The organism is Marinomonas sp. 5E14-1 (assembly GCF_039939215.1).
Taxonomy (GTDB): Bacteria; Pseudomonadota; Gammaproteobacteria; order Pseudomonadales; family Marinomonadaceae; genus Marinomonas.
Map to the genome: position 1 here is coordinate 57672 of NZ_JBDXMW010000007.1, position 57671 is coordinate 115342.

Annotated in this window: 47 protein-coding genes (2 of these 47 cut by a window edge); 18 read left to right on the forward strand and 29 right to left on the reverse strand. The window is 40.6% G+C overall.

Translation table 11 applies throughout. From position 1 onward, the window contains the following. Positions 1 to 477 carry the 5' portion of a TorF family putative porin gene (locus tag ABFY09_RS08050; RefSeq protein WP_347983794.1) on the reverse strand. It extends 189 nt beyond the left edge of the window, so 477 of the gene's 666 nt are visible here — the first part of the coding sequence; its start codon is at positions 475 to 477; the stop codon falls past the left edge of the window. Positions 478 to 1073: 596 nt separating this feature from the next. Here ABFY09_RS08050 and ABFY09_RS08055 point away from each other — a divergent pair. Further along, positions 1074 to 1955: an NAD(P)-dependent oxidoreductase gene (locus tag ABFY09_RS08055; RefSeq protein ID WP_317003355.1), complete on the forward strand. Its 882-nt coding sequence runs from the start codon at positions 1074 to 1076 to the stop codon at positions 1953 to 1955. A gap of 84 nt (positions 1956 to 2039) precedes the next feature. Here ABFY09_RS08055 and ABFY09_RS08060 read toward each other — a convergent pair whose 3' ends face one another. Next, entirely contained in the window at positions 2040 to 2594 is a 555-nt protein-coding gene (locus ABFY09_RS08060; RefSeq protein ID WP_347983795.1) for a carboxymuconolactone decarboxylase family protein, read from the reverse strand. Positions 2595 to 2734: 140 nt separating this feature from the next. Here ABFY09_RS08060 and ABFY09_RS08065 point away from each other — a divergent pair, with 140 nt between their 5' ends. Together ABFY09_RS08065 and ABFY09_RS08070 are read left to right on the forward strand one after the other, a co-directional pair. Beyond that, positions 2735 to 3322 carry a TetR/AcrR family transcriptional regulator gene (locus ABFY09_RS08065; RefSeq protein ID WP_347983796.1) on the forward strand — a complete coding sequence of 196 codons (588 nt, stop codon included), beginning with the start codon at positions 2735 to 2737 and terminating at the stop codon, positions 3320 to 3322. A 78-nt stretch (positions 3323 to 3400) separates the two neighbouring features. Continuing rightward, the gene (locus tag ABFY09_RS08070) at positions 3401 to 4060 is read left to right on the forward strand and encodes an NAD(P)H-dependent oxidoreductase (RefSeq protein WP_347983797.1); all 660 of its coding nucleotides are present in this window, start codon (positions 3401 to 3403) and stop codon (positions 4058 to 4060) included. 88 nt (positions 4061 to 4148) lie between these two features. Here ABFY09_RS08070 and ABFY09_RS08075 read toward each other — a convergent pair whose 3' ends face one another. The 4 genes from ABFY09_RS08075 to ABFY09_RS08090 form a co-directional block, all read right to left on the reverse strand. Continuing rightward, positions 4149 to 6245 carry a TonB-dependent receptor gene (locus ABFY09_RS08075; protein ID WP_347983798.1) on the reverse strand — a complete coding sequence of 699 codons (2097 nt, stop codon included), beginning with the start codon at positions 6243 to 6245 and terminating at the stop codon, positions 4149 to 4151. A 244-nt stretch (positions 6246 to 6489) separates the two neighbouring features. Continuing rightward, the gene (locus tag ABFY09_RS08080; RefSeq protein WP_347983799.1) at positions 6490 to 7143 is read right to left on the reverse strand and encodes an RluA family pseudouridine synthase; all 654 of its coding nucleotides are present in this window, start codon (positions 7141 to 7143) and stop codon (positions 6490 to 6492) included. 6 nt (positions 7144 to 7149) lie between these two features. After that, entirely contained in the window at positions 7150 to 9978 is a 2829-nt protein-coding gene (gene rapA, locus ABFY09_RS08085; protein ID WP_347983800.1) for an RNA polymerase-associated protein RapA, read from the reverse strand. 2 nt (positions 9979 to 9980) lie between these two features. Next, complete coding sequence (locus tag ABFY09_RS08090) at positions 9981 to 10598, reverse strand: YigZ family protein (RefSeq protein ID WP_347983801.1); 618 nt, start codon at positions 10596 to 10598, stop codon at positions 9981 to 9983. 53 nt (positions 10599 to 10651) lie between these two features. Here ABFY09_RS08090 and rmuC point away from each other — a divergent pair, with 53 nt between their 5' ends. Continuing rightward, entirely contained in the window at positions 10652 to 11962 is a 1311-nt protein-coding gene (gene rmuC, locus ABFY09_RS08095; protein ID WP_347983802.1) for a DNA recombination protein RmuC, read from the forward strand. 49 nt (positions 11963 to 12011) lie between these two features. Here rmuC and ABFY09_RS08100 read toward each other — a convergent pair whose 3' ends face one another. The 5 genes from ABFY09_RS08100 to ABFY09_RS08120 all read right to left on the reverse strand — a co-directional run bounded on the left by ABFY09_RS08100 (position 12012) and on the right by ABFY09_RS08120 (position 17376). Beyond that, positions 12012 to 13190, reverse strand: a complete 1179-nt coding sequence (locus tag ABFY09_RS08100) for a cation diffusion facilitator family transporter (protein WP_347983803.1) — start codon at positions 13188 to 13190, stop codon at positions 12012 to 12014. A 157-nt stretch (positions 13191 to 13347) separates the two neighbouring features. Next, a complete protein-coding gene (locus ABFY09_RS08105) occupies positions 13348 to 14244 on the reverse strand; it encodes a recombination-associated protein RdgC (protein ID WP_347983804.1) in 897 nt (298 codons plus the stop codon). 2 nt (positions 14245 to 14246) lie between these two features. Continuing rightward, positions 14247 to 14825, reverse strand: a complete 579-nt coding sequence (locus ABFY09_RS08110) for a thymidine kinase (protein WP_347983805.1) — start codon at positions 14823 to 14825, stop codon at positions 14247 to 14249. 136 nt (positions 14826 to 14961) lie between these two features. Beyond that, the gene (gene ybfE, locus ABFY09_RS08115) at positions 14962 to 15240 is read right to left on the reverse strand and encodes a LexA regulated protein (protein WP_347983806.1); all 279 of its coding nucleotides are present in this window, start codon (positions 15238 to 15240) and stop codon (positions 14962 to 14964) included. 87 nt (positions 15241 to 15327) lie between these two features. Next, a complete protein-coding gene (locus ABFY09_RS08120) occupies positions 15328 to 17376 on the reverse strand; it encodes a carboxy terminal-processing peptidase (protein ID WP_347983807.1) in 2049 nt (682 codons plus the stop codon). Between the two features lie 124 nt (positions 17377 to 17500). On the opposite strand from ABFY09_RS08120, the gene ABFY09_RS08125 reads away from it, so the two are divergent. Beyond that, positions 17501 to 18799, forward strand: a complete 1299-nt coding sequence (locus ABFY09_RS08125) for a M18 family aminopeptidase (RefSeq protein WP_347983808.1) — start codon at positions 17501 to 17503, stop codon at positions 18797 to 18799. Between the two features lie 86 nt (positions 18800 to 18885). Here ABFY09_RS08125 and ABFY09_RS08130 read toward each other — a convergent pair whose 3' ends face one another. After that, complete coding sequence (locus ABFY09_RS08130; RefSeq protein WP_347983809.1) at positions 18886 to 20211, reverse strand: TolC family outer membrane protein; 1326 nt, start codon at positions 20209 to 20211, stop codon at positions 18886 to 18888. 182 nt (positions 20212 to 20393) lie between these two features. After that, positions 20394 to 21620 (reverse strand): hypothetical protein, encoded by a 1227-nt coding sequence (locus tag ABFY09_RS08135; protein WP_347983810.1) that lies wholly within the window; start codon positions 21618 to 21620, stop codon positions 20394 to 20396. 119 nt (positions 21621 to 21739) lie between these two features. Between ABFY09_RS08135 and xni the strand changes: the two genes are divergently transcribed. Further along, positions 21740 to 22531 (forward strand): flap endonuclease Xni, encoded by a 792-nt coding sequence (gene xni, locus ABFY09_RS08140; RefSeq protein WP_347983811.1) that lies wholly within the window; start codon positions 21740 to 21742, stop codon positions 22529 to 22531. Between the two features lie 7 nt (positions 22532 to 22538). Here the strand turns inward: xni and ABFY09_RS08145 are convergent, their stop codons facing one another. After that, positions 22539 to 23375 carry a nitrate- and nitrite sensing domain-containing protein gene (locus ABFY09_RS08145; RefSeq protein ID WP_347983812.1) on the reverse strand — a complete coding sequence of 279 codons (837 nt, stop codon included), beginning with the start codon at positions 23373 to 23375 and terminating at the stop codon, positions 22539 to 22541. Further along, complete coding sequence (locus tag ABFY09_RS08150; RefSeq protein ID WP_347983813.1) at positions 23372 to 24535, reverse strand: methyl-accepting chemotaxis protein; 1164 nt, start codon at positions 24533 to 24535, stop codon at positions 23372 to 23374. Before ABFY09_RS08150 ends, ABFY09_RS08145 begins: the two co-directional genes overlap by 4 nt. A 535-nt stretch (positions 24536 to 25070) precedes the next feature. Between ABFY09_RS08150 and gltX the strand changes: the two genes are divergently transcribed. Beyond that, the gene (gltX, locus tag ABFY09_RS08155) at positions 25071 to 26552 is read left to right on the forward strand and encodes a glutamate--tRNA ligase (protein WP_347983814.1); all 1482 of its coding nucleotides are present in this window, start codon (positions 25071 to 25073) and stop codon (positions 26550 to 26552) included. Between the two features lie 88 nt (positions 26553 to 26640). Here the strand turns inward: gltX and ABFY09_RS08160 are convergent, their stop codons facing one another. From ABFY09_RS08160 to ABFY09_RS08195, 8 genes are all read right to left on the reverse strand, one after another. Next, positions 26641 to 28527 (reverse strand): methyl-accepting chemotaxis protein, encoded by a 1887-nt coding sequence (locus ABFY09_RS08160; RefSeq protein WP_347983815.1) that lies wholly within the window; start codon positions 28525 to 28527, stop codon positions 26641 to 26643. A 121-nt stretch (positions 28528 to 28648) separates the two neighbouring features. Then, positions 28649 to 30535 carry a methyl-accepting chemotaxis protein gene (locus ABFY09_RS08165; protein ID WP_347983816.1) on the reverse strand — a complete coding sequence of 629 codons (1887 nt, stop codon included), beginning with the start codon at positions 30533 to 30535 and terminating at the stop codon, positions 28649 to 28651. A 217-nt stretch (positions 30536 to 30752) separates the two neighbouring features. Beyond that, positions 30753 to 31067 (reverse strand): DUF3301 domain-containing protein, encoded by a 315-nt coding sequence (locus ABFY09_RS08170; RefSeq protein WP_347983817.1) that lies wholly within the window; start codon positions 31065 to 31067, stop codon positions 30753 to 30755. Between the two features lie 240 nt (positions 31068 to 31307). Next, the gene (locus ABFY09_RS08175) at positions 31308 to 31844 is read right to left on the reverse strand and encodes a flavodoxin (protein ID WP_347983818.1); all 537 of its coding nucleotides are present in this window, start codon (positions 31842 to 31844) and stop codon (positions 31308 to 31310) included. 22 nt (positions 31845 to 31866) lie between these two features. Beyond that, positions 31867 to 32754: an AraC family transcriptional regulator gene (locus ABFY09_RS08180; RefSeq protein WP_347983819.1), complete on the reverse strand. Its 888-nt coding sequence runs from the start codon at positions 32752 to 32754 to the stop codon at positions 31867 to 31869. A 204-nt stretch (positions 32755 to 32958) separates the two neighbouring features. Continuing rightward, the gene (locus tag ABFY09_RS08185) at positions 32959 to 33909 is read right to left on the reverse strand and encodes an AEC family transporter (protein ID WP_347983820.1); all 951 of its coding nucleotides are present in this window, start codon (positions 33907 to 33909) and stop codon (positions 32959 to 32961) included. A gap of 26 nt (positions 33910 to 33935) precedes the next feature. Next, complete coding sequence (locus ABFY09_RS08190) at positions 33936 to 34613, reverse strand: response regulator (RefSeq protein WP_347983821.1); 678 nt, start codon at positions 34611 to 34613, stop codon at positions 33936 to 33938. A gap of 18 nt (positions 34614 to 34631) precedes the next feature. Further along, complete coding sequence (locus ABFY09_RS08195; RefSeq protein ID WP_347983822.1) at positions 34632 to 36038, reverse strand: ATP-binding protein; 1407 nt, start codon at positions 36036 to 36038, stop codon at positions 34632 to 34634. Positions 36039 to 36247: 209 nt separating this feature from the next. On the opposite strand from ABFY09_RS08195, the gene ABFY09_RS08200 reads away from it, so the two are divergent. The 5 genes from ABFY09_RS08200 to ABFY09_RS08220 all read left to right on the forward strand — a co-directional run bounded on the left by ABFY09_RS08200 (position 36248) and on the right by ABFY09_RS08220 (position 41375). Continuing rightward, positions 36248 to 37150 carry an acyltransferase gene (locus ABFY09_RS08200; RefSeq protein ID WP_347983823.1) on the forward strand — a complete coding sequence of 301 codons (903 nt, stop codon included), beginning with the start codon at positions 36248 to 36250 and terminating at the stop codon, positions 37148 to 37150. A 103-nt stretch (positions 37151 to 37253) separates the two neighbouring features. Continuing rightward, positions 37254 to 38423: a PLP-dependent aminotransferase family protein gene (locus ABFY09_RS08205; protein ID WP_347983824.1), complete on the forward strand. Its 1170-nt coding sequence runs from the start codon at positions 37254 to 37256 to the stop codon at positions 38421 to 38423. Positions 38424 to 38589: 166 nt separating this feature from the next. Then, on the forward strand, positions 38590 to 39495 hold the full coding sequence (locus ABFY09_RS08210) for an ABC transporter substrate-binding protein (RefSeq protein ID WP_347983825.1): 906 nt from the start codon (positions 38590 to 38592) through the stop codon (positions 39493 to 39495). A gap of 3 nt (positions 39496 to 39498) precedes the next feature. After that, positions 39499 to 40557 (forward strand): iron ABC transporter permease, encoded by a 1059-nt coding sequence (locus ABFY09_RS08215; RefSeq protein ID WP_347983826.1) that lies wholly within the window; start codon positions 39499 to 39501, stop codon positions 40555 to 40557. Between the two features lie 23 nt (positions 40558 to 40580). Then, complete coding sequence (locus ABFY09_RS08220; RefSeq protein WP_347983827.1) at positions 40581 to 41375, forward strand: heme ABC transporter ATP-binding protein; 795 nt, start codon at positions 40581 to 40583, stop codon at positions 41373 to 41375. Between the two features lie 123 nt (positions 41376 to 41498). Here ABFY09_RS08220 and ABFY09_RS08225 read toward each other — a convergent pair whose 3' ends face one another. Both ABFY09_RS08225 and ABFY09_RS08230 read right to left on the reverse strand, forming a co-directional pair. After that, positions 41499 to 42572 carry a ChuX/HutX family heme-like substrate-binding protein gene (locus tag ABFY09_RS08225; protein WP_347983828.1) on the reverse strand — a complete coding sequence of 358 codons (1074 nt, stop codon included), beginning with the start codon at positions 42570 to 42572 and terminating at the stop codon, positions 41499 to 41501. A 15-nt stretch (positions 42573 to 42587) separates the two neighbouring features. After that, positions 42588 to 44486, reverse strand: coding sequence for a TonB-dependent receptor (locus ABFY09_RS08230; protein WP_347983829.1), 1899 nt, complete (start codon positions 44484 to 44486; stop codon positions 42588 to 42590). A 358-nt stretch (positions 44487 to 44844) separates the two neighbouring features. Between ABFY09_RS08230 and ABFY09_RS08235 the strand changes: the two genes are divergently transcribed. After that, positions 44845 to 45561 (forward strand): YebC/PmpR family DNA-binding transcriptional regulator, encoded by a 717-nt coding sequence (locus ABFY09_RS08235; RefSeq protein WP_347983830.1) that lies wholly within the window; start codon positions 44845 to 44847, stop codon positions 45559 to 45561. Positions 45562 to 45642: 81 nt separating this feature from the next. After that, positions 45643 to 45837, forward strand: coding sequence for a DUF1289 domain-containing protein (locus ABFY09_RS08240; protein ID WP_347983831.1), 195 nt, complete (start codon positions 45643 to 45645; stop codon positions 45835 to 45837). A gap of 46 nt (positions 45838 to 45883) precedes the next feature. On the opposite strand, the gene ABFY09_RS08245 is transcribed toward ABFY09_RS08240, so the two are convergent. Next, entirely contained in the window at positions 45884 to 47116 is a 1233-nt protein-coding gene (locus ABFY09_RS08245) for a glycosyltransferase (RefSeq protein ID WP_347983832.1), read from the reverse strand. Positions 47117 to 47297: 181 nt separating this feature from the next. Here ABFY09_RS08245 and fabV point away from each other — a divergent pair, with 181 nt between their 5' ends. Next, entirely contained in the window at positions 47298 to 48500 is a 1203-nt protein-coding gene (gene fabV / locus ABFY09_RS08250) for an enoyl-ACP reductase FabV (protein WP_347983833.1), read from the forward strand. Positions 48501 to 48604: 104 nt separating this feature from the next. Further along, positions 48605 to 49126: a hypothetical protein gene (locus ABFY09_RS08255; RefSeq protein WP_347983834.1), complete on the forward strand. Its 522-nt coding sequence runs from the start codon at positions 48605 to 48607 to the stop codon at positions 49124 to 49126. A gap of 8 nt (positions 49127 to 49134) precedes the next feature. Here the strand turns inward: ABFY09_RS08255 and ABFY09_RS08260 are convergent, their stop codons facing one another. From ABFY09_RS08260 to ubiG, 3 genes are all read right to left on the reverse strand, one after another. Next, a complete protein-coding gene (locus ABFY09_RS08260; RefSeq protein WP_347983835.1) occupies positions 49135 to 52176 on the reverse strand; it encodes an insulinase family protein in 3042 nt (1013 codons plus the stop codon). Positions 52177 to 52250: 74 nt separating this feature from the next. After that, on the reverse strand, positions 52251 to 52994 hold the full coding sequence (locus ABFY09_RS08265) for a YciK family oxidoreductase (RefSeq protein ID WP_347983836.1): 744 nt from the start codon (positions 52992 to 52994) through the stop codon (positions 52251 to 52253). Between the two features lie 26 nt (positions 52995 to 53020). Continuing rightward, complete coding sequence (gene ubiG / locus ABFY09_RS08270; RefSeq protein WP_347983837.1) at positions 53021 to 53737, reverse strand: bifunctional 2-polyprenyl-6-hydroxyphenol methylase/3-demethylubiquinol 3-O-methyltransferase UbiG; 717 nt, start codon at positions 53735 to 53737, stop codon at positions 53021 to 53023. A gap of 321 nt (positions 53738 to 54058) precedes the next feature. Between ubiG and gyrA the strand changes: the two genes are divergently transcribed. Then, positions 54059 to 56743, forward strand: a complete 2685-nt coding sequence (gene gyrA / locus ABFY09_RS08275; RefSeq protein WP_347983838.1) for a DNA gyrase subunit A — start codon at positions 54059 to 54061, stop codon at positions 56741 to 56743. Between the two features lie 72 nt (positions 56744 to 56815). Beyond that, positions 56816 to 57671, forward strand: the 5' portion of a protein-coding gene (serC, locus tag ABFY09_RS08280) for a 3-phosphoserine/phosphohydroxythreonine transaminase (protein ID WP_347983839.1). The gene runs 224 nt beyond the window's last position; only the first 856 of its 1080 coding nucleotides appear in the window; its start codon is at positions 56816 to 56818; its stop codon lies off the right edge, out of view.

Below are 57671 nucleotides of genomic sequence, written 5' to 3' on the forward strand. Positions count from 1 at the left end.
CCAGTAGCCGATTGAAGCATCCAAATACAGTCGATTACTTAAAAATGCTTCATAGCTTAGTTCTGGGTACCAGGTTTTCTTTTTGATGCCACGGTAAAGAGCGAGATCTAAATTGTTACCGAATGAGGTGCCGATTTTGAATTCAGTTTCATCGCCTTTTTCATCAACAAGATAGTTGTAGGTGATGACTTCTAGATCGATATTGAATCCATCAAATTGGTTTTTATAGCCAAAGCGGACGTCCATTTCGACAGATAAGCCTTCTGCGTCGTCTGATGTATCAATGTTGATCAAATGAATGCCGCCATAGGCATTACCAACTTGTTCTGTGGCTTTGAAATAGGCAGCAAGGTTGTTATCCGTTTGTGTAATGCCGCGGAATAAATAGTCTGTCATGAGGCCAATTTGTTTAGTGGTTTGAGCATGAGCTCCTGTGGCTGCGAAACTAATCATTGTCAGGGTAATAAGCTTTTTCATTGTTTGTCCTTTCTCGCTGAGTCAAATAACCTTATCTAAATCCGATGATGTAAAGTAAGAGCATCTGCATTGTTGGCTGAGAGTAGAGGGCTCTGATTATTGGGTCAATTGGCGGTACATAGTTTCTAGACGTTTCTTACACACCTTATGTTCTCTTGTCTTTTTTTCTCCTTTTTCCGTATCTTTCTTTACGTAGCTATAGTGTTGTTCTTTCTTGTTTTGTTGTGGATGTTTAGTCAAAAAAAGTGAGGAGGAGAAGAGCAATAGCGCTTAGGTTGGTTCTCTATTATCTGTTGGGCTGCTTGTTTATGTTTACTAAGAATAGGGAATTTTGGGAGAAGAAATATTTCAGTCTAAAATTATGTGGAATTTATTCGATATAAATCAAAAATACTGGGTTAACTTACTGAAATTAAAAAGATTTTAACTTTTATTTAGATACTATTTTATGACCTTTTAGACATTTTTTGATCCATTCTAGTTATTCAGATGAAAAAATTACATGGATTCGGTGTGTGTCTGACGCCAAAAAGGTGTATATTCTCACGCTCTAGTGAACATATAATAATACAATTGAGTTTTTTTAGGAGTTATATATGACTAAACCAGTTATTGGTTTCATCGGCCTTGGTCTTATGGGCGGCAACATGGTTGAAAACCTACAAACTCGCGGTTTTCAAGTAAACGTAATGGATCTTAACAAAGACGCTGTTGCTGCTGTTCTTGCTCGTGGTAACGCTTCTGAAGCGGCTACAGGTAAAGAATTGGCTGAAAAAAGCGATATCGTAATGCTTTGCCTAACTACTTCTAACGTAGTTGAAGCAGTTGTTTACGGTGAAGAAGGTATCCTAGCTGGTATGTCTGAAGGCAAAACATTAATTGACTTCGGTACTTCTATCCCTGCTTCTACTAAGAAAATTGGTGCTGATCTTGCTGCTAAAGGTGCAGGCATGATTGATGCTCCTCTAGGTCGTACACCAGCTCACGCTAAAGACGGTCTATTGAATATCATGGCCGCTGGTGATGAAGCTACGTTCGCAAAAGTTAAGCCTGTTCTTGACGAGCAAGGCGAAAACGTTTTCTACCTAGGTGCACTAGGTGCCGGTCACGTAACTAAGCTAGTTAACAACTTCATGGGTATGACAACTGTTGCAACTATGTCTCAGGCATTTGCTGTTGCAGAGCGTGCTGGTGTTGATGGTCAGCAATTGTTTGACATCATGTCTGCTGGTCCTTCTAACTCTCCATTCATGCAGTTCTGTAAATTCTACGCTGTAGATGGCGAAGAAAAACTAGGTTTCTCTGTTGCTAACGCAAACAAAGATCTTGGTTACTTCCTTGCTCTATGTGAAGAGCTAGGCACTGAATCTTTGATCGCTCAAGGTACTTCTAAGAGCTTGCAAGCTGCTGTTGACGCTGGCTTGGGTCAAAACGATGTTCCAGTTATCTTTGATTACTTCAAAACTCTAAACAAGTAATATTAATAACTTAAAAAAACCACGCACTGTCTTTTGGCAGTACGTGGTTTTTTTGTTTTTGCGCTTTGTTTATAAGCTATTTAATTACTTAGCTTTCGTCCAAGCAAACTGTTGGAACATTTCATCAACAGGTGTTTTAGCAACATGGTTAACGTAGTTGCTGATCACTTTTTGAGACAGGCCTAGAATAATTTCCAATACTTGCTTCTGAGCGTAACCAGCGGCGTAGAAAGCTTCCAATTCTGCATCTGATGCGAAACCACGGTTACGAACAATAGACAAAGTAAGATCTTGCAAAGCTTGTAGCTTAGGTGTCGGCATTGGTTGGCTATTGCGTAATGCATCTGTCAGTGCTGGATCTACTCCCATCATATTGGCAATCGCTGTGTGTGCAGGAACACAGAAGTGACATTCATGCTCAACATTGATGGTTTGCCATACCACTGTTAATTCTTCCGCGTTAAAAGAAGTATTTGTGAAAGCTTGATGCAATTGAGTGTAAGCCGTCAAAATTTCTGGTGATTCCGCCATAACAGCATAAAGACCTGGAATTTTCCCCAGTTGCTCTACAGCACCTTCCAAAATAGCTTTGCTGCCTTCAGGCGTCGTTTCAAGAGTGTGAAATGTAAATTCGCTCATAATTCGTATCCTTATTTAATGTTGTAAAACGTTTGTTAAAAGGTTTGCCTTTCAATGAGAAACAATTTATCTGGAATTGAACGAACGTTCAAGATATATTTGAACAATCGCTCAATTGTTTTTTGTCATAAGGTTATGCCATGAGTAAAAAAGCCAAATTTGATCGCCAGCTGGTGATTGAAAACGCAACAAATCTTTACTGGGAGAAAGGGTATCACGCGACTTCTATGCGTAATCTGCAAGATGCAATAGATATGCGACCAGGAAGTATTTATGCCGAATTTGGTAGTAAAGATGGGGTGTTCAAAGCTTCTCTAGAGCATTATGCTCAGCTTGGATTGGCAGAATTAGAGAATTTACGAGTACATTCCACTTCACCAGTAGAAGCATTAAAGAGCTTTGTTAAGCAGGTGGTCATTGATTCTCAAGACGAATCGCCAAGTTGCATGTGCATGCTTGCAAAAACAGTTGCAGAGCTAACAGATGATCAACCAGAGTTATTGAGTGTAGCAAAAAGTGCGTTGAAGTCTGTCGAAGATCAATTCGCACAACTTATTGTAGAAGCGCAAAAGAAAGAGGAAGTCGGTAAAAGTAAAGACCCACAAGAACTGGCGCGTTTTTTACAAATTCAAATTACCGGTTTGCGTGTTTATGCTAGAACCAGTGATGATAATGGCCCGTTAGAAAAGATGATTGATGAATTGTTTGATCACCATCCTTTCCAATAAGTCCTCTGACTCTCGTCATTTATTTGCCTTGATTTACGAGTAAAATGAAAGGAACTGATTTCAGAAGGGTAGAGGAAGATGAAGTTTTTAGTCTTTTTAGGTTCGGTTCGTAATAGCACGCCACCAAAGCCAGCACGTTTAGGAGAGAGAGTCGCTCAAGCTTGTATGCTTTGTTTGTCTGAGCGATTTTCTGATCATGATATTGAGCTGGTGGATGCGCTTGATTACCCTTTAGAAACGGTTTTTAAACCTCAGTTTGCATATGCAAAGGGACGCGCGCCAGACGCTTTGGACTCTTTGGCTGGGAAAATCGCAGAAGCCGATGGATTTATTATGGTAAGCCCAGAATACAATCATTCTATGAGTCCGGCACTCGCCAATTTATTGAATCACTTTGGTAGCTCGTTATTTTCCTATAAGCCGAGTGCGATTGTGACGTATTCCGCTGGGCAGTGGGGGGGAATGCGTGCAGCAGTTGGTATGCGTACTTTTCTTTCTGAACTGGGGTGTTTATCTGTTTCCGCTATGATTCATGTACCAAAAGCTCAAGAAGCATTTGACGAACAGGGTCAGGTACAGGAAGGCGAAGACAGAAGCGCTTGGTTTGACTATTTTGGTCGTACGTTTCATCAATTGACTTGGTGGACACAGGCTGCCAAACAGCAAAAAGAGAAAGTCGACCCCTTTTCGTTGGCTAAAGAATTTGTAGCCGATCCTTCGCAGCGTAACGCGCCCTGATCGAAAACGACTTCATTTATTTAAATCATAAAAAAGCGGATTAACTGATTAGTTAATCCGCTTTTTTGTTGCCTGTTAATCGATTCGATTAGAAGTCGTAAGAGGCTTTTAAATATACACGACGGCGTTCACCGACGATGGCGCCAGAGACTTCGTTAAATCCTGCAAGCGCGTATTCTTCATCAAATAGGTTTTTGATGTTGGCTTGGAATTTCCAATCTTGCCATCTTGTTTGCCATGAAAGGTCATAGATGGTGTAAGGCTGGATGGTAAAAGGCTCATCATAGCTTGTTGTACGGTCTGTACGCTCACCAACATATTCCATTCCAAATGCAATAGAAGAAGTAATGCTTGGGAATTCATAGCGAGTCCATAAGCCAAGTTGGTGGTATGGATTGTTCGCTAGAATACGATAAACAGTGTTGTCTTCTGATATGTCATCAGCTTCTACATCATTATATGTGTAGCTAATATTAGCGACCCAGCGAGGTGTGATGTCTACTAATACATCCACTTCAAGGCCTTGGCTTCGTACTTCACCAATGGCAGCAGTATTACCATCATCATCTGCGGTAATCGTATTATTACGGACAATATGATATACCGCAGTATTGATGTTCAATCGGTTGTTTAGTAAATAAGTTCGCATACCGATTTCAAACTGCTTCGACTCTTCAGGGTCGAATAAAGAACCATCTTCTGAATCGGCTTGATCAGAAGCACTTTGCGGTGTTAACCCTGTTGAGAAAGAGGTATAAGGCTTAACTCTTTGGTTGAGGTCATAGGTCGCACCAATTCGAGCTGAGTAGCCTATATCGTTATATGAAGCATTACTTGAAGAGTCTGTATTATCAACGTAATCCTCTTCGAAATAATCTAAACGAGCACCTGCTAGCACATTGAGCTTCTCAGTTGCTTGCCATTGATCTTGAATGTAAGCACCAATTTGGTTTAGCTCGGTTACTCTATCTGTATTTAAATTAGCACTGTCTCTTATATCATAAGAGCTAATATCGGCATCATAAGCAGGGTCGGTCAAACTCAAGTTATCAACGTTTTTGTAATAGAACAATTCATCTTCACTGGCAAAATGATAATCCGCGCCGGTAACTAGTGTGTGCTCTCCAAGATCTGCAACGAAGTAAGACGCTAGATCAAAACCTTTATAGATACGTGTTTGATCTTGGTAACGACGTGTTACTTCGTCATACTCACCATCGTCATCTGTATCAACTAAAGCTCTTGCTTGGTGGAACTTAATGATTTCTTCTGTTTCGTAGTAACGCAAAGTGAAATTACTGTCTAACCAGTCATTAATAGAGTGCTCTAAGCTGGCCTGAAAAATATCGGATTCGAACTTTTGATAATCATCCGGCTCGTTACTGTTCCAAGAGATATCAGTTAAGAAATTGCCGTCAGAATCAATTGGCACACCACGTAGGCGTTCGCCAAGCTGGTAAAAGTGTGTGTATTGAAGTGTTAGCGTGCTGTCATCACTTAAATCCCAAGCATAGCCAAGGTCAATGATTTCATTGTCTTCTTCGACATTGTTGCGATAAGAACCTTCACTACTGGAGTAAATACCAGCACGGTATCGCTGTGTGCCATCTTCATTGACTGGACCGGAAGACTCAACACTGCCACTCAAGAAATCTTTATTTCCTGCTGTTAGCTCAATGTTGTTCTTTTGTTCGTACGTTGGCTTTTTGGTCACATAGTTAATGACACCGCCAGCTTCACCTGCGCCATAAGCAGCACCAGAAGGGCCTTTTAGACTTTGTACTTGCTCAATGTTAAATAATTGGGGAATGGTAAAGGTGCGGAATGGGTCGCCTTTAATTCCATCGTAAAGGACTTGGCTTTCTTGCTCAAAACCACGCATTTTGATGATGCCATAGTTTAAGTATGAAACGCCTGACATAGAGCGGTAAATATCTGGTGCTTCATTTGCAGCTTGATCTTCAATGAGGTCTTGTGTGATGACTTGAACAGACTGAGGTGTTTTATCAATGAGTGTTGAAGTACGAGTTGCAAATGTCGCTTCATCTTCTTTGTAAAGCGTAAGAGCACGACCTTCCACTTCAATAGATAGCACATTGTCTGATGACGTTTCTGCTAACGTGGCAGTCGAAAAAGCAAGCGCTCCGAAAGCTTGCATCATAATTAGAGATTTTTTTAAGCGCATAGTAACTAATCACTGTGGTAGAAATGAAAGCGTATATTAGTGATTTTGAGAATCACTTTCAATTTGTAGTGCAAGGAAATAGCATTAAATCCACAATTTTTGTTGTAAAAGTGAAGAATAAGGTGGGATTAGCGATTACAAAGTGGAGTTTGAAAAGAAGCTTTTAAGTTTTAGTACTGTTGTATACCCACATTAAGCAGCTACTGCCGGAATTGGAATACTTTTAATGAATTAACATTATCTTTCAAAAAGGGCAGGGAGCAACAAAGGCGAGCCACGCTTGAGTAAACGGATGACGAAACTCTAACCGATAAGCATGAAGTAAAAGGCGTGGTTCGTTGGTGTATTGATCATCGTAAAACTCATCGCCAATGATGCCATGACCAAGGCTTTGCATGTGGACGCGCAGTTGGTGTGATCGCCCAGTGAAAGGGGTGAGGCGAACGCGAGTTGTTTGTCCTTCGTAGGCCATTTTCTCCCAGAAAGTGATGGAGTCTTTGCTCCATTCATCGGTGCAAACGATCTGTCTTGGTCGATTTGGCCAATCACACCTTAGTGGTTTTCGTACTTGTCCTGTGTCGCCTTTGAGGTGACCGCGCAACAAGGCACGGTACTCTTTTTTAACTTCTCGTTCACGAAAATGTGCATACATACGTTTTTGGCATTCATGGGTTTTCGCGACAAGAATCAAGCCAGAAGTGGCTTCATCAAGGCGATGTATCGAGAACGCTTCCCCAAACAAGTACTCTGCTCGATGTAAGATAGAATCGAGCTTGTCTGGTCCACGACCGGGCACAGACAAGCAGTTGGCTGGTTTGTTAATGACTGCAAACCAGTCATCTTCGTAGAGTATGTCTAATGTCGCTTGTTTGTTTAGGGGGGCTTGCTCATCTCGCACGGAGTTTTATTCCGGCTTAGTGGTTAAAATAATACGGATGGCATCGAGGCGAATTTGGTGTTCATCAATTCGTACCAAGCCTTCCTGCATATTGTTTTCCAACAGCTCAATGTCTTCATCACGAATCGCGCTGTTAAAGGATTTCAATTCGATCAGACGATCAATTTCATTTTGACAGCGATGTTGATAAGACGTTTTAGCCGCTTGAACGATTGGGCGAGACTGATCTTGAGCATTTAATTGATGAGCTTGTAATACTTCAATCAAGTTTTTACGCAAAGCTGCGACCCATTGTTCAGCCACTCGGTTTGGCACACCCTTGAGCTTTTCAGCCCATTTGTCTGCAGTAAATTGCTGGTGGAGGAATTTGCCGTTGGAGTCAGACAACTGCCACATTGGCGTCATAGGTAATGATTGAGCCAGTTTCAAACGCGGGTGCGCTGTCGCTTCAATAACAAACATACTCTCAACCAGTACTGTCCCTTCTGGAAGCGCTGAAATCGGAAGGATTGCTGAAGTCAGTTTGCCAGAATCAAAGCCTTGAACTTCGTCCATTAGCATGGCGATAAGAGGATGTTCCCAAGTAGCAAAAGCAACGTTCTCACGTTGGCTCGCTTGGCGACGATCCAGCATTAACATTTTACCTTCTTCTTCGATACCCGGAAGCGCTTCTAACATCATGTCGGTGGAAGGGCGTAAGAACCATGCGGCTTTTTCTGGTGTGTCATCCATGCATTCTGCATAAATATTGAATGCGTGAGTGACTTGTTCGATGTAATTATGCAAGCCTTTAGTTGCTTGGTGATTAATCTGGTCGATTAAGTCTCGAGCTTGTTCAGGTCGGCACGAACTCATTTCAAGTAATCGATTTCGACCTTCTTCCATTTGCTTCAAAAGGGCTTCATGGTAAACGCGGGCTTCGTTGAGTAAGTCTGCGTCGTCATCTTGTCCATGAAGGTAAGCATGTAAGCTGTCACCAAATGCTTCTTCCACTTTATCGCCAGAACCTGTTGTGCGGCAAAAAGCATTTAAAGCGTGGTGATACCAGTTGAACAGACGCTCTTGTACGCTTTCTTTAATGAAAGGTACGTGTATTTGTACGTCGTTTAATTGCCCTAGGCGATCCAAGCGTCCAATACGTTGCTCTAATAAATCTGGATGCTCAGGCAAATCATACATAACGATATGATGGCTGAATTGGAAGTTTCGGCCTTCACTGCCAATTTCTGAACAAACCAATACTTGGGCACCGTCTTCATCAGCAAAATAAGCCGCGGCTCTGTCACGGTGAATCAAAGGCATTTGTTCGTGGAAGTCAGCGCTTTGGAAGCCAGCAAAAGTTAACTGATCATTTAGCCATTGTGCCATATCAGCAGTGTGACAAATCACCAGTACTTTATCTGCCTGACATTCTAGAAACTCTTTTAACCATGACCAACGTGGATCTTTTTCCCATAAGCCATCTGCCACTTCTGTTTCTGGCTGAATATGGTGGCTTGCCGAGGCAAAAAACTCATTGTTTTCTAGAGCGTAAGAATGCAAGTAACGATTAGGGAAACCGCCGACTGCTGCCCGTGTATTACGGAACATTTCACGACCTGTACCGTGGCGGTCAATCAGCCAACTAATGGCTTCTTGAGCCGCTTGTACAAGGTCTTTTTTCGAACTATCGGTTAAATCAATAAACCAATCTTTGACTTTTACTTCATCCAAATAGTCAGCGAATAAACTCTGCCAATCAAGCGGTTTAGCAGTGCTTCCTTCTTGCGTGAATGGTAATAATGCTTCTGCTAATTCGGCTGCTTGCTTGAATTCTTGCTGTTGAGCTAAGTAACGGTCGAAATCATGATAATGGTCAGCATCTAAAAGCTGTAAACGAGAAAAGTGTTCTCGTTCACCTGTCTGTTCTGGAGTCGCGCTTAATAGTAAAAGTGATTCTGTTTGAGCCGCAAGACGGGCCACAACTTGATAGCCAATACTTGGGGTTTCTGGGTGCCAAGCTAGGTGGTGAGCTTCATCCACAATAACCATGTCCCATTCAGCATCCAGCATGTGCTGAGTGGCTTTTGGGTGTTGGCTTGCCCAATCGATAGGAGCAATTACAAAAGGTTGCTGCTCGAATGGGTTGTCGTCACCTTCCATGAAATCTTCGTATACGGATTCATTGATAAGGGAAAACGGCTGATGGAACCGGCGCAGCATTTCAACTAACCATTGGTGTTGCAAGTTGGTTGGCGTCAAAATCAGAACTCGTTTACACAAGCCGTTCAACAGGCGTTGATGCAAAATCAAACCTGCTTCTAGCGTTTTACCCATACCAACTTCATCACATAAAAGGGCGCGAGCTTTAGGGCGGTTGGCAATTTCATGGGCAAGATAGATTTGGTGAGGTAAAAGCTCGGCTTTTAAGCCCATTAAACCACGAACTTGTGAGGCGGCGTTTTCAGCTTGATGCTCTAAAGTGTGGCGACGAAGGTCAAACCACATACGGCGTGCTGGAGACAAAGCCAATAGAGAATCTAGCTCGTTTTTATCGTTGCGTGGGAATTGAATTAAAGATTCTTCTAGCCAATCTTCGTCATCGCTAATGCGGTATTCGATAAGATCATCAACGTCTTCTACTTCTAGGACTGTATAAGTTTCGCCTTGAAAATGGAGTTGGTCGCCAACGGTTAATGTGCGGCGAACAAGGCTCGTTTGGTCGTATGAATATAAACGATCGGTTTCTGCATCAGGAAAGTGCAAGGTAAAAGATTTGTTTTGTTTGTCTACTATCATGCCTACGCCGAGATCAGGCTCGTTGCGGCTGCTCCATCTTTGTCCAGTTTGATACATGGTTATGCTTTGTCCGATTCAATTAAAGTTAAGCTACCTTGGCATAAATCCGTCAGTATGACTTTTTGTTCTGGCCAAGTACGTTCAATGACAGCAAGATCAATAATAATCTCGTCACTGTATGTTTTGTTGGTGATTTCTATGTCACTTTGTTCTAGCCAATATTCAACCTTACCTAACAAAGGATAGGTTATTTTCAGTTGAACAGGGCTACGCGGGTAAACACTTTCATAAATTGTTTGCGCAAGGGCCTCTTGCACTGCTTGACTGTAAGCTCTTACTAATCCGCCAGCCCCAAGTTTGATACCACCAAAAAAGCGTGTTACCACAACTGTTGTTTCGCCAAAATCGGAATGTTGTAAAACATTCAACATGGGCTTTCCTGCTGTTCCTTTTGGTTCGCCATCATCACTTTGATCCCATAAATGTGCATTGTTTGGCATACCGGCAATAAATGCCCAGCAATTATGATTAGCATCTGGGTATTTGCTTTTCATTTCATCAATGAAGGCTTTAGCCGCAGCACGACCTTTTGTTCGGCCCACAGTTGTAATGAATTGACTGTTTTTTATTTCTAGATCAAAGCGTTGCGTGTGTGTTGGGCTTAGGTAGTAATCCATGTAAACTTGCTTAACGGTTGTTTTCTCTATAAAAATAGCGAGTTTTAATTTATATGGCAGATTGGCTTTCACAATCAATTTGGGTGTTATCGGGCTTTTGTATCAGCACGATTCTTATTTCTGGCGTTGCTGCCGCTATTGTACAGGCTATGCGCCGTCAGTGGCAGCAGGCAGAAGAAAAAATGCAGCAACAAAATGAGGAATTATTGCGTCTTTTAGAAAAATCGAAAGATCAAATTCATTATTTGGAGAAAGAGTCTCTGACGTTAGAGCAACAATTCGCTGCCGCACAAAGTGTATGGCAAGAAAAAGAAACCTTTTATCGAGAGCAGAAAAAACAAAATGAGACAGAGTTTAAGCAACTAGCTCATGAAATTATGACCCAACAAGGTCAGCAGCTGGCGAAAGAAAACGAGCGTCAACTTGGAACCTTGTTAACGCCTTTGGGTTCACAGATTCAGAAATTCCAAGAAAGTGTTGAAAAGAGTTACCAAGAGGAAGCCCGAGAACGCTTTTCTTTAGTGAAAGAGATTAAAGGCTTGCAGCAGCTTAACCAGAAAATTAGTGATGATGCGGTGAGTTTAACGCATGCGCTTAAAGGTCAAAACAAGTTACAAGGTGGCTGGGGTGAAGTGATTTTAGAGCGTATTCTAGAACGCTCAGGATTAGAAAAAGGTCGTGAATATCAAATACAAACGTCTTATCAAACAGAAAACGGTCGTCGTTTACAGCCCGATGTTGTGATTCACCTTCCAGAAGGCAAACAAATTATTGTTGATTCGAAAATGGTCTTAATCAGTTACCTTGCCTATATGGAAGCGGAAACGGATGAAGATAGAAATCGAGCGTTGAAACTGCACTTAGATGCAATACGCCGTCACATGAAAGATTTAAGCTCAAAGTCTTACCATGATTTACTCGGCGTGACCTCATTGGATTTTGTGCTTCTCTTTATTCCAATTGAAGCGGCATTTGGTCTAGCGTTACAAGCGGATAATGGTTTGTTCAGTGAAGCCTTTGAACACAATATTATTATTGTTGGGCCATCTAATTTATTAGCCACTTTAAGAACCATTCAGAATATTTGGCGTAATGAGAAGCAGAGCCAAAACGCCATTGAAATCGCTCGACAAGCGGGCGCCATGTACGACAAGTTTTCAGGCTTTGTTCAAGATATGGATGACATTGGCAATAAATTAGAAGCGGTAAGTCGCAGTCATGATTCGGCGTTGAAAAAGCTGACAGTGGGACGTGGTAATCTTGTTTCACGAGCTGAGAAGCTCAAGCTGATGGGAGCAAAAACCAGTAAAGCTTTGCCAACAGAATATTTGAATGATGACGATTCAACAATGAATAAACAATAGTTCACTTCACTCTTATGCTTATTGTATTTTGAAATAGGTCGCTGGCAGCTTAAGATTCAAACTTCCAAAGTATGGCGGCTGTTTGAATGTATTTCGCTGTTTGTAAATCCAACAAAATACCGGCCGTTAGTCGTTTTAAATCAGCCCCATCAGGAGTTTTCTCAGAGTGAGCAATGATTTCTAGATCTAAATGATTGTTCAAATAGTGCAATCGAGTGTTTGGAATATCCACATAGCTTGTATGTTGACATAGCAAGAAACCTAAGTCCGCTAATATTTGGTGGCGTGCTGGCAATTTAAGTAAAGGTGGCTTTTCTGATGTAGGTTCTTGGATAAAGCTGTCTATTTGGATTTTTTCATCCGTGTCTATGTGAACCATCACATCTTCAACTTGAGGATGTGCTTGCTTAATGGTGTAAGCTACCAAATCGCCAAGGTAGTGGCCTTCACTGACACTGGCATGGCTAGGTACATGAATGTGCATATCCAGATAAATTTTTCCCGCCATAGATCTGGCTCTCATATCATGAGGTGCCATGACATGTTTTAAACTGTTGGCTGTTTCCTTGATTTGCTCCATCAGTTTTGGGTCTGGTGCCGTATCGACTAATTCTGCGAGGTTTTCCCAAACCATGCTGACAGCCATTTTGCCAATTAATAAAGCCACCACGATGGAAGCAACCATATCAGCCCAAGTGTAACCAAAATAAACGCCGACTAAGCCAATCAATACTGTAATAGAAGATAGTGCATCACTGCGGCTGTGCCAGGCATTTGCAACGAGCATTTTGCTGCCAATTTGATCACCCGCTTTTTTCGTGTAATGAAAAATGGCTTCTTTTACTATGATGGTGAGCAATAGAGCGGCTAGGCCATACCAAGTAAATTGCGCTTGTACACCGTCTGCTTGTGCGCCGATAGATTCATAAGCAATGCCAATGGCCACAATTATTAAAACCATGCCTAAAAAGACAGTGGTGAGCGTTTCAAAGCGAAGGTGGCCGTAAGGGTGATTCTCGTCAGGACCTTGGCGAGAGTTAGCTGATGCAAAGTAAACAAATACGTCGGTAACTAAATCAGATAATGAGTGAATACCGTCAGCCATGAGAGCTTGAGATTGAGAAAAATAACCAGCAAGGATTTTAGCGAAGCCTAAAATCGCGTCCCAAATGGCCCCGACGAGAGTTACGCGTTTTGCTATGCTTTGTTCTTGCTTAAGTTTTGACATTTATCCACTCAATAATGCTAAAAAGCTTAATGGCTCATGGTGTTTGTTGTGTAAATATTGTGGCACTTAGGAGATATTAGCGTTGTTATTGGCTTAGAGAATGTTCTCCCCAAGCTTATCCACGACATCTGTGGAAAAGCTTTAAGTTTCTTTTTAATCAGTCGATTTCAAACCACTGGCAATAAGCAGCAAAGAAATCTCTCATTGTCAGCGACATGATAGAAAAGTTTGCATCCATGTCTGATAAACCACCGCCTTGAGAGTCATTGAAAGCGGCTTCTTTTAGTGCATCATCAAACTTTATTTTTCGTAATGTTAAGTCTTCATGAAGCACAAAACTCAGTTTGTCGGTCCACCGAAGAGCCAGGTTTTTAACCGCCATGCCATGCTCTAGGTGGCGTGTCACGTCTTCTGATAATGGCTCTAACGCTTTAAAGCGAATAGTGGCTTTGTCTTCTGAAGCGTCTTGAATTTCACATTCAGCACCAGTTTCTAAACTGGCTGGAACTTCGTTTTTAATTAGCCAGTCTGTCATCACAGAAGCCGGTGAAACTTGAGCTTGTAGTGGTGTCATTGGGAAACTGCCAAGAGTTGTTTGAAGGTGCTTGAAAAGCAGTTCAGTCATTCCAGCATTGGTGCTGTTGAGAACCAATATTTTTGCTTTTAAATCAATGTATGCCCAGATGTCAGTGCGTTTTGAAAAAGCTTTTGGACGTAATGTGAAGACCAATTCGTCTTTCATATCAGATTGTTCTTTTCGGCCAACTTTTCGGCCTTCGATTAATTCGATTTCAGCAACTTTGGCTTCTAGTTCTTCTCGAACAACTGAGCTTGGTAAGACTTTTTCTTCTTTGCCTGCACGGAATAATAGACAGCGATCACTGACTAGACTCCATTGTTCACTGTTTCGAATAAGAGGCATCCAACCGAAAGAGAACTCATCTTGTGATCCGCATTCTTTCAAAGGAAACTCTGGGATTTTTTTGATCAGTTCGTTTGTATCGAGTGATTCTGTGTCTTTTAATTGGAAGATCTGGGCATTCTTGAACCACATAGTTAGTCTCTCACGGCTTCTTTAAAGTGTTTACGGCAAACAGATAGATAGCGATCATTGCCACCAATTTCTACTTGTGCGCCTTCCTTAACGGGAATTCCTTGCTCATTCATTCGGATAACCATTGTTGCTTTGCTACCACAATGACATACGGTTTTTAATTCAATCAATTTATCAGACCAAGCGAGAAGGGCTTGGCTGCCTTCAAATAGTTCGCCTTGGAAATCGGTGCGAATACCAAACGCGAGAACAGGAATATGCAAGTTATCAACAATTTCGGATAAATCGTAAACCTGTTCTTTGGTTAAAAACTGAGCCTCATCGATAAGGATGCAGCTGAGTGCATTGCTTTCGTTTCTGCTCTTTACTAATTCAGGAATATTGGTGTTTTTATCAAACAAGCTGGCTTCTGCAGAAATGCCAATTCGTGAGGCAATTTTGCCTGTTTCAAAACGGTCATCTATAGAAGCGGTTAATAATAAAACGTCCATGCCTCGCTCTTGGTAGTTATGAGCGGATTGCAATAACACTGTCGATTTCCCTGCGTTCATTGCAGAATAGTAATAGTACAGTTTAGCCATATTTGGTCTGTTTATTTCGGTTGCTTGATAAATTGGCTGGTTAGTATATCAAATCACTATTCTGTGTGGGATTTTTTCATGTCCAGCACCTTGTTATTAATGAAGTACTGAATGCTTTGACAGGCGTTGTGTTTGTTTAGTCTTTTTTAGCGGATTTCATGGTTTTGCTTATTTGCTGAGTCAGCCATTCTGCGCGTTTGATTCCCTGTTTCTCACATAAGAAATCCAGATGTTCGAGGGTATCTTGATCAATGACCAATTCGAGTCTTTTTAGGCCTTGGGCTTTTTCTTTTTCTCGTTGCGCACGTTTGTTGATTTTTAATTGCTCTTTTCGGCTCAACATGTGAGTGCGAGGTCTGCCAGGTGTTTTACCAAATATGTCGATTGTGTTTCGATCTGAGAATGCTTTTGCCATGGTTATATGAAATTCGTATAAATGAGAAGGGTGATAGATTTGATTGAAAATGGCGAAAACCGCTTAATCGGGTTTTCGCCATTGAGATTACTTTTGTGCTGTTTTGTTTGCTGCTTGTTGTTCGGCCATTTGATTAGTTGCAATGAAATCAAGCAAGATTTCAGACGCTTCTTTTGCATAAGTGTCTTCTTCAACAGGCTCAATATCATCTACCGATGTTAGGAGCTCTAAACCAAGCGCTTCACGTCGAGTGTTTTCCCGGTCAAGTTCTCTTTGTGTGCTTTCTTCTCTTTGTTGAAGGCGAACGCTTTCTTTCAAAGATAAGTTTTTATAGATTTCGATTTGAGTTTTGAATTCATCAATCTGATCATTTATCGAAATAAAGTTTGGATCTTCCGCCATTCTCGCTTGATGGCGAGGCTCTAAAATAGGCAAGTAAGCAGGCATATTCCAATAAACAGGGTAGCGTGTTTCATGGATTTTATCCCAAGGTAGCGGATTGTCTAAAGCGCTTTCACCCACTTCTTCTTTATCAATAAGAGAAGGAAATAATATGTCTGGCATGACGCCTTTATGCTGGGTGCTTTCACCAGATATACGGTAAAACTTAGCTTGTGTGGCTTTTAGTTGTCCTTTGTCTGCTTCCTTTAGAACTTGCACTGTGCCTTTGCCAAACGTTTGGTCACCAAGAATTAGGGCACGACCATAATCTTGCAGTGCACCAGCAACAATCTCTGAAGCAGAAGCACTCATGCGGTTAACTAAGACAGCCATAGGGCCGCTGTAAGTTATGCTTGGATCAGAATCACCTAAAGGCGTTACTCGGCCGCTTTGGTCTCGTATTTGCACAACGGGGCCAGACGGTATGAATAATCCTGCAAGAGAGTTAGCTTCTTGTAATGAGCCTCCGCCGTTGTTTCTCAGGTCAAGAATTAGCGCAACAATGTCTTCCTTTCGTAATTCTTCAATGAGTTTCTTGGTGTCTCTCGTTGAGCTTTTATAGTCTTTATCGCCTGCTTGAATCGCTTCAAAGTCAGAATAAAAAGTTGGCAGACTAATGACGCCTACTTTGTAGGTTTCTCCATCACGCTCTATTTCAACGATTTCTTTCTGTGCTGATTGGTCTTCAAGCTTTACTTTTTTGCGAACAATGCTAATCAGTTTACTGTTCTGTGTGTCGCCTTTACTTGGTGTGACTTCAAGGATAACTGTGGTATCTCGTTCTCCTCGAATCATATCGACAACGTCATCAAGGCGCATGCCAACAACGTCAATCATTGGCTCGCCTTCTTGTCCGACAGCTACAATTCGGTCGTTAGGAGAAAGCTCGCTTTGCGTTGCTGCTGGGCCACCAGGGACAAGTCTAACGACTTTGGTGTAGTCATCGTCCATTTGTAAAACAGCACCAATGCCTTCGAGTGACAAACTCATATTAATGTTGAAGGTTTCCGATGCACGAGGCGCAAAGTAGCTGGTGTGAGGATCTAAAGCAGCTGTTACAGAGTTAGCAAAGGTTTGAAAGATATCAACCGCGTTGGTTTGATCAACTTGTTTAAGCTGGTTTTTGTAGCGACGTTCGATGGTTGAGATGATTTTTTCTTCATCTTCTCCATTAAGCTTAAGAACCAAAGCACGGTTTTTAATACGCTTGCGCCAGTAGTCATCAAGTTGCTCTTCTGTTTTTGCCCATTCTTGAGTTTCTGGATCGCCATTTAACGTTTCGTCTATTTCATAATCGAAGCTTTTGACCATTTCTGGTAAGTTCTCTTGAAGATCAAGTAAGCGTTTTTCAAGGCGTTTTAAGAAAAGGTTATAGATGACGTAAGCGACTCTCGTGTCGCCGTTTCTTAGGGCATCATCGAAACTGTATTTGTAGCGGGACAGAGTTTCTATGTCGTTTTTTAGGAAAAAACTTTTTGTCGGATCGAGTGAGTCAATGTAGTAGTCAAAGGCTTTCGATGAAATAGTATCATCGATCTGCGGTCTGTTATAATGAATGCTTTCTAGCATCTCAACGAGTTCTTTTGAGACTTGGTCATATTCATGAGGTGGTTGTAATTCCTCATAAGCAGACACAGAATTAGAAGCAAAGGCGTAGCCAGTTAAAAGGCAAAGCAAAAAGCGTTTATAATTCATCCAGTATGGGTTCTCTTTGTCTATTTAATACGTCATTAGTAAAATCATATTAGACACTGGGCTGGAAGGCTAGCCAAAGTATTAAAAAGTCACTTTTTTACAGCATTTCGCTAAATAGGAATTTATGGAACATTTAACTTTTAATGATGAGTTATTGTCATTTTTACAAGCCTCTCCAACGCCGTTTCATGCAACTGACAGTATGCGTCATGCTTTGTTATCAGAAGGCTTTGTTGAATTATTTGAAGAAGATGATTGGGTGATCGAAGAGGGTGGTTGCTATTTTGTTACTCGAAACGAGTCTTCTTTAGTTGCTTTTACAACACCGCAACTTAATTTTAGCCAAACAGGTTGGCGAATGGTGGGCGCTCACACTGACAGCCCTTGTTTGAAACTTAAGCCAAATGCACAAGTTGATCGGTTTGGTTATCACCAATTAGGTGTTGAGGTTTATGGTGGTGTGTTATTGCATACTTGGCTGGATCGCGACTTATCCATTGCTGGCCGCATTACACTGAAAACAAAATCAGGGGATATTGTGAGTCGTCTGGTTGATTTTAAAGAGCCAATTGCCGTTGTTCCAAACCTTGCCATTCATTTGAATCGAGGTGTGAACGATGGCTTTTCAGTGAACCCACAAGAAGAAATTTTGCCTATTTTATGTGGCGCTGAAAACGAATTTGACCTTCATCAACTACTGAAGAAACAATTGGAAAATCAATATCCGGAACTGGCTATTGATACTCTTTTGGATTTTGAATTGAGTCTATATGACACGCAACCTGCTGCTTTAGTTGGATTACATAAAGAGTATATTTGCTCAGCACGTTTAGATAACTTACTGAGCTGTTTTGTCGGTTTAAAAGCTTTATTGGCGGCACCAGATGTTCGTCCTAGTTTGCTGATTTGTACTGATCATGAAGAGATCGGTAGCTTATCTGCATGTGGCGCCAATGGCCCATTTTTAGAAGATGTTTTACGACGTTTGTCTCCAAACCCTGAGCAATATGTTCAAGCGATGCAGCGCTCTATGTTGGTGTCTGCTGATAATGCCCATGCTTTGCATCCAAATTACGCGAATAAGCATGATAAACATCATGCTCCAGCTATAAATAAAGGTGCGGTTATAAAGGTAAATGCAAATCAGCGTTATGCGACGAACAGTGAAACAGCGAGTATTTATCGTGACGTCGCAGGGGAAGAAAACTATGACGTACAATGTTTTGTCGTGCGCAGTGATATGGCTTGCGGTAGTACGATTGGCCCGATCACTTCTGGCGAAATAGGTGTTCCGACCATCGACATTGGTTTGCCAACATTCGGGATGCATTCGATTCGTGAATTAGCCGGCAGCCATGACGCTTATGGTTTGTATAAAGTATTGGCTCGTTTTAATCAGCGTGATAAGTTGATCACACGTTGATTATTTGAGTTTTAGGCATAAAAAAGCCGCAGTAAAGAATGAGCTGATCATTCTGTACTGCGGCTTTTTTGTAGATAAAAAGTTAATTAGATTTTAACAACCAACCATTTATCCAATTCCTTGATTTTCTCTTCTGTCAGATCGCCTGTTGCTTCTAACAAGCTCAACTTCGTTAAGATAAAGTTGTATCTGTATTGCTCATAAGTATTTTGAGCATCGTAAAGGTTTGATTGCGCATCTAGTAATTCGACTAGGTTGCGTGTTCCTACATCGTAACCTGCTTTAGTTGCTTCCAAAGCGCTTGTACGAGAACGAATCAACTGCTGCTGTGCTGAAATTTGAGCCACTGATGTTTGTAAATCCAAGTACAAACTACGGATATTTAACTCGATTGCTTGCAAAGAGCTGGCTCTTTGTTCAACCGCAGACTCAGCTTCTGCCGATGCTTGACGAACCGATGCATTGATGGAGCCACCACTGTAAAGTGGAACACTAACGCCTAATGCGATAGAAGCGACATTGGTTACGCCATCACGGTAAGATGTCGATGCAATATCGTAATCATTGTCTGTACGAGATAGAGACCCTGTGATCGCAACAGTTGGCGTGCGGCCGTTGGCTTTTTGAATACTGATATTGTTTTCTGCACTTTCAACAGAAAGGCTCAATATACGCAATTCTTTATTGTCACGACGAGCTTTTGAAATTAAAGAATCGACTGTCATATTTGGGTCGACGCTAATCGGATAGTCTTCGGATAGCTGTGGAATACTAGTAAGTTCTTTACCTGTTCTTTGGTAAAGCGCTTTTTGTGCGTAGGAAACATCGGATCGAGCGCTAAGCTCTGTCACACGTACCGCATCGTATTCAGCTTGAGCATCTTGTAGATCGGTTACAGACGCTAGACCCACTTCGTATTGTTTTTTCACTCTGTCTAACTGGCTTGCTGTACTTTTTACCAGTGCTTCAGTTGTTTGCAGCGAGGATTGTGCGATAAGCAAATTAAAGTATTCGTTTAACGTGGTTAGAGCCAAATCTTCTTCGGAGTTACTGAAGCTCACACCTGCGCTTTCTGAACCTAACTCGACAGCATCAACAGCATAATTCAACGCAGGTGAGTAAATAGGGTAATCAAGTGATAAAGCCAGAGTATTAGATAGGTCACCGTAAGCGACAGATGGGCTATCTACTTCATCGTACCCAAGTTCGGCATTAAAGCTGATGCTCGGGTATAGACTGCCTTTGGCAACTGAAACGCTTTCTCTTTGGGCTTTGTAGGTGGCTGCTGCGGCTCTTAAACCTGGGTCATTTTGTTTAGCAAGTTTGTATACTTCGTAAATACTTTCTGCATGAAGTGTTGCATTGCTCAATGCAGCTGCTGCTATCAGTGATGGTATAATATGCTTTTTCATAGATCTCTGTGGGCCCGTAGTATGAAATATAGTTATAATAGTACCTCAAGTTTTTTACTTGCGGCAGTGCCGTTCTTGCTATATCTATTATGACTGTTGACCATATCATAACGTAATATTTTAAATAGGCTCTAATGTGGAAAATTAATGCAAGTAAAGCGCCGATTTAACCTATTCCATCTCTAATTGTTTAATTTTATTTTGTAGTGAAGAGTTTCCTCACTATTCGCCTTAATAGTTCCTGAGAGTTTTAAACTGCTTGCCGATGTTTGATTTACCTCATCGCCCTCTATAATCGTTAAAATGCCATTGGTATTTTGTCCAATAGAATAATTCTGCACTTGATTCGAGTGATTAATGATGGTCGCTTCCCATGTTTGTGTGCTTGGGTATTTTTTAGACGAAGCGCTCAATAAGGTTAAATGACCTTTTAAATCTTGGCTCTTGTTGGTAATAATGCTCGTTGAGTGACCCGCTCTTACTGTTTCCAATGTCACTGTATTTGAAGGAATCAACAGCTTATCTTTTTTCCAGAACACCTTGTACTGCCCTGGTAAACCGTCTTGCTCAAATGTGAAATTAATCTGATTATCAAAGTTTAGCTTAAGCTCTCCTGTGCTGTTGTTATGAGTATAAATATTAGCCACTTGTTTTTGGTTGTTTATTTTACTTTTGCTACTTGGTAAAGCGTAAAGCAGATTTGAATAAGGTGGCAGTGTTAGGTTATTTGTATTGAGAGGAAAGAGAACCTCATTATTCTGATAAGTGACAGAGGCCGGTGCAGAATCCATTGCAAAGCTAGTCCTCTCAACTTTTAACAATTGTGGTGATTCTGTGCGGGAATAGTGTAGGAGGCTGTCTTCAAGTGTGATTTCTGAGTTAGAACGATTCTGTAACATAGCTTGCTGAGATACAGAAACAGAGTCATTTTCCAATACTAGATTAAGTTGTGGCGACCATGAAAGTTGATTGCTCTGATAGCTGATAGGAAACGTTGTGCTACTGATGCCTTCTTTTTCTGAATCTTGCTCATTAGGAATCAAATAAAAATCATTTAAAGGCAAGGTGGTTAATTTGCCATTAATGCTGATAGAAAATGAAAGGGTATTTTGCTCCAGTTTAACCAGCTTTCCTGTGTAACTTAAATCTCTCTGTTTATGTTCAATTCTGACTTTTTTACCTATTTCATTAACCCAATTTCCATCCACACCGAATTGAGGATAAATAATAGGCGAAAAGTTTTCTTGTAAAGGAAGTAATGTACCTTCATTTGGCGTTAAACTGACAATCTGATGGTTTTCTATAATTTGACTGTTATCTAACCCAATAACAGCGCTAATAGGAGCAGATAGCAAGGGTGATGCGACAAATAAACTAATAACTCCGAAATAGATTTGTGACTTTTTCATTAAATAGATTCCTTTTGCTTTGCTATCCACAACACTAATCATCGTGCTGAACCTTTCCACATGTTAACCTAATAATTCAACGAGACAATCGATGAATCAAGAAAAGAAAAGGGTTTGGCGTGGATAAAAAATTACTCATTATTGACGGTATGAATTTAATTCGACGATTTTATGCGGCGTTGGAGTCTGAGCCTGATTTGTCTCGTCGAGTTGAGCGAACACAAAGTATTGCGATTGATACTTTAGCAAAACTGACGATACAATTTGAGCCGTCATACGCTGTTGTGGTCTTTGATTCTAATGGTAAAACATGGCGACATGAAGTGTACCCAGAATACAAACTGGGGCGAGTGCCAATGGATGATCAATTATTAGAGTCTTTGTCTGAGTTTGCGAAGGTATTTCGTTTTAATGGTTTACATTGCTTGAGATTAGATGGCTGGGAAGCAGATGATTTAATCGCCACTTTAGCGGTCAAAGCGTCTCAAAATCATATTAGGTCGTACATTGTTTCGACCGATAAAGGCTTTACTCAATTGTTAGGTGATGAGCAGATTTATCAATATGATTACTTTGCAAAGTTAGGTTATGACAAGGCTTGGGTTCCTGGGAAATATGGCGTAGAACCCGATCAGCTCGTTGATTACTGGGCACTGGTTGGTGACACAACAAACCGTATTCCAGGTGTGAAAGGCATTGGGCCAAAAACAGCCATGGGCATTATCGAAGATTTTCCGACAATAGAAGATATTTACGCCAATTTATCTTCTTTCCCTGAGCGAATTCAGAACATGCTATCAGGTGGTCGTGACCAATGTCTTTTGTCTCGTTCCTTAGTGGCACTTAAAACGGATGTCAACATTGGCGTTCGTCTCTCACAGCTTCGCTACCTTTCCAAAGCTACTGTGTAAAAACGTCCTAAAATAACTTCTTAATGCCATTGATAGTGGTTTTTAAGGCTTCAAACTCAACATGAATCACGCTAAATAGCTGATCAATCACTTTTGTGGCTTCTTGAAAAAGTGTGTCTGGATTTTGTTGGCTTAACTGTGACTGTTGAATATTGCGTTTAATATTTTGGTTAAAGTCAGTTAACTGTTTGTAGGTATCTGCAGGTAATCGCGTTGTTAAGTTTTTACAGTGCTCTTCTATTTTTTCAATAGTGAATAAAAGTTGTAGTTTTTTATCTGGCGTCATTTCTTGCTTCGAAGCCACTTGAACAGACAAGGCTCTTATTTGGCCTAGAGACTCTGTAAGTTCCGGTAAGGTTTTAATAAGTTGCTGAGCTGGGTCTCGGACTTCAAAATTATGATTTGAGGTTAGAGAAAATTCGTCAGACATATCCCATAAAGCGTCTAGTAAGCGAGCGATGATGCCAGAATGAATACGGAAACTTTCTGCGCTGTCTATCGCATTATTATTGATTAATCGTTGCCATTGCTTAAAAGGATAGTGCACGCTCAAATTCTCTGGGTACGAATGTTTCTTTTCGAACTTGAGAAGGTTTGTATAACAATGGTCAATACTAGATTCTAATGTGGTTAGCTTTTCTTTGAATTCCAGTTTTCCATTTAAAAAGCCAGAATGCATTCCTCTATGTTGTTGAGTTAGTTTGACCAGTTCTATATAAACCGAAACGCCTAGAATGCCGTGAATAGAGCGCTCTTTATCGGCTTTTTGAGACCAAATGAGTCGTCCTAAAGCCAAGGCAATAATGGTTAGGCAAGTAATAACAAACACACTGATTAGCATCATAATTCCATTTCCTTTTGTTCTAGTCGAGAAGACAGCCATTCCATATATTTCACCATGTCTTTGGTGTCTTTGCTTGCTTGATTGTGCTGCTCGCTTACCATGACGATATTTTGTAAACGCTCGCACATTTTTGTGTTTTCACAACCAAATTCAGTGATTATTTGAGTTGAATGATCTATTTCTTCTTTTGTGGATTGTGCCGCCTTGTGAATGGAAACAAGTGATTCTGTGGCTGTATCAGACCCAGAACTTGCACTGGTTGCGAGCTCAATTAGTTTTAAGCTGGTTTGCTCGGATGTTTTCACTTGAGAGGCAATAGAAGCTACTAATCGACCTATGTCTTGAGCAGCATTATCTGTATTTTCAGCGAGAGATCTTACTTCATTTGCCACCACCGCAAAGCCTCGGCCAGCATCGCCAGCTCTGGCTGCTTCTATTGCGGCATTGAGTGACAGTAAATTGATTTGTGAGGTTATCTGCTCAATTGTGCTCACAAAATCGCTGATGTCTTGTGCCGTTTGAATTAATTGGGTCATTTGCGTTTGGTTACGGGAAACACTGGTTTGTATAGCATGAATTTGTTCTTTTAAATCTTCTAATGCAGTTTGTCCTTCTTCAGACTGTTGGCTTGTTAAATTTGCCATTTCCGATGTTAATTCAATTCTTGAAAGGATGTTCTCAATGGTTTCACTCATCTCTTGGCTTGTTAAAACCAATGCATCTAATGCAAGGTGTTCTTTTTGTGCGCCTTCAGCGACAACATTTGACGAGTTTTGTAGCTCGGTTGCTGTGTAGCAAGTTTCTTGAGCACAGCTTTGCAATAAATGCTCTTTCCTGCTGAGTGTTCTCAGCAGCGTATTTATATGATTAGCGAGTTTATTAAACTCTTGATCGTTATAAGTTAAGTTAACAGCATCGGTATTCTCGAAGTTCTTTAAGTGCTGGGTTAGCTCATTTATACGGCGTCTGGTGAGTTCGCTGGACGACATAGCAAAATAGACGAGTAGTGCAGTTGTTAGTGAAATAGCTACGTCTGAGCGAACAAAGAAATCAGGAATGAAGACAGTGAAAATGGTCACGGCACCTAAAAATACGACAATGACTAGACGTGCATAATAAGGTAGTGAGGCTATTAATATGGTTCCTAGCGTGAGTAACATAATGATTCCTTTAAATTATTAATTAGCACTCTGGCAGAGTTCAGTAAGGCTATTCGTGCTTAATATCTTTTTATTAATAACAACAACAGGATTCAATAAAGATTAAATTAAGAGCGTCTCGGAAAGGGAAGTTATATAAACAGACAATAGCTCCCTTTAGGCTCTTTAATTACAAAGAATCCTAATTTGGTACTACTGTAAAATCACAGCAGTGGGCGACGTTGCCTTGAATGAAGTTAACCGACGTTGGTGAACTTTTTATTACTTCATTACTATACAAAAAAAGTGCCAAGAATAGCTTTAGTTAACCGCATGAATTTCAAGTAAAAAAATATAAAGCACAGCTTTGTAATGCACCAGAATGATCTTTTCTTCCAATTAATCCCAAAATGGTGCGCATTAAAGTGATGCAAAGCTCTTACTATTCTGTATTGATTTGACGATCTGTCTCAAAATATTTCTAGAGGCTCTTACTCATGAGACGCGAGAGGCTTATAATGTCGCTATTTTAAGACAACAGAAAAATGAGAGTGTTATGTCAGAAGTAAGAACACGTATTGCGCCGTCACCTACAGGCGATCCACATGTTGGAACCGCTTACATTGCCTTGTTTAATATGGCATTTGCCCGAAAAATGGGTGGTAAGTTTATTTTGCGTATCGAAGATACGGACCAAACTCGTAGTACACCAGAATCTGAAAAAATGATTCTAGATGCTTTGCGTTGGTTAGGGCTTGATTGGGCTGAAGGCCCTGATATAGGGGGGGAATATGGCCCTTATCGTCAAAGTGAACGAGGTGACATATATGCTCAATATGCACGTGAATTGGTAGAAAAAGGCCATGCTTTTTATGCCTTTGAAACGTCTGAAGAGCTTGACCAAATGCGTGTTGAGCAAAAAGAACAAGGTTTGCCACAGAAATATGATGGTAGAGCGCTTAGCTTAAGTCAGGAAGAAGTTCAGGCTAAATTAGATGCTGGGATCCCTTATGTTATTCGTATGAAAATCCCAGAAGAGGGAACATGCGTCGTTGAAGACATGTTACGTGGCACTATTGAGATCGATTGGACTCAAGTTGATATGCAAGTTCTTCTAAAAGCGGATGGTATGCCAACTTACCATTTGGCAAACGTTGTTGACGATCATTTGATGAAAATTACCCATGTTATTCGTGGTGAAGAATGGATCAACTCCGCTCCTAAGCATATTTTGCTTTATCAGTATTTTGGCTGGGATATGCCTACTTTATGTCATATGCCATTGCTGCGTAATCCAGATAAATCCAAACTGTCTAAGCGTAAAAACCCAACTAGTATTCTTTACTATCAGCGTATGGGTTACATGGCCGAAGCAGTTATTAATTATCTTGGCCGTATGGGCTGGTCTATGCCTGATGAACGTGAAAAATTTTCTTTAGATGAAATGGTGGAACATTTTGATATTCAGCGCGTGTCATTAGGCGGACCTATTTTTGATGTAGAAAAACTGAGCTGGCTAAATGGAACTTGGATTCGTGAAAGTCTGACACCGGAAGCGTTTGCTCAAAAATATGTTGAGTGGGCTTTGAACCCTGAATACTTGATGAAAATTTTACCTCTAGTTATTCCACGAGTAGAAACTTTCTCTGACGTGGCTGATGTAGCGGGATTCTTCCTAAAAGGTATACTGCCAATTACAAAAGAAGACTTCGCTTCTGTGAAAATGGAAGAAGAAACGCTTCGTAAGGCGATGCAGTTTGCGTTGTGGCGCCTGGAAGCATTGAGTAAATGGGAAAAAGATGAAATTTTCAACGAAATGAAAACGCTTGCGCAAACATTAGAGATTAAACCGAAAGATTTCTTTGCTCCTTTGTTTGTTGCGATTTCAGGAACGACAGCGTCTGTTTCTGTATTCGACTCTATGGCTATTCTTGGTTCTGATATTTCTCGCGCGCGTATGCGTACTGCTGTAAATATCTTAGGTGGACCTTCTAAGAAAGAAGCAAAACGTTGGGAAAAAGAGTTTTCAGCGCTTTAAGTTTACGGTGTTTTGAAAATAAAAAAATCGGCTTATTGGCCGATTTTTTTGCTTCTATAGCTTTGCTATCTACTATTATGAGTAACGTTTACTTTGTAATGAATAGACTGGTTTTCTTATCTAAGTTTGCTACTTGACTGTGGATGTCACTGGTATTCCCTTCGATACTGTTTATGTAATTATTGTCTCGTTGAAGTTGTTGAGCGATCTTGTCCATTTCCTCACTCATATGAATAGCCGTTTTAGCCACTTCTTGGATAGAGCGAGCCATATCAATAGAAGAGGAGGAGCTAGTTTGAGCATTTAGTTCAATCTCTCGAATAGCGGATTCCGCTTTTTCGCTAAAATCTTCAATCGCGTGTAAACTTTCTTGACCATTGTGCATGGTTTCGATGGCTGTTTGGGTTGAAGATTGAATCGTACTGACGATATTTGTGATCTTGGCTGTCGCATCAACCGTTTTTTCTGCTAAAGATCGAACTTCATCCGCTACGACTGAGAAGCCTCGACCAGCTTCGCCTGCTCTTGCTGCTTCAATAGCAGCATTTAGAGCAAGTAAGTTGGTTTGATTGGCCAAATCGTTAATCATGCTGATGACGCTATCAATGTCTTTTGATAGCTGCCCCAATTCATTCAACTGCTTGCTGGTGGTGTTTACAACATCAATTGTACTGGAAAGATTAGACAAAGCGCCTTTAATGGTTTCTGAACCAACTTTGGCAGATTCATAGGTATTTTGCGACTGCTTGCTTAAGTCTTCTGTTGTATTAGATATGCTTGAAATTGTTGTTGATATTTCTTCCGTTGCAGTTGCTAGGGAATTAGTTTGCTCGCTAACCGAGCGGTTGCTGTTCGCTATGTTGGTCACAGATGTATTGAGTTCAGTAACCATGTTGTTGACCCCTTGAGTGGTATCGGCAACTTCTCCAATGACGGAGCGAAGACCTGTGGTCATTTCATTGACTGAACGGCATAGAGAATCAAATTCATCATTACGTTTATGATTCACATGCAGGCGAGCGGTTAAATCGCCATCTTTTACTTTTATGAGATCTTTAATGATCTGAGAAAGTGTATTTTTAACATTACGTCCAATTCCAACAACCATTAAAGCGGACAAAATAGCCACAATAGCACTTACAACTATAAGACCAAATCTGGCCTGTGTTGCGCTTGTTTTAGCTTCTTCTTGAGCTTGTTTAACTACATTCTGCATGTAGTCAACGGTGTCTTTACGAGTCGCATTGAATGATTCTCTGACACTTAAAAAGGATGATTGTCGGTCGTTGAGCTTTTGACTTTCTATATCAAAGTTAGTGAGGGATGCAAAGTATGTGTCTAAGTCCGCGCCAAATTGCTCCAATAAGCCAAAAGTGCTTACTCTTTCATGGAATTTTTCATACCTTTCCATAAAAATTCGTTTGTTCTCAGCAGAAGGTTCAAATATAAAAATATTCTCGGCTTCACGCACCGGTAGGAATTCTTGTTTGATTAAGCTAAGGAAAGACACAAGAGAAAGTGTGCTTTCTCCAAGTGCAGTCACCTCAGCTTTTAAACCAGAAGAAGAACTGAAGCCTACTTTTTGTCTTTGATTAATAACAAGTGTGAGCGCATCGTGATATTGACTTAAAGCCTCAGTGATGTTCTGCAGATTTTTTTGTGTTTCCGTATCATCGATTAGTTGGATATTGGATGAGAGCGTATTCACTGACTCTTGGTAGTTTGTGTGCATCTGCTCCATAAAGTCGGAGTAGGTTTGGTCATTTATGGCCGACAGAGATTCGTATTCATCCATGAGCGCCAGAACAAGAGAGGATAGATTTTTATCTAGACTGGTAAGTTTTTCGAATTTTTCGGAGGAGGATTCTTGTGTTTTTAAACCTTGTAATGACACTGCTGTCACTATTAGGCAACCAAGAATACTGGTTAAAAGTAGACATAGGAGTTTTGTGCGAAAACTGATATTAGCTAACATATTGTTATCCCTATAGTAGAGCTTTATTTTTGTTATAATTTATTAAAACATCTAAATATAGAGATAAGCAATCTGTTCTGATTTATTTTAGCGTGTATTTTTATTCCAATGTTTCATTAATTTATCGAGTAACGAAGACACTGGTTTTCTTATCTAAGTTGTCTGTTTGGTTGTAAATGTTTCTAGTGTTTCCTTCAATGTTACTAATGTAGCCATTATCACGCTGAAGTTGCTGAACAATCTTGTCCATTTCCTCACTCATATGGATCGCTGTTTTAGCAACCTCTTGAATAGAGCGAGCCATATCAATAGAAGAGGATGAGCTGGTTTGGGCATGTAACTCAATTTCACGAATGGCCGCTTCTGCTTTCTCACTAAATTCTTCAATGGCGTGTAAGCTTTCTTGTCCATTATGCATGGTTTCGATCGCAGACTGAGTTGAAGATTGAATTGTACCAACGATGTCTGTGATCTTTGCTGTTGCGTCCACTGTTTTTTCTGCCAAAGAACGCACTTCATCTGCTACCACCGAGAAACCTCGACCAGCTTCACCTGCCCGTGCGGCTTCTATTGCGGCGTTAAGAGCGAGTAGGTTAGTTTGATTGGCTAAGTCATTGATCATGCTGATCACGCTATCAATGTCTTTCGATAGTTGGCCTAGTTCATTCAGCTGCTTGCTGGTTGTGTTTACCACCTCAATCGTACTTGAAAGGTTAGTTAAAGCACCTTTAATCGTATTTGAACCAACTTTTGCTGATTCATAGGTATTTTGAGACTGCTTGCTTAGGTCTTCCGTTGTATCGGAGATGCTTGAAATTGTTGTGGATATCTCTTCTGTTGCTGTGGCTAAGGAATTTGTTTGTTCATTGGTCGAGCGATTGCTTTGCGCTATGTTGGTCACCGACTTATTTAGCTCGGTGACCATATTATTAACGCCTTGAGTAGTATCGACCACTTCGCCAATAACCGAGCCTAGTCCTTTTGTCATTTCATTGACTGAGCTGCAAAGGGAGTCGAATTCATCGTTACGTTTATGGTTTACATAGAGTTGGGCGGTTAGATCGCCGTCTTTAATTTTGTTTAAGTCTTTGATTATTTGGTTAAGTGTTTTCTTAACGCTGTTACCTATACTCACCATGATCAAAGAAGCTAAAATTGCCACAATAATGCTGACAATAATAAGGCTAGCACTGGCTTTCTGAGAACTGCTTGAAGCTTGTTGGCGCGCCTCAATAACGGCTTTTTGCATGTGTTCTACAGCAATAGCACGGGTTTCATTGAAGTGAGCTTTCTTCTCATCAAAGGAAGATTGCAGGGCAATAAGCTCTTGATACTCTGCATCAAATTGTTCTACTGAAGCAAGATAGGTTTGGATAACATCACCAAAGCGCTCAGCCAGCCCAAAACTTTCCACTGTGTTGTAAAAAGTTTTATAGGCAGAGATGAAGATTTGTTTATTTTCTGGCGTTGTTTCAAAAGTGAAACTATTCACCGCTTCACGTGCAGGTACGAATTCGTCTTTTACTAAGCTGAGGAATGAAATTTCACTAAGAACTTTTTCCCCTAACTCTGAAATATTTTTTTTCAAGCCAGATGCTGCATTAAAACCGATTTTTTGTCTTTGATTAACTAACAAAATGAATGCTTCATTGTATTGATTTACGGAAGCGATAATGACGTTTAAATTCTTTTGAATAATCGGGTCTGTCACTAAGCTCAAATCAGATTGAAGTGTCTTAATGGATTCTTTGTGAGTAGTGTCTAATCTTTCTAGGAAATCGTTGTAATTTGAATCGTCTAATCCTGATAACGACTCATATTCTTCCATCATGGTTATAACGAGAGAGGCTAGATTTTTATCAATGGTGGTTAAGTGCTCGTATTTGGAGGAGGAAGTTTCTTGAACTTTTAGTCCTTGTAACGCAACAAGAGCCACTAGAATAAAGCCAAGAATGGCAGCTATAAGTAGAGATAGAAGTTTGGTACGAAAACTCAGATTAGCTAACATCTTTCATCCTTTTTTAATGATACATAGAATATCAATTTGCTTACTAGGTAAGCTTGCGTAGCATATTTTTTGTGTTCCCTAATAACTGCTGTTCCTAGATATTATGAATAGCAGTTGTTTTCATTCTATTTCTACTAGAACCTATTTTGCAATTGATTGATATAAAGATAAGATCATAAAAATTCAAGAATTTTATTTAGGTACTTTTAGTTATAGGTTAAAAGTCGTGAGGACTTAACCAAATGTCTTGCTGCCTATTGCCAAGATAATGGATTTCTCCGGAATAGCGTGCAATGCCACTTGAGCTAAATTCGAACTTATAGCTTCGTTTGATCTTGATTTGACCTTGATGCCATACAGGTTTCCATTTTATGCCAGCAACGCTACCATCTAAAAGTTGAAGGTTGAGAGATTGGCAATGCTTTTTGGCTCTGATGAGGGCTTCTTCTCTAATTGAGATGTTGCTCCACCATGCATACACGCATAGTCCAACAAAGAGAAAAATAACGATATCGGAGAGTTGAATGTTCATGTTGCCAATTGTCTATAATGGAGTTAATGACATCATAACGAATAGTGACTGAGAAAAGAAATACGTGACTACCTCCAAGCAGGAGAGAAAGGAGAGGTAGTCACGTTCTTCACGCATTGTAGAGCAACTTACATATATTATCTCATTGAAAGAAAGCTAAATTTGGCATTCGGGGCAGCGAATGTATGGGTCCAAATTTGAGTCGTTTGCTTAAATTCTATGGCCAGTCAGGATGATAATTTATGCAGCTTCTACAGCTCTCTCAGCGTAAAGTTGGATAACCCACTGTTCGATACGTTCGTCAGTGAGTTCAAACTGTTGATCTTCGTCTATGGCTAAACCAATGAATTGGCTCTTGTCATTGACACATGCTCTTGATGCTTCAAACTCATACCCTTCAGTTGACCATTGGCCAATGAAAGTGGCATTTGTTGGCAATAGTTTCTCGTATAACCAACCAACTGCATCAATGAAGTAATCACCGTATCCGAATTGATCTCCTAATCCGTAAAGGGCAATTGTTGTATTTTCTAAAGATAGTTCGCCTAAGCTATCGCCGATGTCTTCCCAATCAGATTGGATTCCACCAAAGTCCCAAGTAGGGATACCCAAAATAAGAGTAGAGTATTGCTCTAATGTGCTAAGTTCGATGTCTTTGATATTGAAAATATCAACACTTTCCCCTAACTCTTCCCATTGTTTTGCGATCTTATGACCAACTTCTTCGGTATTGTTTGTATCAGTGCCGTAAATAAGGGCTATAGATGATTGAGCCATATTGTGCGTGTATTCCTGTAATCTAATGAATTTGTCCGTATTGGTGACTGCTGACACCAAAATGCTGAATAAAAGCGGCTTCGAATTGTGCTTCTGAGAAGCCACTTTGAGCGACAATATTACCTTTTTCTGTTGGGTTTTGTCTCAGTTTTGCTGCAGCAAACTTGATTCGGCTACTTTGCCAGTAACTATCTAGTGGTTGTCCGACGATGAGATAGAAGCCAATGGCAAGTGCTTCAGTGTTCAATCCAATACGTTGTGCTAAGTGTTTTAAGTCTAATGCTTCGTACTCTAGCGCTTCAATTAAGTTCTGCGCTTGAAAAAGTTTTCTTTGGCAGTTTTCGCATTCGGATAAGTGATTCAGCATTTGTAGCTGCTCAATCAAGTTAAAAATAACAGCATAAACCTGACCCGCTAAACTGATAGAGTGTCCGTTATGAGAAAAAATAGGCTGGCTGATATTGGCCATTTTTTCTGTGAAAGGAAGTTGAATAACACCGTTATCGTTTCCTAATTTTTCTTTCATTAAAGAGAAATGCTGAATAATGTGATCTTCTGTTTCTCCAAGAATCGAAGCTAGATGAGTTGGAGTAATACGCATTTGTAGCAAACTAAGCTGATCATCTTTTTTCATGGCTAAACTTCCATGAAGGTTCTTTGGCTGATATGAAATCTGAACCGATTGAATGTCTTGTATGCTGTTTATAGGGCCTGTTCCTAGAAACGAGAAATAAAGGCCTGCTTGAGCTTCTTCTTTTATGATAATGTTGGTGTTGCTATGCAAATGCTGATTGAGTAATTGTAGGTTAGGCAAAAGGGCATTCATATGCTTATGGCCAGTTAAGTTAGCTGCCATTTCCGCTTTCACTTTTCCTTTACTGTCATACAAATCATGCATGTTTAATTGCATTGCATGTTACCTCTAATCTGATAATGGTTATCATTAAAAACATTTTTTAAGATTAATGCAAGTGATTCTCATTAGAAAAGAAAAAAACTTGCTTTCATCAAGCATAGAACAAATAATGAGGAGCTAACCTCAGGTGGTTAGCTACCGTCCCTAAATAGATTTTTGGGTGGTTTAAATTGAAAAGTTGAGAAAAAGAAATAGGAACTAGATTAGGCTGAAGCTTCTTAGCAGTGTGACACCAATGCTGGTTGTGATCAGAGAAGCGATTGTTGTGATAACAATGATGTTGGCTGCCAATGCAGAGTTTCCATTCATAGCACGAACCATGATGTAACTTGCCGATGCAGTAGGGGCAGAAGACATAAGGAAGAGAACTCCTAGCTCCATTCCACGATAGCCTAATATATACCCTCCAAAAGTTAAAATGATAGGGATAAAAATCAGCTTACCGACAGACGCAAGTAAAGAACCAAACAACCCATTTTTTAATGAGCTAAAACTCAACGAAGCACCAGCGCACAGCAGAGCCAAAGGCAATGTCATTTGCGCAAAGTAATCACCCGCTTTATAAACAGTGGCTGGCAGTTTTAAGCCTGTTATAGAAGTGACGAATGCTGCGAGAATGGCTAATATTAGAGGGTTTTTAGCAATACCTTTTAGTATGCCAAAGGCATTGATATTACCGCCTAAGCCACGGCTCAAACCAATGACAGACAATATATTGAATAAAATGGTAACACCGCCTAAGTAGACAGATGCCACAGCATAAACGTTATTGCCGTATGCATTCACGCAATAGGCTAGACCAATAATGCCCATGTTGGAGCGAAAGGCACCTTGAATCAAAACCGCTCTTTCTGCTTTATCCTCTACCCAAAATTTCATTAAAACTTCAAGTATTAGATAAGTGGCTACAACGGCAGCCATAGCATAAATAACTAATGAAAAATCAGTTTTGCTTGAGACATTAGTTTGGGAAATACTTATAAAAAGTAACGCTGGAAGGGTGACGTTAAATACTAACTTAGAGGCTGTATCAATGAAGTTATCATTGATAAGTTTCACCTTGTACAAAACAATCCCTAATCCCAATATAAGAAAAATTGGCATGGTTATAGAAAAAGAAAATGCGAGTACATCTAAAAAATTGTTCACGTCAGCCCTTATAGCAGAAACTCTAATTACTCATTGTTTTCGAAGCGGTAACCGGCACCATAAACAGAATGAATAACATTAAGTTCTGGCGCAACAGCAGAAATTTTCTTGCGCAACTTTTTGATATGACTGTCGATAGTACGGTCACTTACCACGCGACTGTCAGCATAAATGCTTTTCATAATAAGATCACGACCAAAAACGCGGCCAGGCTCTTTTATCAATAATTGAAGCAGTTGGAATTCGACTGTTGTTAAGTCGATCAATTCACCTTTATAAGTAGCGCGTAGACGATCTACATCTAAGTCAAAACCATCTGTTCTTGGAGATTCTGTTTGGTCTAACTCAACTCGACGTAAATTAGCTTTAACACGAGCAACGATTTCACGGGGGCTAAATGGCTTACATACGTAATCATCGGCACCCATTTCTAAACCGATAAGGCGATCGATCTCTTCCGCTTTAGCTGTCACCATGATAATAGGGACGCCGCTAAATTGACGAACTTGTTTACAAACCTCTACGCCATCTAAACCTGGTAGCATAAGGTCCAATAGAACAAGGTCAACTTGGTTGTTTTTGATGTAATTTACCGCAAGGTCACCTCGGTCAAGATGGTGATGGTCGTAACCTGCTTGCGTTAGGTAAGCTGCCATCAATTCAGCCAATTTTGGTTCGTCTTCGATAATCAGTATTTTACTCATAATATGATTCGTTCCGTATTAATTTAAAGGGAATTCTATTTGTATACCTAAGCCGCCATTCTGAGAGTGGTAAGCACTGATCGTGCCTTGGTGTCCTTCCACAATGTTAGAGCAAATAGTAAGACCTAGACCTCGGCCGCCGGTTGCTCTGTTTCTTGAGTTTTCAACTCGGTAAAACTGTTCAAAAATTCTATTCTTATCTTCTTCACTGACGCCAGGGGCTGAATCTTCAAAAAGAATAACGGCTTTCTTATTTGTCGATGACGCTTCTACGCTCAATTTCCCTGGAGCATTTGTGTATTTTAGCGAGTTATTCATCAAATTTGAGAATAACTGATACAAACGATCAGAATCGCCTTTTATTACAATAGGCTTTTTCTGACTGTATTCATATATCAATTCTAGCCCTGCTTCTTGAAATGGAAGGGTCATGGATTGAGTGGCTTGCTCAAGGATCTCATTCAATGGCACTTCTTCCATGTTGTAATTTAAACTGCCTGTGTCATACATAGACAATTGGTTTAAATCATCAATCAAGCGAGCTAAGTGCAAGGTTTCTTGCTGTAAAGAGGATAGGCTGTCTGGCGTTACCTTGATAATACCGTCCTGCATGGCTTCAATTTCGCCGCGTAAAATAGCAACAGGTGTTCTTAATTCATGAGCAGTGTCTGCTACCCAGCGTTTACGAGCTTCTCGAGTGTTTTCCAGTGTGCTCGCAAGGTGATTAAAATTACAGCTCAAGTCTGCTAATTCGTCAGAGCCTTTTACAGCGATTCTTGTCTCGAACTTCCCTGCGGCAAGTTTTTTGGTCGCCATCTGCATGGAACAGAGGGGACGGCTTAACCACTGAGCAAGAGGCCATGTTAATAATGCGGCAATGGCGAGCATAAATGCTGAGATTAAAAGGAAAGCTTCCCCTTGTTGTCGCACAAAGCGCAGAGTTTGGTCTTGAACCAATTCTCGGATGGAGCGTAAGCCAACAAAGCCAACAATTTTTTTATTGACGGTGACAGGGTGAACTTCAGCATCTGTAAAACGAATCTTTCCTATAATTGGACGCTGTTGCGCATCAAACAGAAGGAAGCGTTGGCGATAATATTGAGACGGATAAATTAAGTCCAAATTAGGTGTGCTTGGAGGTGGAACAAGATCGCGCAAATTTTCTAGCTTTGCTTGATACCACTCTTTTTCCGTACGACTCTCTTGTACAAGAAAGTACCAATCATCATAGTAGATGTAGAGATTAGCTGTTCTATTCGCCATCTGCTCTAAAAAGTCACGGTCACGTTCTGTCGCGTATGATACAAAGCCTCGGTCAAAGCTCCATTGGAATACTTGCCACATAGAAACAATCAGCAGAATGTTGCTTAAAACAAAAACCGCAAAAAGTTTGTGCCGGATTTTTAACCCTTTTGGGATGGTCATGGTTGGAGATGAGATCCTGTTTTATGTCCTGTTTATATAAATATAACAGGCTGTAGTTATCAATATAGGCATAGAGATGCAAATCTTATCTTTACTATATAGTTTTTATAGGAAACTTGGCTACTTGGCTGTGGTGCAAATAATGAGGATTTCCCATGTAGAGGTCTCTCTAGTAGTATGCACTAAGTTTATATCTTTTGGTTTTAGTTATGCGTTTCATTTCTCTATTTAAGGGCTTATTTTCTTTTTTCTTAATCTCCTTAAACACCACACTTTGTTTTATTCCTGTTATGGTTTTAGCGTTATGCAAAATTGTATTGCCATTTTCTAATGTCCGTGCTGTTTTAAATGTCATATTGGATTACATTGCAACAGTTTGGATCGCGATAAATAATATTAATCAGAAGTGTATTGGGCGGTCCAAAATTCACTTTTCGGGAGACCAAGAGTTATCGAGTAAAGATTGGTACATGATTGTGTCTAATCATCAATCTTGGGTGGATATTTTAATCTTGCAGCGCATGTTTAACCGAAAAATCCCTTTTATTAAATTCTTCTTAAAACGCGAACTGATTTGGGTACCGTTTATTGGTTTAGCCTGGTGGGCTTTAGAGTTTCCTTTTATGAAGCGTTACAGTCCAGCGTTATTGAAAAAGTGTCCAGAGCTTAAAGGCAAAGATATTGAAGTCACGAAAAAAGCTTGTAAAAAATTTCAGCATTTCCCTGTTTCAATTATGAACTTTTTGGAAGGAACACGTTTTACTCAGCAAAAACATGAGCAGCAGGCGAGTCATTTCAAGTACCTTTTATCCCCTAAGGCTGGCGGTTTGTCTTTTGCTTTAAATGCAATGGATGGAAAACTGCATTATTTAATTGATGTGACCATTGTTTACCCTGAAGGTGTTCCAAGCTTCTTTGATTATCTGTGTGGCAAAGTATCTGAAGTGAAGGTTCATACTCGAATGGTGCCAATCGACGATTCATTGCTTGGAGATTATCAGAATGATTCAGAATATAGAGTGTATTTCCAAGCTTGGGTGAACGAGCTTTGGCACCAAAAAGATCAGCAAATTGAGCATTTATTGCGACCTGAAAAAGCATCAACTTCATAGCTGTATTCTTCTATTTTTTTAAAACTGTATCTTTTTTCTGTGTGCAAAATCCTAGATTCTATTTAATTCCATTGTAACGCTTAATGCATCTGGAGTTTTGAACATGGACATCTCTCATTTATTAACCGACTCTTCCCGTAATATGGAAGCTTCTTTAGTTCGCGAATTACTGCATTATAGCCAGCAGCCAGAAATGTTATCTTTGGCTGGCGGTTTGCCTGATGAAAATCTGATGCCAAACTATCCTGATTTGTCCATGATGTTGGACAGTCAACAATACGGTGCAAGTGAAGGGGAGACAGAACTACGAGAATTAGTGGTGTCACTTGCGAGAGATATTGGCATTCATACTACAAAGAACAATGTGTTAATAACCAGCGGTTCTCAGCAAGGCTTGGATATTGCAAGTCGGCTAATCCTGGATGGAAACTCTACCATTTTAACAGAGCAACCAACGTATCTTGCTGCTTGTCAGGTATTTAATCTGCAAGGTGCAAATGTCCAAGGTGTTGAGTCTGATAAGCATGGCATGTCAATACCAGCACTGCGTGATGCAATAGAAAGAAGTAAACCAAAAGCAGTGTATTTGATTCCTAACTTTCAGAATCCTGCTGGTCATTGTTATGGGCTAAAACGACGCCAAGAAATCGCTGCATTATTGGACGAAAAAAATATTCTCCTTATTGAAGACGACCCTTACCGAGACCTTTGTTATGAAAATGTGGATCTTACGCCAATAACGAGTTTAATGCGGAGTGCACCTTGGTTATATCTGGGAAGCTTTTCGAAAATTTTATGGCCAGGTCTTCGAGTTGGCTATGTTGTTTCTTGCGATGCTTTTTCCCCTTATTTGGTGAAAGTTAAGCAAGCGATTGATCTTCACAGCAACCGTCTTAGCCAGCATCTTATTACCTCATTTGTCAGATCTGACGCTTACCCGGCGCACCTTAAAAATCTTCAACAAGAGTACAAAGTTAAACGAGATGCGATGGCGAAAGAACTTAAAGAACGCCTTGGTGATGTAGTTGAATTTACTATTCCATCGGGAGGTATGTTTTTCTGGGTTAAATTGAAAAATGGTCTTTCTGCTATAAAGGTTATGGAATCAGCTCTTGAAAAAAATGTTTTGGTTTTACCTAGTGTTCCTTTTTATCCGACCAGACACCCAGAAAGTGATGCTTATCTAAGGTTGAGTTTTGCCAGAGTCTCGATCAGCGAAATGAGCCGAGCAATTTCTATTTTATCCATTGTTATTCGTGACCAAAGGGAATAAACGGTACATCATTTTTATATTTTGAATGGCCTTGGTAATGTTTTTTGTGGCTCTTGTCTGTATTGGCGAGATGAACCGTCTGTGACTTATTAAAATAATATTGACTTGCATTTGTTAATGGTTATCATTTGGCTGTCGAATTATAAAATTAAATTAGGTTGTATTAATGATTAACGCTCGTCTTCTTGCTTCGCTATCTTTGCTATTCATTTCACTTTTTCACCATCTCCAAGCTGCTGAGCGTATTGCTGTAGCTGGTGGTTCTATTACGGAAATAATTTATCGACTTGGAGAAGAGCAGAGAATTGTTGGTGTTGATTCAACCAGCACATTTAACGATGCATCTAAGCATCACGCACTTTTAGGTTATGTGAGAAACATCTCTGTAGAAGGGGTGTTGTCTTTAAAACCAGACTTATTAATTGGTGAAAGCGATACAGGGCCCACTAAAGCGTTGGAACAAGTACAAGCTGTTGGGCTTAAAACCGTCATTGTTGATGCAGACGACACGATCCCTGCAATAAAAAGTAAAATAGAGCAGGTGGCTAAGCTGCTAGATGTGGAAGGAAAAGGTCAAAGTCTAATCGAAGAAATGCAAGTTGATATAGACGCATTGGCCTATGCAAAACAACAACTTTCTAGCACGACAGCTTCGCCAAAAATACTCTTTTTATTAGCTCTTGGTAATGGTGCTCCTATTGCTTCAGGATATGGCACATCGGCAGATACTGTGATTACTGAGGCTGGTGGTGAAAATGTATTACAAGCCCAAAGGGGTTGGATTAAGCTATCTCCTGAGTCCTCTCTAGCTCTAAATCCAGATGTTATTATCGTCATGAATCGATTTGATAATACTCTCGGTGATATTGCAGAGCTTCCCCATTTTAAATACACCGATGCGGTTAAAAAAGGTGCTGTTTATGGCATTGATGGTAACTATTTGCTTGGCTTTGGCCCAAGAACACCGCAAGCAATAGTGGAATTAGGAACCATGATTCATGATCAGTTCCCTTTACCTGAAGGCTATCATTTCCGCTATAAACGCAATACTCAAGGTAATGCCGGTCATTAAACAATGATAGATACCATAACGTTGAGTCAGGGGCGCAGTAAACTACAATTTATGGCGATTCCATTCATGTTGGGGCTAATGATAGCCAGCTTCTTATTGGCTATTAGCATTGGCGCCATGTCATTGTCGATTTCAGAAATCGCCAACTATGTTAGCCATGGCTTTTTAGTCGAACATCGTTCATTAAGTACCAATGTGCTATTTGAAATACGCTTACCAAGAACCCTTCTTTCTCTTGCTGTTGGTGCTGCGCTAGGAATGTGTGGCGCTGCTATGCAGGCATTATTTAGAAACCCGCTAGCTGACCCAGGGCTAATTGGTGTCGCAGGTGGTGGCGCGTTTGGTGCGGTTACTATTATTGTCTTGGGGAATGCTATTTTTCCTAATTTTATGGACTTCTTTGGCTCTTATGCGCTTCCTCTGGGAGCCATGCTAGGCTGTCTTGGTGTGTGCGCTATTATCTATAAGTTGAGTAATCGGCAAGGGCAATTCACCATTATCACATTGCTGCTTTCAGGCATTGCCGTTAATGCTATAGTAGGAGCTTTAATAGGTATTCTGACTTTAATCAGTACTGATGAAGAGCTTCGTGAACTTACCTTCTGGACAATGGGGAATTTAGGGGGAAACAATTGGTCACTTACTCTTCCTGTGCTGGCACTGATTAGTATTAGCTTAATTGGGCTTAGCCGCTTAGCAAAACCTTTGAACCTTTACTTACTAGGTGAAGCCCAAGCTCAACATTTGGGTATTGCTGTTTCCCAACTAAAAAAGCAAGTATTTTTGTTTACTGCCATCGCTATTGGTGCTGCAGTGTCTATTAGTGGCATGATAGGTTTTGTGGGGTTTGTTGTACCTCATTTGGTACGTATTCTTATTGGCCCAGATCATAAATACTTATTTCCCACCAGTATGCTTTTAGGTGCTAGTTTTCTGACTATTACTGACATTATTGCTCGTGTTGCTATCATTCCTGCAGAGTTGCCTATTGGTTTGGTGACAAGTGCATTAGGTGGGCCTTTCTTTTTGTTTGTTCTTTATAGACAAACCTCTCGATTCTAAATAGCTAACAATTAGGAAAAAAAATGTCGATTGAGGCGCAAGACTTATCTATTTCTATAAGAAATAAAACGCTATTAAAAAAGGTCAATCTGACTATTTCTCCTAATGAATTAACAGTGCTTATTGGACCAAACGGAGCAGGGAAATCGACCCTGTTAAAAACCTGTTGTGGTGATATGCCTAAAACCAGCGGCACTCTTTCTATCAATACAATTGCACTAGATCAGTTTAAGCCAGTCGAGCTTGCCAAAACTCGTGCTGTTATGACTCAGTCTTATGAAATGGGATTTAGTTTTAGTGTATTTGAAGTGGTTTCTATGGGGTGCTTTGCTTACGAAGGGCAAGTCTCACAGCAAGAAAAAAACGCGATTATCCTGGATGTCATGCGTTTTATGGATATAGAGTTTCTGTCTGACCAAAACTTCATGACGCTGTCTGGCGGCGAGCAACAACGAACTCAACTAGCACGAGTACTTGCACAGCTTTGGTTTCCTTATGATCAAGAAGAAGCTCGTTATTTATTCCTTGATGAGCCAACCTCTAGTTTGGATGTGTTTCACCAGTATCATGTACTTTCCCTTGCTAAGGAGCTAACAAAGCGCAATATTGGTGTGCTCGCTGTTGTTCACGATCTTTCTTTAGCTGCTAGCTTCGCGGATAAACTCATTCTTTTAAATAAAGGGGAGATCGTCACTCAAGGTAAGCCAGAGCAAGTATTACAAAGGCAGAATCTTGATAATGTGTATGGCATTCGAGGTGAATTTTTTCATCAATCAGATAAGGTAAATCCCGTTATCGTGTTAGACAGAAAACAATAAGTTATCTTCATCTTCTAGTGTAATAATGACAGAAAAGAATACATAAAAACGCGAGAGTCCAGTCATATTGGCTCTCGCTTTTTTAGTTCTTGTTTTTCTAGCTATGTGAAACCTTGCTTTAGCTTAGGAAACAATAGCCTCAGCAATCGCTCTCCAAGCAAGATTTTCAGGATCTCGTTCGACGCGCTTGCCGAAGAACTGGGCTACTTGATTACTATCCGCATCATACAACTCTAGAGAAGTAATAATACCGTCGACAGTAGGCTTTCTAATCACCCAAGCACTTGTTATGCCAGACATTAGTAAATGTAAGTTAAATTCAGGGTCTAGAACATTTAACCAGTCACCCATTTTTACTATTTTGTTAACTTCACCAGAGTGGATTTGAATCCCTCCTTTGTTGCCAACAAAACACATAATAGGTACTTGCTCTTTAGAGGCTGTCTGCAATACATTTTCTAATTTATCGGTATCAAAGCGTTGGGCGAACTCATTTCCAACCAACCTAAAAGACTGTTCACGAGAAATATTATGACTTTTTAGTAATCCTATAAACTGGTGAACATCTGTCATATTTGACCAATCTTCAAACAGCTTTGCTTTATCCACTTTTTCATCTACAGCGAAGCTTTCTTCAGCCGTCGTTTCTTCTAGTGTGATGGTGGCGCTCTGATCTTCACTCACATAGGTTTTAAGTAACGTTTCAAATGCCTGAAAGTCACTTTCGGGTTGTAGATAGAGCTTCTGAATGGCCACCCCTTCAGCATCAAAGAACTGTAAGCTATAGCGGTCAACTGCACCCACTGTTTCTTTTACCGCAAAACCATGTTTCCAATGCTTGAGAAATAAGCGTAAATCGATGCGTTTATCATCCGATATAATCAATCCCATACCCATAGGGCCGCCAACTTTTACATTGCCGTAAATGCCTTTTCGCTCATGGACGGCATAGTCATTACGCAGCAAAATCATTACGTAACCAAGGCTAGGAAGATCTTTCAGTAAAGATTTGAAATCACCGTTTAAACGGAGGCTTTGCAAACCAATTTGGCTTTCAATGACCTCCAGCTCACTGACTGTAATCCCTTTCGCCACATCACGACGTCGTGCTTTAGGGTTTTCCTTAACATAGTGACTGTATTTTATAGCCAGATCTGTTTCTTGAATTGGCTTATTAAATAACTCAGGTAATGACATAAATACTCCAATACCTTAGAACGAAGAGGTGAGCGATAATTTATAAGAACGACCTGCTTCTAACAACTCTTCCGAGCCCTGAAAAGTATAGTAAACAATTTCATCAGTTAAATTGTTTATACCGAAACGTATTGTTGTATTCTCAAATACCTCTTTACTCACTCCTACGTCAGCTAAGAAGTAAGCTCCTATTGTTTCTGTGTTATCAGCATCGGTGAATTGAGTACCTGTATAGCGAGCTGCTGCATCTAAATCAAAACCAGAAAAGATATCCTTATGGAAATAGTTCGCCTTCGCTAAATGCCTAGAACGCTCTGTTAACTCTTTACCTGTATCATCATTTTCAGTATCAAGGTATGTGTAACTAAGGTTTAACTTTTGAGATGTGGAGTCATTAAAGAAAGACCAAGAAAGCTCTAATCCCTTCAAAGTAGCTCTATCAACATTGGTATATATAAGGCTTGTAATGCTGCCTGATGTTGATGATGTAGTGGTTATTAAATCGTCAACTTTAGTATGAAATAACGTTGCAGAAGCTGATGTATTCTTTTCTTTGTATGTAAAGCCAGCCTCTGTTGTTTTTGCCGTTTCCGGCAATAGATCATCATTACCTACATATTGACGAGTAGGACCTGCACTAACAACATAACTGGATGACCCTTGGCTCAGAGAGGGAGCCAAATAACTCTCGCCATAACCCATTTTAAAACTAACGGAGGGCGTTAGTTTATTGAAAAAGCTCACTTTAGGACTAGATTCACGGCCATATTTACTATGTGAGTCATAGGCTAAACCAAGGGTTATATTTGTATCGTCTGTTAATTTAACGACATCTTGAATCGTTAATGTTGTCGAATTAATTTTATCATTAAAGACTGTTGTATCATCACGATCCGCTTCTTCTTCTCTATAGTTCACACCAAAACTGAGATAGTTATTCTCATTTAATTGGCCTTGAGCATCAATGGAAAGATCATCTTCTTTTACTTGCCATATTTTGGTCCCTTCAATCACATTGGCTTCACCAGACACAGCAGAGACGGACGTATCAAAACCAGCTACTTCAGTAAAATACTCTACAGTGAAGATTTGGTTTTCAATATCGGTAGAATTTGAGTCGCTACCTCTCGAAAGCTGGTCACTTTCTTCATCAGAGGAAAGAACACCAAATTCAAGCCGATCTCTATTTTCTAAATCAATGCCTAGATCAACTTGATAGTTATTCACATCTCTTCCGGTTTGCAAGCTATTTAACTCATCATCATCTAAAATCCAATCCGTAGTGGAGGTTTCACCTGATATTAAAAGATCGGCATTCTCGCCCAAAGAGCCAGAAGCCGATAAGCTCAAGCCTTGGCCATCACCACCGTTCGAGCTGGCCATTTTTTCTGTATACAAGGAAAGCGAGCCTGACCAATCCGATGTTGCTTCTTTAGTAATAATGTTAATGACACCGGCTAAAGCATCAGCACCATATAAGCTCGATCCTGGCCCACGAATGATTTCAATTTTTTCAATATTAGCCAGGGGTACTATTCCGTAACGATAAGCTGGTTCAGATGGAACGCTTCTATCCGTATTTGGTATGCGCCTACCGTTTACCAGAATTAACGTTTGCTCTGAAATTAACCCTCGAATTTGTGGGGAGAGTGACGGGTTATTCCCCGTTTTTACCATCTGAATACTAGGTGTCGTGGCTAATACGTCAGTTAAGTTTGTTGCACCACTCGCTGCAATGTCTTCAGCGGTTACAACCGTTACTGAACCAGAGAAGCTAGCTTCATCTACAGGCGCTTTTGCAGAAACAATAAGAGAGTCTAATTCAATAGATGATTCGCTTTCTGCGAATGTTGGAGCACTAACAACTAAACAGCTGCAAACTAATAAAGCGAGTTCTTTTTTCTTAAATGGCATGATTTCTTTAACCTAAATAATTGTGAATGGGTGTTTGCTTGCATGTTGCATCTCTACAACCAATAGCGTTGATAATGGTAATAATTATCATGTAGATTTGCAATTGCATCTTTGAAATTGACAAAAAGGACTATGTTTTCCTGTAGCGGCTCAAAATCACTAAAATAGCCACACTGTTTATCGGCGATTTATCAAAGCGGTATCAGAGGAATGTTATAAACAAAATCATTGCTTCTTTTTTGTATTTAAAACCGGCGTGGTAAAGCTTTTCTGTGATTTATGGTGGCTAGTAGTTTCCTCTTTTCAGGGGACACGTTAGAATCTTGTTTTTATAATTGTCTAGAATAGGAATTATGTAATGGGCAGAGCCTTTCAAAACCGCAAAGAGTCCATGGCAAAAACGTCTGATCAAAAAGCCAAGGTTTATAGTAAATACGGCCGTGAAATTTATGTTTGTGCGAAATCCGGTGGTATCGACCCTAATGGTAATTTGGCCCTACGTTCTCTGATCGAGCGCGCAAAAAAAGATCAGGTGCCAACGCACGTTATCGATAAAGCAATTGATAAAGCGAAAGGTGGTGGTGGAGAGGACTTTGATACAGCCCGTTACGAAGGTTTTGGCCCTGGTAATACAATGGTTATTGTTGATTGTTTGTCAGACAATCCAAACCGTACTTTTGGCGATGTTCGTACTTGTTTTAACAAAGTGAAGTGCAAAATCGGTGGTCAAGGCAGTGTTAGTCACATGTTTGATCACAGTGCAATTTTTGTTTTTGCTGGTGATGATGAAGAAGTTGTTTTAGACGCTCTTATGATGGCTGATGTTGATGTAACAGATATTGAGCTAGAAGACGGTAAAGTGACTGTTTTTGCCCCAAACACTGATTACGGCAAAGCAAAATCCGCATTAGTAGAAGCTCTTGGTGAAATTGAATTCGAAGTTGATGAAATTCAATTTGTGCCACAAAATATGACTGAAATCAATGGCGAAGAAGTTGAACAGTTTGATCGCTTTCTTGATCTTTTGAATGATCTAGATGATGTTCAACGTGTTTACCATAACGCTGAATACTAAACTTTAAAAAGGACGCAGCTGCATAAAGCCACTGCGTCTTTTTTTATTGAAGTGTAATCAAACGAAAGTAGGGCGTAATTTATGGGAAAAGCCAAGTCTCAAGTGAAGTCTCCCTGTATTCATATTTGCTCTTTGAACGAACAGAGTGTCTGCACTGGGTGTTATCGAACGGGTAAAGAAATTTGTTTGTGGGGGAGTATGGATGAAGCTTCTCAGCTTGTGGTTATGAAAAAAGTTCGAGAGCGCGAAGCGAAAAGTCCATTTGTCAGTAATTAATCTGTCCCCATCTTTTTCAATAGGCCAGTCCTTGGCTATTTCAATATTATTTTTCCGCCAGTTTGTTTTTTAATTCAATCCACTGGGACATGTATTTCGTACTTTTCAAGCTATGATGTCTGAGCATCAATCCCAAAAAATGTTTTTTTCGTAAGCTATTTTTGAGTTGATTTTGTACGATTAGTCGTTTTGTTAAAACAGGCCCCCATTGCGTTGCTTGATAACGGTATTCTAGGATTCGATTACCGTTTTGTTGCATCAATTTCCAGTTTCTTTTGTCTTCATAGAGAGAAACGGCCGCATCGACAAAAGTGTCATTGTTGTCTGCGACCACACCGTTCCAAGGCAAATTTCCATGCATGGATTCTGACCCAATAGGCGTTGTAATACTTGGCGTGCCCATTTGCATGGCTTCAACCAGTTTGCCTTTTATGCCGGCGCCAAAGCGTAAAGGAGCTAAACAAATTCGTGCGTTTTGCATGACTGCTTGTGCGTCTTCTGCCCAACCTTTCACTAAAAAACCTTCTTTTGCATTATGCAATTGTGTGGCTTTGGGAGGAGGGTAAGCGCCATAAATATGGAGTTCAGCGTTTGGTAAGCGTTTACGTATTTTTGGCCAGATTTCAGTTTTCAATTGCAGCACAGCATCCCAATTCGGGGCGTGACGAAAATTACCAATGCTGATGAAATGTTCTCGTTTTTCAAAGGTTGGCAATGTGTTCATGTCGTTTGATGCGTTGAGCATAAAAGGTAGGTGCAGTAGATGTGTTTCCGGAACTTGAAATTCATCCATTAAAAGCTGGGTTTCAGTTTCGGAAATCATCAGCGTAAGGTCGCAACGGTGAATGGCGGCAATCTCTCGAATACCATGGTCGCTATAAAGATCTTCTAATTGAAACTCTCGACCTTGCTTTAAGGCTAAGTGTCTAGCTTGTCGGAATGAGTGAAGGTCCTCGGTGTTTAAAACCCGCAAAGAATCTGGGCTGAATTTTTCTACTCGCCAACCAAATTGCTCTTCCATCATGAAGCGATCAAAGATCACGATGTCTGGCTTTTTATCGACGATATATTTGTCGAATGAAGCGTCATTTAAATCAATATGGTCTGGAGTAATGCCTAATAAAGATAAGTCTGCCATGTGTTCCGTTTGTTGAGATGGGCTTGCAAAAGAAATTTGCCACTGATTCTTATGGAAGCAGTTGAGTAACTGCATCATGCGGCTGCCAGCAGCAGAAGAGTTTGGTTCTGGCCAGACATAGCCAATGATTAGTAAATGCACAGTGCTCTCTATTTAATAAAAGAGTTAAAGAAAAAAAGGCTTTTTAGATTCAGGATTTAAACGAGAATCAGGACATATTCGTTTGGCTATTGTATCATGGCGAACAGATTTGTGTTGCCTGCCTCGTTTGTAGGAATTGTTAGGCAAGACGTAAGCAAAACATGACGTTGAGAAGATAATTATGATCATCAAACCAAAGATTCGTGGATTTATTTGTACAACAACACATCCAGTGGGTTGTGAGCAAAATGTAAGAAATCAAATTGCTTTTACTAAGGCTAAAGGCAAAGTTGAAAATGGCCCTAAAAAAGTACTTGTGATCGGTGCGTCTAGTGGTTATGGATTGTCTTCTCGAATTGCTGCAGCGTTTGGTTCTGGTGCGGCGACGATTGGCGTCTTCTTTGAAAAACCAGGTACTGAGAAAAAAACAGGTACAGCCGGTTGGTACAACTCTGCCGCCTTTGACAAAGCTGCGAAAGAAGAAGGTTTGTATTCCAAGAGCATTAATGGCGACGCTTTCTCAAACGAAGCTCGTGATAAAGTGATTGAATTGATCAAAGAAGATCTTGGTCAAGTTGATATGGTGGTTTATTCATTGGCTTCTCCAGTGCGTAAAATGCCGGAAACAGGTGAAGTTATTCGCTCTGTTCTTAAGCCAATTGGCGAACCGTACAAATCTACTGCGATTGACACAAACAAAGACGTGATCATCGAAGCGGAAATCGAACCTGCGACAGAAGAAGAAGTAGCCGCAACGACAACGGTTATGGGTGGCCAAGATTGGGAGCTTTGGATGTCTGCTTTGCAAGAAGCAGGTGTTTTGGCAGATGGCGCTCGTACAGTAGCGTATTCTTATATTGGTTCTGATATCACTTGGCCAATTTACTGGCACGGCGCGCTAGGTAAAGCAAAAGAAGATTTAGATCGTGCTTCTGCCGCGATTGATAGTAAGCTTGCTGCAGTGAATGGCGGTGCGAATGTTGCTGTATTGAAATCTGTTGTGACACAGGCTTCTTCTGCTATTCCTGTTATGCCTTTGTACCTTGCGATGGTTTTCAAAGTGATGCGTGAAAAAAATATCCATGAAGGTTGTATGGATCAGATTTACCGCATGTTCTCTGAGCGCTTATACAACAATAACAATCCATCTGAACTTACCGACGATAAAAACCGTCTGCGTTTGGATGATTGGGAATTGCGTGAAGATGTTCAGCAGGCTTGTCGTGACCTTTGGCCACAGATTACAGACGCTAATTTGTTTTCTGAAACAGATTACCAACTTTATAAAGATGAGTTTTTGAAGTTGTTTGGTTTCGGAATTGATGGTGTTGATTACGAAGCGGATGCTGATCCAGTAGCAGACTTTGAAGTTATTACTCTTTAATTTCTATTAAGGGTAATGAAAGAAAGGAGTTTAGCTTGGGCTGAACTCCTTTTTTAATGTCTATTTATCTCTTATAGTATACCAATTCGTACTTTGGGGTGATTATGAAGCGATTTTGTTGGTTACTTGGTGTTATGTCTTTTGTGGTGAGTGCTCAAACGATAGAGCGTAAGCCTGTGGACGTTATTTATGGTAACCAATTAATACGCTCTGAACATCAGGTGGTTTTAAGTTCTCCTGATGCGGTTTCCGTCATTCCTGCTGAGCAGGTGGAGCAGACTTTAGGTCCAAATTTTGTGATTGCTGCAGATGGCAGCGAGCTGTCTTATTTGGAAGAGAACGATATCGCAAAACGTGAGCAAGAAATTTACGACGAGGTAAATCGCCGTACGGAAGAGGCGCCATTTACTGTGTTATTTACTGGTAATATTCCCGAAAAAATCCAAGAAAGACGCTTGAGGATGATGCCTGAAATAGGTGTTGTTAACGAGAGTATTCCTGACTCTTCAAGTAACCCTCTTGATGTTGGGGCTTTTTCTCCTGTTGGTCAGGGGGTAAATTCACCAAAAAGCTCAAATGCATCCGTAGAAGAGCTAGAAAAGCTTGATGCGTTAATTGGCGGTTGAGTTTTCTTCTATTTTAGTTGTTTCATCATGTTGTGGCTTTGATTTTCATTGTGAGAATTCAGAAGCTCTGCTGACTGCCAATCGGTAAGTTCAGATGGAAATGCTTTATTGTGAATAACAATTCTAGTGCTGCCTACAGAGTCTAATTTTTTTTCCATGAATTGAATGAAATCTTCCTTTTGTATGGCCTCTACTGCTTTTATCCATTCTTCATCGAAATTAAAGTTAGGTTCTTTTTGCGCGATTTGTCGCCACTCGCTGAGTGCATTGTCACTCAGGTTTTTTGCTTGGAGCTTGAGTTGATTTAAAAGTGTGCTTTTGGCTGCATCGAAATCTTCTTCTGCTAGTGTACTGAGTCGACTTCTTTGCTCTAAAAGGAAGGTGTTGATTGCATTGACTAGCGTTAAGGTATCTTTGTTAGGTGACTGTATTACTAAGCCTAATATTGGGGTGTTGCGTGTGCTCAGATTTTGCGTGCCCACAATGTAACCAAGTTGCTGGTTGGTTCTAAGGTCTTGATAAAAAGGGCTGTTTATTATTTTTCTCATGACAGAGAAATAAGCCTTTTGCGTTATTGTTTCATCATCTTCAAGCTCTTGGGTACTTGTGTCTATGAGTGCATATAAAACAGCGCTGTCATCGCTACTTGAGTCAAATTGATGGTGTAGTTTTTGTTGTGCTGGTAGGGCTTTTGTTTGTATTGAAATACCTTCTCTGTCTGCTAATCTTCCATCAAATCTTTCATACAGTGTGTTTGCTAGTTTCTCTGTTTGTTCTCTGGTTAAGTTACCTGTGCTGTAGCCAACCACACTAAAGTTGTTGCGCGCATTCTTCATAAATTCCTGCAAATCGCTAAGTGAAGTGGTCGCAAGAGATTCTTCAAGCTGCTTAGTGGTGAAGCTGTTCTTTGTAATAAGTGTATTTAATGCGGAATTGGCACCTTGATATGCTTGTTTGCTCGTTTGGTTTGATAAGTCTTTTTGCAGTTGCTGCTTGGCAAGTTCAAATCGATCAAATGTGGGGCGAAATAGAAACAATTGATCAATCAACCAGATGAGATAATTGTTTTGTTTGTCTGAATAGCCGTTTGTACGTAGGGTCACACCATTTACGTGAGGATAAAAATTAAAACCTAAACCTGCGAGATAAGGTGTGTGTGTGTATTCGCTTACGCTCTCATTAAATAGTCGGCTCCAAAGTCGATTAAGTAGTGTGTTTTTGGCTGTGTCAGCAGCATTATCAAATCGCAGAGCTAAAAAGTTCATCGCAGTGGGTTTGTGAAAGCTAGAATCTGATTTATGCCAGTAAGAAAAGCCTTCTTTTTGGAAAACGAGAGATGGTGCTTCATCCTGTTCATTAATCATGGTTAATGATTCTGGGATGAAGTTATTTTTTTCTGGTAGAGTGACGAGTGTACTTTTCACGGCTAAGTTCATGAGGTCGAGAAAAGGTTGGCTGAAAAAAATGTTGCTGTATTCACTTTGATACCAGGGTTCGATTTGCCATTCTGGTGTGTCTTTTGCCCAGTGATTCGGCATTTCTTTATTGGATGTGACTTGGATGAGTAAGTTTTCAGTATTGAGTTGTTGGAGAAGGTGGCTTATGTCTTCTTTGCTGGCCATCTTGTCTATTCTGAAGCTGCTCAATAAGTCTTTCGTTGGTACTTTAAGTGCTTTTGCTGACAAGGCGCGCGCCAGATTTTGTGGGTGTACATAACTTTGATGATTAAACATCATTTGGCTTAACTTGAGGCCTTCCTCCAAATAAATGGGGTTAATGGAGGAGGATCTCAGTAGGTTTATTGTGGCAAAAAAACGTTGTGCCACAGTGTCGATTTTTTCCATTCCCGCTTCGGTTAACCTCATTTTGACAGTAAAGAAAGCATTGCTTCCATAATCTGAGCTGGTGTTGGCGGAGATGCTATTAATAAGTCCTTCAGATTTTAACGAGGCATAGAGCGAGCCTTTATTTTCATTTCCTAAAATATAAGACAAGTACCTTGTGGGTTGTGTTTTGTAATTGAGTAATTGGGCGTCTATTTGGTAGTAAAAATAGAGCGTGTCTTTATCGATAAGAGGGCGAATAAATTGCAGGCGAGGTTTGTTAATTGGGATGAGTGTCGGTGGTAGCGATTGAGTTTGTTCTGGCTGTGCTTGTTCAGACTGTAATGAGGCTCTATCTGGAGTCTTTTGAGTAGACACAGATTGGCTTGTTATATCAGAAAAATATTCTGTGGCAAGCCTCGCCATTTCTTCATAAGAAAGATTAGCAACCATTACCAGTGCCATGTTTTCTGCATAATAGTTTGCTGTATACAAAGACAGTAATTGCTCTCTTAGTGGGTTTTCTGGTCTGTCTTTAAGAGTGTCTAGATTACCGACAGTAAATCTATTGTATGGGTGGTCTTGGTTAATTAGTGTTTTGAAAGCTTGGTTGTTGCGTCGACTCTCGTTTTTAAATTTTGCTTTATATTCTGCATCGACTGCATTTTTCTCTCTTTGAGTGAGTGATTCACTGAATAAAGGCGAGATGAAAAACTGTGCGAAGCGATCGATGGCACCTTCATAGCCAGAAGGTTTTATGTCAAAAAAGAAGTTTGTTGTGTCTGTGCTTGTATAGGCGTTATGCGTGCCACCATGAGTACTGATATAAGATTGATAGTTGCCTGATTCTGGGTATTTTTCTGTACCTAGAAAAAGCATGTGTTCCAAGAAGTGAGCAAGCCCTTGTTGGTCTTTAGGGTCATTAAAGCTGCCTACATTTACAGATAAAGAAGCAGAGAAACGCTCGGCTTGAGGGTCGTTTATTAGTATGACCTTAAGGTGGTTTGGTAATGTGGTTGTGTAGTAGCTATTTTGATCCGTTAGGCTTTTATTTGGAATGATGGTAGCTGTAGGAATAAGAGGTGTGCGATCCATGTTGTTTTGATTCATTAATTCATCTGTCTCTGGATTTGTAGAAACTTTGACTTCATCCGCTAGGATGGGATATGACGCGAGTGCAGTAAGCAAAGCGAAAAAGGGAATGAGCTTCTTAATAATATGAATCATTGATTCAGATTAACTGAAGCTTATGAGTAGACGCAATGGGGGGTTTTGCTTTCCATTGCGTCAAAGTAAAGAATTTATTGAGCATTAATGGATTGGCCGTTGATTGTAAGGCTGTCTTTACCGATTAAATATAAGTAAAGCGGCATGATATCTTCAGGCAGTGGTAGTGTTTGTGGATCTTCTTCTGGGAATGCAGTGGCTCTCATGCTGGTTCTCGTTCCACCAGGGTTGATCGCATTTGCGCGTATGTTTGGAGACGACGTTGCAAGCTCGGCCGCAAATAGTTGCATCATGGCTTCGGTAGCGAACTTGGAAACGGCATAAGCACCCCAGTTTGGCCTTGCAGTGCGACCGACTCCGGAAGACGTAAAGATAATGGAAGCCTCTTTGGATTTTTGTAAAAGTGGCATTAGAGCTTGTGAGAGCAGTAATTGGCTGGTGACGTTCACTCGCATGACTTGTTCGAATAAAGTTGGGTCGTAGCTCGCTAAAGGTGCTCTGCTGCCGAGTAAGCTGGCATTGTGAAGGGCACCATCCAGATGGCCGAATTCATTTTCAATAGTGTTGGCTATTTCTAGGTAGTCGTGTTCTGCAGCGCCATCCAGATTGAGCGGAATGATCGCTGCTTGCGGATAGCCGAGATCTTCAATTTGGTCGTAAACGGCTTCGAGTTTTTTTGTAGTTCGACCTAACAAAATCACAGTTGCGCCGTATTTTGCGTAGGTGATGGCTGCGGTTTTTCCAATGCCATCACCTGCGCCAGTTACAAGAATGATCTTGTCTTTGAGTAGTTGATCTGGAGCTTGATAAGTAAACATATCTCCTCCTTTTGCCTAATTGAGGCTTAGGGTTTTTGAGTGTGCATTAGGTAGTTTACAGACACGTCTTTGTCGTTCAGTTTGTAGACCTTAGTGAGTGGATTATAGGTCATGCCTGTCATGTGCTTTACTTCTAGTCCTGTCTGTCTTGCATAGTTGTTTAGTTCGGCAGGTTGAATGAATTTAGCGTAATCGTGAGTGCCTTTTGGAAGCATATTTAAAATATATTCTGCTCCAATAATGGCAAATAAGTAGGCTTTAGGGTTGCGGTTTATAGTAGAGAAGAAAACATGGCCGCCAGGTTTTACAAGAGTCATGCAGGCTTTAATTACGGAAGATGGGTCTGGAACATGCTCAAGCATTTCTAGGCAAGTGACCACATCGTATTGGCTAGCTTCCCGCTGGGCGATTTCTTCTGCTGTGATTTTCTCGTAGTCGATATCGAGTTGAGATTCTTCTAAATGTAGTTTGGCGACAGCGAGAGGTGCTTCGCCCATGTCGATGCCTTTTACATTTGCACCAAGTTTTGCCATGGCTTCAGATAGAATGCCGCCACCGCAACCTACATCGATCACTTTTTTGCCGGAAAGTCCGCCTGTGTTTTCGTTTACATAATCTGTGCGTAGCGGGTTGATATCATGTAATGGTTTGAATTCATTTTCTTTGTCCCACCAACGACTTGCAAGCGCTTCAAACTTCGCAACTTCATTTAAATCTACATTGTTTTGTTGTGGGTTGGTCATATGTATTTCCCCGTCTTTGTTTGTCGCTAGAGAATTTAGAGCTTACTCGATGTGCTGAGTTAGTGAGTGTGTTTTCTAGTATAACGCCAACCATGAGGGTGACCAATAGCTAACTCATATATTAGGTACGAGCAAATTTCTTGTTTGGTTTTCTTTGATATTCGACAAGAAGGCAAGAAACTGAGAATCAAATGCAATTATGAGCAACAAAACATACAGCTTGAAGGAGTGTTATTTATTTCCTTATGTTACAATGCAGCGCTTATAAAAAGAGATGATGAAGTCTGTCAGGCTTCCGAGGCATAAGGATCGATTGTATCTATGGGTGAATTAGCCAAAGAAATTATTCCCGTCAGTATCGAAGATGAACTTAAGGGGTCTTATCTAGATTACGCAATGAGCGTAATTGTAGGTCGAGCATTACCTGATGTACGTGATGGGTTAAAACCTGTTCACCGTCGCGTTCTATTTGCGATGAATGAACTTAAAAATGATTGGAATAAACCATACAAAAAGTCGGCACGTATTGTCGGTGATGTAATCGGTAAGTATCACCCTCATGGTGACTCTGCTGTATACGATACGATTGTTCGTATGGCTCAACCTTTCTCAATGCGTTACACGCTGGTGGATGGTCAAGGTAACTTCGGTTCTGTCGATGGCGACAGTGCGGCAGCAATGCGTTATACCGAAATCCGCATGGCAAAAATTTCTCATCATTTATTGATGGATCTTGAGAAAGAAACAGTTGATTTTGTGCCTAACTACGATGGCACAGAGTTTATGCCAGAAGTATTGCCTGCACGTGTTCCTGGTTTGCTTGTAAATGGTTCTGCCGGTATCGCCGTTGGTATGGCGACCAATATTCCACCTCATAACTTAGGTGAAATTATTGATGGTTGTCTTGCGGTAATTGATAACGCAGACGTCACCATTGATGAACTGATCGAACACATTCCAGGGCCAGATTTCCCAACAGGGGCCTTTATTAATGGTCGTGCTGGTATTGTTGAAGCCTACAAGACAGGGCGCGGTCGTATTTACATGCGCGCTCGTCATCATTTTGAAGACATGGAAAAAGGCAATCGCCAAGCCATAGTCTTTACTGAAATTCCTTACCAGTTAAACAAAGCAAAAGTCATTGAGAAAATTGCCGAGCTTGTGAAAGAGAAAAAGCTGGAAGGCATCAGTGAACTTCGTGATGAGTCTGACAAAGACGGCATGCGTATTGTTATTGAACTGCGTCGCGGCGAGAATCCAGACGTTGTTGTTAACAATATCTTTGCTCAAACTCAATTGCAGTCTGTGTTTGGTATCAATATGGTGGCCTTGGTTGATGGTCGTCCACAACTACTAAATCTGAAACAGATTCTTGAATGCTTCGTGAAACACCGCCGTGAAGTGGTGACTCGTCGTACCATTTTTGAGCTTCGTAAAGCGCGTGAGCGTGGCCATATCCTTGAAGGTTTGGCTGTGGCTCTAGCAAATATAGATCGCATTATCGAATTGATTCGTACTTCTCCAACATCTGCAGAGGCAAAAGAGAAGATTGTTGCTGAATCTTGGCAGCCAGGAAATGTTGTTGCCATGCTTGAACGTGCTGGTGCTGACGCTTGTCGCCCAGATGATCTTGATGCAGGTTACGGCTTTGTTGATGGTGCTTATCACTTATCACCAGATCAAGCGCAAGCGATTCTAGATTTGCGTTTGCATCGTTTGACTGGCTTAGAGCATGAGAAATTGCTTGGCGAGTACAAGGCTCTAATTGAGTTGATCGCTGAATTGCTGAACATTCTTTCTAATCCAAATCGCTTGATGGAAGTGATTCGTGAAGAGCTTGAAGAAGTTCGTGATAGCTTTGGTGATGCACGTAGAACGGAAATTATCACTTCTCGTCAAGATCTAACTATTGCAGACTTGATCGATGAAGCGCCAATGGTTGTGACAATTTCGAATACAGGTTATGCGAAATCTCAGCCTCTAGAAGAGTATCAAGCTCAGCGTCGTGGTGGTCGTGGTAAGTCTTCGGCTAGCATGAAAGATGAAGACCATATTGAGCACCTTCTTGTAACAAGCAGTCACGACACCATCATGCTTTTCAGCAACTTTGGTAAAGTCTATTGGTTGCGTGTTTTTGAGATTCCTGTTGCGAGCCGTGGCGCCAAAGGTCGTCCAATTGTTAACTTGTTGCCTTTAAGTGAAGGTGAATCTATCTCTGCTTTATTACCTTTGCCTGTTGTTGAAGACACAGAGAAAGAGGAAGGTGATGAAGATGTTGCTGACGAAGCAAATGTAGAGTCAAGTAGCTACATCTTTATGGCGACTGCGAAAGGTACCGTTAAGAAAACGGCGATGCAGAACTTCGCTCGACCTCGTTCTACTGGCTTGATTGCATTGAGCTTAGATGAAACAGACGAGCTGGTGGGTGTATCTGTTACTACGGGCGAAAACGATATCATGTTGGTGTCTTCTTCTGGTAAAACTATTCGTTTTAAAGAGTCAGACGTTCGTCCAATGGGTCGTACAGCGGCGGGTGTTCGAGGTATTCGATTGAGTGAAGGTGCGAAAGTGGTTTCTCTGATCGTTCCTGAAGAGGGCTCTGCTGTATTGATGGCTTGTGAAAACGGCTTTGGTAAGCGTACGGCAGTGGAAGACTTTCCAGTTTATGGTCGTGGTGGTCAAGGTGTTATCGGTATCCAAGTATCTGATCGTAACGGCCCAGTTATTGGTGCGGCTCAGGTTGAGGGAACGGATGAAATTATCTTGATTACTGATCAAGGTACCTTGGTTCGTACTCGAGTGACGGAAGTGTCTTGTCAAGGGCGAAATACACAAGGTGTAACCTTGATTCGTTTGACCAATGACGAGCATCTAGTTGGCATTGAACGTGTCGTGGAAAATGATGAAGGTGATATCGAAATTGATGAAGCAGATGATGCGGTTGTCGATCAAGCGCCAAATGATGGCGACGAATCCCCTGATATCACAGAAGCTGATACGGAATAGTAAATAAGCGGCGCACCTAGGTGCGTCGCTTTTATTGTAGATGGGTCCTGAATACTAGAGGTAATAAGCAGGATGAGCCGAGTATATAATTTTTGTTCTGGTCCGGCAGCGCTTCCAGAGACTGTTTTGAAAAAAGCACAAGCTGAGCTATTAGACTGGCATGGCGCTGGTGTTTCCGTTATGGAAATGAGCCATAGAAGTACTGAGTTTATGTCTATTTTGGCTTCGGCTAAAGCGCGTTTAGCTCGTTTGCTTGATGTTAATGATGATTATGAAATTTTGTTTGTTCAGGGGGGGGCATCGACTTTATTTTCCCAGATTCCTGCCAACTTGGTGAATGGCTTTGGTTCCGCTTGTTACTTAGACACAGGTGCTTGGTCTTCTAAAGCGATTAAAGAAGCAAAACGCTACACCAAAGTAAATGTTGTTGGCTCTTCTAAAGAGCAAAACTATTCCACGGTTCCTGATTTTTCTAATCTTGAGTTAGATGAAGCTGCTGCCTACTTACACCTTTGCCCTAATGAAACAATTGGCGGTGTAGAGTTTTCTGATTTGCCTGAAACGAATTTGCCGATTGTGGCAGATTTGTCTTCGACTATTTTGTCGAGAAAAATTGATGTTAGTAAGTACGGTATGATCTACGCAGGCGCGCAAAAAAATGTTGGTCCTGCTGGTGTGGTTATTTGTATCGTGCGTAAAGATTTATTGGCTCGATCTAGTGATGAATTGCCTTCCATTTGGAGTTTTGCGAATCTAGCCGCGAATGACTCGATGATAAATACGCCTCCTACGTTTGCTATTTATTTGGCTGATCTTGTTTTTGAGTGGCTTGAAGAACAAGGCGGTGTTGAGGTGATTGAGGAAATCAATATTCGTAAAGCGCAAGCTTTGTATGATTTTATCGATTCTAGTTCGTTCTATTCAAATC

Bases quoted from the DNA above. Each gene is read 5' to 3' on its own strand.
- ABFY09_RS08055 (WP_317003355.1), top strand. From the start codon at position 1,074: ATGACTAAACCAGTTATTGGTTTCATCGGCCTTGGTCTTATGGGCGGC.
- ABFY09_RS08060 (WP_347983795.1), bottom strand. From the start codon at position 2,594: ATGAGCGAATTTACATTTCACACTCTTGAAACGACGCCTGAAGGCAGC.
- ABFY09_RS08065 (WP_347983796.1), top strand. From the start codon at position 2,735: ATGAGTAAAAAAGCCAAATTTGATCGCCAGCTGGTGATTGAAAACGCA.
- ABFY09_RS08070 (WP_347983797.1), top strand. From the start codon at position 3,401: ATGAAGTTTTTAGTCTTTTTAGGTTCGGTTCGTAATAGCACGCCACCA.
- ABFY09_RS08075 (WP_347983798.1), bottom strand. From the start codon at position 6,245: ATGCGCTTAAAAAAATCTCTAATTATGATGCAAGCTTTCGGAGCGCTT.
- rapA (WP_347983800.1), bottom strand. From the start codon at position 9,978: ATGTATCAAACTGGACAAAGATGGAGCAGCCGCAACGAGCCTGATCTC.
- ABFY09_RS08090 (WP_347983801.1), bottom strand. From the start codon at position 10,598: ATGGATTACTACCTAAGCCCAACACACACGCAACGCTTTGATCTAGAA.
- rmuC (WP_347983802.1), top strand. From the start codon at position 10,652: ATGGCAGATTGGCTTTCACAATCAATTTGGGTGTTATCGGGCTTTTGT.
- ABFY09_RS08100 (WP_347983803.1), bottom strand. From the start codon at position 13,190: ATGTCAAAACTTAAGCAAGAACAAAGCATAGCAAAACGCGTAACTCTC.
- ABFY09_RS08105 (WP_347983804.1), bottom strand. From the start codon at position 14,244: ATGTGGTTCAAGAATGCCCAGATCTTCCAATTAAAAGACACAGAATCA.
- ABFY09_RS08110 (WP_347983805.1), bottom strand. From the start codon at position 14,825: ATGGCTAAACTGTACTATTACTATTCTGCAATGAACGCAGGGAAATCG.
- ybfE (WP_347983806.1), bottom strand. From the start codon at position 15,240: ATGGCAAAAGCATTCTCAGATCGAAACACAATCGACATATTTGGTAAA.
- ABFY09_RS08120 (WP_347983807.1), bottom strand. From the start codon at position 17,376: ATGAATTATAAACGCTTTTTGCTTTGCCTTTTAACTGGCTACGCCTTT.
- ABFY09_RS08125 (WP_347983808.1), top strand. From the start codon at position 17,501: ATGGAACATTTAACTTTTAATGATGAGTTATTGTCATTTTTACAAGCC.
- ABFY09_RS08130 (WP_347983809.1), bottom strand. From the start codon at position 20,211: ATGAAAAAGCATATTATACCATCACTGATAGCAGCAGCTGCATTGAGC.
- ABFY09_RS08135 (WP_347983810.1), bottom strand. From the start codon at position 21,620: ATGAAAAAGTCACAAATCTATTTCGGAGTTATTAGTTTATTTGTCGCA.
- ABFY09_RS08145 (WP_347983812.1), bottom strand. From the start codon at position 23,375: ATGATGCTAATCAGTGTGTTTGTTATTACTTGCCTAACCATTATTGCC.
- ABFY09_RS08150 (WP_347983813.1), bottom strand. From the start codon at position 24,535: ATGTTACTCACGCTAGGAACCATATTAATAGCCTCACTACCTTATTAT.
- gltX (WP_347983814.1), top strand. From the start codon at position 25,071: ATGTCAGAAGTAAGAACACGTATTGCGCCGTCACCTACAGGCGATCCA.
- ABFY09_RS08160 (WP_347983815.1), bottom strand. From the start codon at position 28,527: ATGTTAGCTAATATCAGTTTTCGCACAAAACTCCTATGTCTACTTTTA.
- ABFY09_RS08165 (WP_347983816.1), bottom strand. From the start codon at position 30,535: ATGTTAGCTAATCTGAGTTTTCGTACCAAACTTCTATCTCTACTTATA.
- ABFY09_RS08170 (WP_347983817.1), bottom strand. From the start codon at position 31,067: ATGAACATTCAACTCTCCGATATCGTTATTTTTCTCTTTGTTGGACTA.
- ABFY09_RS08175 (WP_347983818.1), bottom strand. From the start codon at position 31,844: ATGGCTCAATCATCTATAGCCCTTATTTACGGCACTGATACAAACAAT.
- ABFY09_RS08180 (WP_347983819.1), bottom strand. From the start codon at position 32,754: ATGCAATTAAACATGCATGATTTGTATGACAGTAAAGGAAAAGTGAAA.
- ABFY09_RS08190 (WP_347983821.1), bottom strand. From the start codon at position 34,613: ATGAGTAAAATACTGATTATCGAAGACGAACCAAAATTGGCTGAATTG.
- ABFY09_RS08195 (WP_347983822.1), bottom strand. From the start codon at position 36,038: ATGACCATCCCAAAAGGGTTAAAAATCCGGCACAAACTTTTTGCGGTT.
- ABFY09_RS08200 (WP_347983823.1), top strand. From the start codon at position 36,248: ATGCGTTTCATTTCTCTATTTAAGGGCTTATTTTCTTTTTTCTTAATC.
- ABFY09_RS08205 (WP_347983824.1), top strand. From the start codon at position 37,254: ATGGACATCTCTCATTTATTAACCGACTCTTCCCGTAATATGGAAGCT.
- ABFY09_RS08210 (WP_347983825.1), top strand. From the start codon at position 38,590: ATGATTAACGCTCGTCTTCTTGCTTCGCTATCTTTGCTATTCATTTCA.
- ABFY09_RS08215 (WP_347983826.1), top strand. From the start codon at position 39,499: ATGATAGATACCATAACGTTGAGTCAGGGGCGCAGTAAACTACAATTT.
- ABFY09_RS08220 (WP_347983827.1), top strand. From the start codon at position 40,581: ATGTCGATTGAGGCGCAAGACTTATCTATTTCTATAAGAAATAAAACG.
- ABFY09_RS08225 (WP_347983828.1), bottom strand. From the start codon at position 42,572: ATGTCATTACCTGAGTTATTTAATAAGCCAATTCAAGAAACAGATCTG.
- ABFY09_RS08230 (WP_347983829.1), bottom strand. From the start codon at position 44,486: ATGCCATTTAAGAAAAAAGAACTCGCTTTATTAGTTTGCAGCTGTTTA.
- ABFY09_RS08235 (WP_347983830.1), top strand. From the start codon at position 44,845: ATGGGCAGAGCCTTTCAAAACCGCAAAGAGTCCATGGCAAAAACGTCT.
- ABFY09_RS08240 (WP_347983831.1), top strand. From the start codon at position 45,643: ATGGGAAAAGCCAAGTCTCAAGTGAAGTCTCCCTGTATTCATATTTGC.
- fabV (WP_347983833.1), top strand. From the start codon at position 47,298: ATGATCATCAAACCAAAGATTCGTGGATTTATTTGTACAACAACACAT.
- ABFY09_RS08255 (WP_347983834.1), top strand. From the start codon at position 48,605: ATGAAGCGATTTTGTTGGTTACTTGGTGTTATGTCTTTTGTGGTGAGT.
- ABFY09_RS08260 (WP_347983835.1), bottom strand. From the start codon at position 52,176: ATGATTCATATTATTAAGAAGCTCATTCCCTTTTTCGCTTTGCTTACT.
- ABFY09_RS08265 (WP_347983836.1), bottom strand. From the start codon at position 52,994: ATGTTTACTTATCAAGCTCCAGATCAACTACTCAAAGACAAGATCATT.
- ubiG (WP_347983837.1), bottom strand. From the start codon at position 53,737: ATGACCAACCCACAACAAAACAATGTAGATTTAAATGAAGTTGCGAAG.
- gyrA (WP_347983838.1), top strand. From the start codon at position 54,059: ATGGGTGAATTAGCCAAAGAAATTATTCCCGTCAGTATCGAAGATGAA.